Source organism: Mycobacterium syngnathidarum (genome assembly GCF_001942625.1).
Classification (GTDB): domain Bacteria; phylum Actinomycetota; class Actinomycetes; order Mycobacteriales; family Mycobacteriaceae; genus Mycobacterium; species Mycobacterium syngnathidarum.
Map to the genome: position 1 here is coordinate 170,169 of NZ_MLCL01000093.1, position 57,671 is coordinate 227,839.

The 57,671-nt window shown below is 66.1% G+C and carries 55 protein-coding genes (2 of these 55 cut by a window edge); 34 read left to right on the forward strand and 21 right to left on the reverse strand.

Annotation, left to right across the window (positions count from 1 at the left end; translation table 11 throughout):
* The 5 genes in view from BKG60_RS30530 to BKG60_RS30550 are tightly spaced (at most 42 nt apart) and all read left to right on the forward strand, a layout consistent with a single transcriptional unit that may run on beyond the window.
* Positions 1-1,570 carry the 3' portion of an ATP-binding protein gene (locus tag BKG60_RS30530; protein ID WP_242671661.1) on the forward strand. 1,070 nt of this gene lie to the left of the window's left edge, so the window shows 1,570 of its 2,640 coding nt (coding positions 1,071-2,640); its start codon lies beyond the left edge, outside the window; it ends in the stop codon at positions 1,568-1,570.
* Positions 1,567-2,022 (forward strand): roadblock/LC7 domain-containing protein, encoded by a 456-nt coding sequence (locus BKG60_RS30535; RefSeq protein ID WP_234793395.1) that lies wholly within the window; start codon positions 1,567-1,569, stop codon positions 2,020-2,022. Before BKG60_RS30530 ends, BKG60_RS30535 begins: the two co-directional genes overlap by 4 nt.
* An 8-nt stretch (positions 2,023-2,030) precedes the next feature.
* A complete protein-coding gene (locus BKG60_RS30540) occupies positions 2,031-2,396 on the forward strand; it encodes a DUF742 domain-containing protein (RefSeq protein ID WP_070945666.1) in 366 nt (121 codons plus the stop codon).
* The gene (locus BKG60_RS30545) at positions 2,377-2,961 is read left to right on the forward strand and encodes a GTP-binding protein (protein WP_075910445.1); all 585 of its coding nucleotides are present in this window, start codon (positions 2,377-2,379) and stop codon (positions 2,959-2,961) included. The genes BKG60_RS30540 and BKG60_RS30545 overlap by 20 nt, the downstream gene beginning before the upstream one ends.
* 42 nt (positions 2,962-3,003) lie before the next feature.
* A complete protein-coding gene (locus BKG60_RS30550) occupies positions 3,004-3,795 on the forward strand; it encodes an MHYT domain-containing protein (protein WP_075910446.1) in 792 nt (263 codons plus the stop codon).
* 11 nt (positions 3,796-3,806) lie between these two features.
* Here the strand turns inward: BKG60_RS30550 and BKG60_RS30555 are convergent, their stop codons facing one another.
* The 3 genes from BKG60_RS30555 to BKG60_RS30565 all read right to left on the reverse strand — a co-directional run bounded on the left by BKG60_RS30555 (position 3,807) and on the right by BKG60_RS30565 (position 5,202).
* Positions 3,807-4,289 (reverse strand): SRPBCC family protein, encoded by a 483-nt coding sequence (locus tag BKG60_RS30555; RefSeq protein WP_070186166.1) that lies wholly within the window; start codon positions 4,287-4,289, stop codon positions 3,807-3,809.
* 3 nt (positions 4,290-4,292) lie between these two features.
* Positions 4,293-4,631, reverse strand: coding sequence for an ArsR/SmtB family transcription factor (locus BKG60_RS30560; RefSeq protein ID WP_075910447.1), 339 nt, complete (start codon positions 4,629-4,631; stop codon positions 4,293-4,295).
* Between the two features lie 124 nt (positions 4,632-4,755).
* Complete coding sequence (locus tag BKG60_RS30565) at positions 4,756-5,202, reverse strand: hypothetical protein (RefSeq protein ID WP_075910448.1); 447 nt, start codon at positions 5,200-5,202, stop codon at positions 4,756-4,758.
* Positions 5,203-5,388: 186 nt separating this feature from the next.
* Here BKG60_RS30565 and BKG60_RS30570 point away from each other — a divergent pair, with 186 nt between their 5' ends.
* A complete protein-coding gene (locus tag BKG60_RS30570; protein ID WP_075910449.1) occupies positions 5,389-7,227 on the forward strand; it encodes a hypothetical protein in 1,839 nt (612 codons plus the stop codon).
* On the opposite strand, the gene BKG60_RS30575 is transcribed toward BKG60_RS30570, so the two are convergent.
* Positions 7,228-7,644, reverse strand: coding sequence for a nuclear transport factor 2 family protein (locus tag BKG60_RS30575; protein ID WP_075910450.1), 417 nt, complete (start codon positions 7,642-7,644; stop codon positions 7,228-7,230). It abuts the gene before it with no gap.
* Between the two features lie 103 nt (positions 7,645-7,747).
* On the opposite strand from BKG60_RS30575, the gene BKG60_RS30580 reads away from it, so the two are divergent.
* Both BKG60_RS30580 and BKG60_RS30585 read left to right on the forward strand, forming a co-directional pair.
* Entirely contained in the window at positions 7,748-8,320 is a 573-nt protein-coding gene (locus tag BKG60_RS30580) for a PadR family transcriptional regulator (protein WP_070186171.1), read from the forward strand.
* A gap of 224 nt (positions 8,321-8,544) precedes the next feature.
* The gene (locus BKG60_RS30585; protein WP_075910451.1) at positions 8,545-9,570 is read left to right on the forward strand and encodes a fused (3R)-hydroxyacyl-ACP dehydratase subunits HadA/HadB; all 1,026 of its coding nucleotides are present in this window, start codon (positions 8,545-8,547) and stop codon (positions 9,568-9,570) included.
* Here BKG60_RS30585 and BKG60_RS30590 read toward each other — a convergent pair.
* The 3 genes from BKG60_RS30590 to BKG60_RS30600 all read right to left on the reverse strand — a co-directional run bounded on the left by BKG60_RS30590 (position 9,563) and on the right by BKG60_RS30600 (position 11,888).
* Entirely contained in the window at positions 9,563-10,213 is a 651-nt protein-coding gene (locus BKG60_RS30590; protein WP_070945623.1) for a maleylpyruvate isomerase family mycothiol-dependent enzyme, read from the reverse strand. The two genes, BKG60_RS30585 and BKG60_RS30590, sit on opposite strands and share 8 nt — an antisense overlap.
* Positions 10,214-10,224: 11 nt before the next feature.
* Entirely contained in the window at positions 10,225-10,983 is a 759-nt protein-coding gene (locus BKG60_RS30595) for an SCO6745 family protein (RefSeq protein ID WP_120765085.1), read from the reverse strand.
* Positions 10,984-11,084: 101 nt separating this feature from the next.
* Positions 11,085-11,888 carry a DUF1906 domain-containing protein gene (locus BKG60_RS30600; RefSeq protein WP_070945621.1) on the reverse strand — a complete coding sequence of 268 codons (804 nt, stop codon included), beginning with the start codon at positions 11,886-11,888 and terminating at the stop codon, positions 11,085-11,087.
* A 98-nt stretch (positions 11,889-11,986) separates the two neighbouring features.
* On the opposite strand from BKG60_RS30600, the gene BKG60_RS30605 reads away from it, so the two are divergent.
* The gene (locus BKG60_RS30605; protein ID WP_242663598.1) at positions 11,987-12,862 is read left to right on the forward strand and encodes an SDR family NAD(P)-dependent oxidoreductase; all 876 of its coding nucleotides are present in this window, start codon (positions 11,987-11,989) and stop codon (positions 12,860-12,862) included.
* Positions 12,863-12,977: 115 nt separating this feature from the next.
* Entirely contained in the window at positions 12,978-15,059 is a 2,082-nt protein-coding gene (locus BKG60_RS30610; RefSeq protein ID WP_075910452.1) for an AMP-binding protein, read from the forward strand.
* Here BKG60_RS30610 and BKG60_RS30615 read toward each other — a convergent pair.
* Together BKG60_RS30615 and BKG60_RS30620 are read right to left on the reverse strand one after the other, a co-directional pair.
* The gene (locus tag BKG60_RS30615; RefSeq protein WP_242663597.1) at positions 15,056-16,213 is read right to left on the reverse strand and encodes a transporter substrate-binding domain-containing protein; all 1,158 of its coding nucleotides are present in this window, start codon (positions 16,211-16,213) and stop codon (positions 15,056-15,058) included. The genes BKG60_RS30610 and BKG60_RS30615 overlap by 4 nt on opposite strands.
* A gap of 77 nt (positions 16,214-16,290) precedes the next feature.
* Complete coding sequence (locus tag BKG60_RS30620) at positions 16,291-16,542, reverse strand: hypothetical protein (RefSeq protein WP_070186178.1); 252 nt, start codon at positions 16,540-16,542, stop codon at positions 16,291-16,293.
* A 157-nt stretch (positions 16,543-16,699) separates the two neighbouring features.
* Here BKG60_RS30620 and BKG60_RS30625 point away from each other — a divergent pair, with 157 nt between their 5' ends.
* From BKG60_RS30625 to BKG60_RS30635, 3 genes are all read left to right on the forward strand, one after another.
* Positions 16,700-17,062 carry a heme-binding protein gene (locus BKG60_RS30625; RefSeq protein WP_070945616.1) on the forward strand — a complete coding sequence of 121 codons (363 nt, stop codon included), beginning with the start codon at positions 16,700-16,702 and terminating at the stop codon, positions 17,060-17,062.
* Between the two features lie 221 nt (positions 17,063-17,283).
* The gene (locus BKG60_RS30630; protein WP_070945615.1) at positions 17,284-19,317 is read left to right on the forward strand and encodes a toprim domain-containing protein; all 2,034 of its coding nucleotides are present in this window, start codon (positions 17,284-17,286) and stop codon (positions 19,315-19,317) included.
* Positions 19,318-19,326: 9 nt separating this feature from the next.
* Positions 19,327-21,480 (forward strand): DNA gyrase subunit A, encoded by a 2,154-nt coding sequence (locus BKG60_RS30635; RefSeq protein WP_070945614.1) that lies wholly within the window; start codon positions 19,327-19,329, stop codon positions 21,478-21,480.
* On the opposite strand, the gene BKG60_RS30640 is transcribed toward BKG60_RS30635, so the two are convergent.
* Positions 21,434-22,093 carry a TetR-like C-terminal domain-containing protein gene (locus tag BKG60_RS30640; protein ID WP_070186182.1) on the reverse strand — a complete coding sequence of 220 codons (660 nt, stop codon included), beginning with the start codon at positions 22,091-22,093 and terminating at the stop codon, positions 21,434-21,436. The genes BKG60_RS30635 and BKG60_RS30640 overlap by 47 nt on opposite strands.
* A gap of 49 nt (positions 22,094-22,142) precedes the next feature.
* On the opposite strand from BKG60_RS30640, the gene BKG60_RS30645 reads away from it, so the two are divergent.
* The 5 genes from BKG60_RS30645 to BKG60_RS30665 all read left to right on the forward strand — a co-directional run bounded on the left by BKG60_RS30645 (position 22,143) and on the right by BKG60_RS30665 (position 28,555).
* Positions 22,143-23,258: an Rv3169 family protein gene (locus tag BKG60_RS30645; protein ID WP_075910453.1), complete on the forward strand. Its 1,116-nt coding sequence runs from the start codon at positions 22,143-22,145 to the stop codon at positions 23,256-23,258.
* A gap of 7 nt (positions 23,259-23,265) precedes the next feature.
* Complete coding sequence (locus BKG60_RS30650) at positions 23,266-24,255, forward strand: TIGR03617 family F420-dependent LLM class oxidoreductase (RefSeq protein ID WP_075910454.1); 990 nt, start codon at positions 23,266-23,268, stop codon at positions 24,253-24,255.
* 4 nt (positions 24,256-24,259) lie between these two features.
* Positions 24,260-26,638: a PEP/pyruvate-binding domain-containing protein gene (locus BKG60_RS30655; protein WP_083650387.1), complete on the forward strand. Its 2,379-nt coding sequence runs from the start codon at positions 24,260-24,262 to the stop codon at positions 26,636-26,638.
* Between the two features lie 92 nt (positions 26,639-26,730).
* Positions 26,731-27,492: a DUF1906 domain-containing protein gene (locus tag BKG60_RS30660; protein WP_075910456.1), complete on the forward strand. Its 762-nt coding sequence runs from the start codon at positions 26,731-26,733 to the stop codon at positions 27,490-27,492.
* 169 nt (positions 27,493-27,661) lie between these two features.
* Positions 27,662-28,555 (forward strand): serine hydrolase, encoded by an 894-nt coding sequence (locus BKG60_RS30665; protein ID WP_075910507.1) that lies wholly within the window; start codon positions 27,662-27,664, stop codon positions 28,553-28,555.
* Here BKG60_RS30665 and BKG60_RS30670 read toward each other — a convergent pair.
* A complete protein-coding gene (locus BKG60_RS30670) occupies positions 28,552-29,277 on the reverse strand; it encodes an SDR family oxidoreductase (protein WP_075910457.1) in 726 nt (241 codons plus the stop codon). The genes BKG60_RS30665 and BKG60_RS30670 overlap by 4 nt on opposite strands.
* 136 nt (positions 29,278-29,413) lie before the next feature.
* On the opposite strand from BKG60_RS30670, the gene BKG60_RS30675 reads away from it, so the two are divergent.
* From BKG60_RS30675 to BKG60_RS30685, 3 genes are all read left to right on the forward strand, one after another.
* The gene (locus tag BKG60_RS30675; RefSeq protein WP_075910458.1) at positions 29,414-30,796 is read left to right on the forward strand and encodes an FAD-dependent oxidoreductase; all 1,383 of its coding nucleotides are present in this window, start codon (positions 29,414-29,416) and stop codon (positions 30,794-30,796) included.
* Positions 30,797-30,938: 142 nt separating this feature from the next.
* The gene (locus BKG60_RS30680) at positions 30,939-31,349 is read left to right on the forward strand and encodes a nuclear transport factor 2 family protein (RefSeq protein ID WP_242671664.1); all 411 of its coding nucleotides are present in this window, start codon (positions 30,939-30,941) and stop codon (positions 31,347-31,349) included.
* Between the two features lie 421 nt (positions 31,350-31,770).
* Entirely contained in the window at positions 31,771-32,271 is a 501-nt protein-coding gene (locus BKG60_RS30685) for a DinB family protein (protein WP_075910460.1), read from the forward strand.
* A gap of 162 nt (positions 32,272-32,433) precedes the next feature.
* Here the strand turns inward: BKG60_RS30685 and BKG60_RS30690 are convergent, their stop codons facing one another.
* The 5 genes from BKG60_RS30690 to rpsF all read right to left on the reverse strand — a co-directional run bounded on the left by BKG60_RS30690 (position 32,434) and on the right by rpsF (position 37,608).
* A complete protein-coding gene (locus tag BKG60_RS30690) occupies positions 32,434-35,463 on the reverse strand; it encodes a replicative DNA helicase (RefSeq protein WP_165688736.1) in 3,030 nt (1,009 codons plus the stop codon).
* Between the two features lie 515 nt (positions 35,464-35,978).
* Positions 35,979-36,434: a 50S ribosomal protein L9 gene (rplI, locus tag BKG60_RS30700; RefSeq protein ID WP_070184900.1), complete on the reverse strand. Its 456-nt coding sequence runs from the start codon at positions 36,432-36,434 to the stop codon at positions 35,979-35,981.
* Positions 36,435-36,445: 11 nt separating this feature from the next.
* Positions 36,446-36,706 (reverse strand): 30S ribosomal protein S18, encoded by a 261-nt coding sequence (rpsR, locus tag BKG60_RS30705; RefSeq protein WP_003884147.1) that lies wholly within the window; start codon positions 36,704-36,706, stop codon positions 36,446-36,448.
* Positions 36,707-36,742: 36 nt separating this feature from the next.
* Positions 36,743-37,249 carry a single-stranded DNA-binding protein gene (locus BKG60_RS30710; protein WP_075910508.1) on the reverse strand — a complete coding sequence of 169 codons (507 nt, stop codon included), beginning with the start codon at positions 37,247-37,249 and terminating at the stop codon, positions 36,743-36,745.
* A gap of 68 nt (positions 37,250-37,317) precedes the next feature.
* Positions 37,318-37,608, reverse strand: a complete 291-nt coding sequence (gene rpsF, locus BKG60_RS30715) for a 30S ribosomal protein S6 (RefSeq protein ID WP_070184899.1) — start codon at positions 37,606-37,608, stop codon at positions 37,318-37,320.
* Between the two features lie 392 nt (positions 37,609-38,000).
* On the opposite strand from rpsF, the gene BKG60_RS30720 reads away from it, so the two are divergent.
* Positions 38,001-38,612, forward strand: a complete 612-nt coding sequence (locus BKG60_RS30720) for a hypothetical protein (RefSeq protein ID WP_083650388.1) — start codon at positions 38,001-38,003, stop codon at positions 38,610-38,612.
* Positions 38,609-39,208, forward strand: a complete 600-nt coding sequence (locus BKG60_RS30725; protein WP_083650389.1) for a hypothetical protein — start codon at positions 38,609-38,611, stop codon at positions 39,206-39,208. Before BKG60_RS30720 ends, BKG60_RS30725 begins: the two co-directional genes overlap by 4 nt.
* 33 nt (positions 39,209-39,241) lie before the next feature.
* Here BKG60_RS30725 and BKG60_RS30730 read toward each other — a convergent pair whose 3' ends face one another.
* The 3 genes from BKG60_RS30730 to BKG60_RS30740 all read right to left on the reverse strand — a co-directional run bounded on the left by BKG60_RS30730 (position 39,242) and on the right by BKG60_RS30740 (position 43,873).
* Positions 39,242-40,894, reverse strand: coding sequence for a glycosyltransferase family 87 protein (locus BKG60_RS30730; RefSeq protein WP_075910462.1), 1,653 nt, complete (start codon positions 40,892-40,894; stop codon positions 39,242-39,244).
* A complete protein-coding gene (locus BKG60_RS30735) occupies positions 40,891-43,275 on the reverse strand; it encodes a transglycosylase domain-containing protein (protein WP_075910463.1) in 2,385 nt (794 codons plus the stop codon). The genes BKG60_RS30730 and BKG60_RS30735 overlap by 4 nt, the downstream gene beginning before the upstream one ends.
* A gap of 175 nt (positions 43,276-43,450) precedes the next feature.
* Positions 43,451-43,873, reverse strand: coding sequence for a DUF5318 domain-containing protein (locus BKG60_RS30740; protein ID WP_070185122.1), 423 nt, complete (start codon positions 43,871-43,873; stop codon positions 43,451-43,453).
* A gap of 70 nt (positions 43,874-43,943) precedes the next feature.
* Between BKG60_RS30740 and BKG60_RS30745 the strand changes: the two genes are divergently transcribed.
* From BKG60_RS30745 to BKG60_RS30790, 10 genes are all read left to right on the forward strand, one after another.
* Entirely contained in the window at positions 43,944-44,816 is an 873-nt protein-coding gene (locus BKG60_RS30745) for a DUF1707 SHOCT-like domain-containing protein (protein ID WP_120765086.1), read from the forward strand.
* Positions 44,817-44,992: 176 nt separating this feature from the next.
* A complete protein-coding gene (locus BKG60_RS30750) occupies positions 44,993-45,538 on the forward strand; it encodes a PadR family transcriptional regulator (RefSeq protein ID WP_070945661.1) in 546 nt (181 codons plus the stop codon).
* Positions 45,539-45,595: 57 nt separating this feature from the next.
* On the forward strand, positions 45,596-46,687 hold the full coding sequence (locus tag BKG60_RS30755; RefSeq protein WP_070185120.1) for an inositol-3-phosphate synthase: 1,092 nt from the start codon (positions 45,596-45,598) through the stop codon (positions 46,685-46,687).
* Positions 46,688-46,771: 84 nt separating this feature from the next.
* Complete coding sequence (locus BKG60_RS30760; protein ID WP_075910464.1) at positions 46,772-47,662, forward strand: alpha/beta fold hydrolase; 891 nt, start codon at positions 46,772-46,774, stop codon at positions 47,660-47,662.
* A gap of 103 nt (positions 47,663-47,765) precedes the next feature.
* Entirely contained in the window at positions 47,766-49,850 is a 2,085-nt protein-coding gene (locus BKG60_RS30765) for a PhoX family protein (RefSeq protein WP_075910465.1), read from the forward strand.
* Positions 49,851-49,865: 15 nt separating this feature from the next.
* Positions 49,866-50,672: an LLM class F420-dependent oxidoreductase gene (locus BKG60_RS30770; protein WP_075910466.1), complete on the forward strand. Its 807-nt coding sequence runs from the start codon at positions 49,866-49,868 to the stop codon at positions 50,670-50,672.
* 103 nt (positions 50,673-50,775) lie between these two features.
* Positions 50,776-51,441: a GntR family transcriptional regulator gene (locus tag BKG60_RS30775; RefSeq protein WP_075910467.1), complete on the forward strand. Its 666-nt coding sequence runs from the start codon at positions 50,776-50,778 to the stop codon at positions 51,439-51,441.
* Positions 51,442-51,486: 45 nt separating this feature from the next.
* Positions 51,487-53,259, forward strand: coding sequence for an ABC transporter substrate-binding protein/permease (locus tag BKG60_RS30780; protein ID WP_075910468.1), 1,773 nt, complete (start codon positions 51,487-51,489; stop codon positions 53,257-53,259).
* Positions 53,259-53,996: an amino acid ABC transporter ATP-binding protein gene (locus tag BKG60_RS30785; RefSeq protein WP_075910469.1), complete on the forward strand. Its 738-nt coding sequence runs from the start codon at positions 53,259-53,261 to the stop codon at positions 53,994-53,996. The genes BKG60_RS30780 and BKG60_RS30785 overlap by 1 nt, the downstream gene beginning before the upstream one ends.
* Positions 53,997-54,072: 76 nt before the next feature.
* The gene (locus BKG60_RS30790; RefSeq protein ID WP_070185113.1) at positions 54,073-54,555 is read left to right on the forward strand and encodes a MarR family winged helix-turn-helix transcriptional regulator; all 483 of its coding nucleotides are present in this window, start codon (positions 54,073-54,075) and stop codon (positions 54,553-54,555) included.
* 4 nt (positions 54,556-54,559) lie between these two features.
* Here the strand turns inward: BKG60_RS30790 and ggh are convergent, their stop codons facing one another.
* A complete protein-coding gene (gene ggh / locus BKG60_RS30795) occupies positions 54,560-55,900 on the reverse strand; it encodes a glucosylglycerate hydrolase (RefSeq protein WP_075910511.1) in 1,341 nt (446 codons plus the stop codon).
* 77 nt (positions 55,901-55,977) lie between these two features.
* Here ggh and BKG60_RS30800 point away from each other — a divergent pair, with 77 nt between their 5' ends.
* Positions 55,978-56,661: an SDR family oxidoreductase gene (locus tag BKG60_RS30800; RefSeq protein ID WP_075910470.1), complete on the forward strand. Its 684-nt coding sequence runs from the start codon at positions 55,978-55,980 to the stop codon at positions 56,659-56,661.
* 49 nt (positions 56,662-56,710) lie between these two features.
* Here BKG60_RS30800 and leuS read toward each other — a convergent pair whose 3' ends face one another.
* Positions 56,711-57,671, reverse strand: the 3' portion of a protein-coding gene (gene leuS, locus BKG60_RS30805) for a leucine--tRNA ligase (protein ID WP_075910512.1). It continues 1,904 nt past the right edge of the window; the window shows 961 of its 2,865 coding nt (coding positions 1,905-2,865); the start codon falls outside the window, past its right edge — the gene reads right to left on this strand; it ends in the stop codon at positions 56,711-56,713.

The following is a 57,671-nucleotide window of genomic DNA, read 5'->3' on the forward strand; positions in this document are numbered from 1 at the left end:
CGGCGGGATGCCCGAGATCCAGGCGCTGCCGTTCCGGACCAACGAAGAGGTGGGTCAGCTCGCGCGCGCGATCGACGACATCCACTCGCAAGCGGTCCGGCTGGCCGGTGAGCACGGTGTCCGCCTGCAGATCGGCGACATGTTCGAAACCCTGTCCCGCCGAAGCCGGTCACTGGTCGAGGAGCAGCTGGCTCTGATCGAGACCCTCGAGCTAGACGAGGAAGACCCGGCCCGACTCGACCACCTCTTCCGCCTCGACCACCTTGCGACGCGCATGCGCCGCAACGGCGACAACCTGCTGGTGCTGGCCGACACGGTGGAACGCCACCGCGCATTGGCCCCCGTCGCGCTGCCCGACATGCTGCGCGCCGCGATGTCCGAGGTCGAAGAGTATCGCCGCGTGCAGGTCGGGCACATGGCCGATGTCTCGATCGCCGGCTCGGCCGCGGGCGATATCGGCCACCTGATCGCCGAGCTGCTCGACAATGCCCTGCGCTATTCGCCACCGGACTCACCGGTCATGGTGACGGTGGGGCGTGCCGTCGACGCCGGCCTGCTCGTCGAGGTGGCCGACCGTGGCCTGGGCATGTCCAAGGACGACCTGACCGCCGCGAACGAGCGCCTGGCGCTCGGTGGCGAGGTGACCTCCGAAACCGCGAAGCGAATGGGCCTATTCGTGGTCGGCCGATTGGCCCGACGTCACGAGGCCACGGTGCGGCTGCGGACCACCTCGGCGTTGACCGAGCGACCCGGCGTCACCGCCAGCGTGCACCTGCCGGGCACCCTGGTCACGCCCCTCGGTGTGGGCGAAACGCTGGACGATCTGCGCAACGGCTCGTTCACCGAATCATCGCAACGGTCCGCCTCCAACGGGCGGGCCGCGGACACCACCGCCGGAACCGCCGCACTCGCCGCGACCAACGGCTCGCACACCGCGTCGGAGCGGCCCGAACGTGGGCCGGACGCCCCGGCCCGGTCGACTGCCAGCGGACTGCCGAAACGCTCGCCCGGCGCCAGCGGTGTAACCGGCATCCCGGCACCGCCGAACGGGCTGACCGCCCCGACACCGGCCGCAGCTCCTGAAGAACCCGAGCGTCCACAGCGCGGAAATCCGCTCTCCTACTTCACCTCGGGCAATTCCCATTCTGGCAACCCCAAGCCGCCGGCATCGGAACCCGCCCGACCCACCGAATCCGAGCAATGGCCGACCGAGGCGGACAGTTTGGAGAGCGCACCGATCTTCGAGCGGATGACCTCGGAATGGCTGATGGATCCGACCACTCCGGAATACCGAAACCGCGTGTGGGCCAGCGCCGCCGACGCCGGCTGGACGGCCGCGGCGAAGGCCGTCGAGCAGGAACCCAAGCGGCACACCGCGTCTGGGCTGCCGATTCGCGAACGCGGAGCGCGCCTGGTTCCGGATGAGGCAAGATCGGGATCGCAGGCCAGGGCCGAAGGGCCCAACGACCCCGCAGCCATCCGCGACATCCTGAGCCGACAGTTGGCCGGCGTACGCAGGGGCCGAGCCGAAACCGATGCAGCACACAGCCGAATCGAAGGAGATCGATGAACACCGGCACGCAACCACATGAACGGTCCGCGGGGTCTGCTGCAACACCGTCCGGGACCTCCGGCACCCTCGACTGGTTCGTGTCCAACTTCGTCCGCGACGTACCGGGTGTATCCCACGCGATCCTGGTGTCGGCCGATGGTCTGCTGATGGCCTCGAACTCTCACCTTCCGTCCGATCGTGCCGAGCAACTGGCCGCGGTCACCTCAGGTTTGGCAAGTTTGTCGACGGGCGCCGCGCGGTTGTTCGAGGCCGGCAACGTCCGTCAGTCGATCGTCGAGATGGACGACGGGTTCCTGTTGTTGATGGGTGTCGGCAACGGCTCGTATCTGGCCACCCTGGCCTCGATCTCATGCGATATCGGGCAGGTCGGCTACGAAATGGCGTTGCTGGTCGACCGGGTGGGCAAGACCGTCGAGGCGACGCCGCGCGGCACGCATGGGGCTCGATGACCCTGAGCATGGACAGACCCGAGCAGAAGCGGGCCGCCAGTCGCGCGCGCCCGTACACCCTGACCGGCGGACGAACCCGCGCGCGGGTCGAGGTGCCGATCGAGGCTCCGGTGGAGGCCCTGCTGCCGGCCGGTGAGCTCGACTGCGCGCCCGGCGACATCCCGGCCGTCATCGTCCGGTTGTGCGACAACCGTCCGTCGATCGCTGAGATCTCGGCATATGCCGGCCTACCCATCGGCGTGACCCGGGTGCTGGTGAGCGATCTGGTGGACAGCGGTCACCTTCGTGTTCACGCCACCCTGACCGACCGCTCGACCGTTGCAGAACGGCGCCTACTGATCGAAAGGACCCTCAGTGGCTTACGCGCACTCTGACTCCGGCCCCACGGTGTCTTCGACGAAGATCGTGATTGCCGGCGGCTTCGGTGTCGGCAAGACCACGTTCGTCGGCGCCGTGTCGGAGATCGTGCCGCTGCGCACCGAGGCCCTCGTCACGAACGCCTCGCAGGGCCACGACGACCTCGAGGCGATCCCCGGCAAGGAGACCACCACGGTCGCCATGGATTTCGGCCGCATCACGATCGCCGACGACCTGGTGCTGTACCTGTTCGGGACACCCGGGCAACGGCGGTTCTGGTTCATGTGGGACGACCTGGTCCATGGCGCGATCGGCGCCGTGGTGCTCGTCGACACCCGCAGGCTCGAAGACAGCTTCGCGGCCGTCGACTTCTTCGAGGCCCGCAGCCTGCCCTTCCTGATCGCTGTCAACGAGTTCGACGACTCCCCGCGCTACAACATCGAGGAGCTGCGTGAGGCACTCTCGGTGTCCCCGAACGTGCCCATCATCACCGTCGATGCACGGCAACGCGATTCCGCCAAGAATGCCTTGATCGCCATCACGTCGTTCGCGCTGGAACGACTTCCGTCCTCCGCTTTCTAGATCCAACCGCCCGTCAGTCTCACAGTCTCGAGGAAACCTGTCATGAACCACCAAGTACATCACTTCGACATGGGCCTCTGGCTGCTGTTCCTGGCGTACGTTGTCTCGGTCACCGGCTCGGTCGTCGGCCTGGCCTGCACCCGGTGCGGTGCCAGGGCAACCAACGGACGCGATCGGCTCCGTTGGCTGGTCATGGCCTCGGTCGCCATTGGCGGGGTTGGTATCTGGCTCATGCACTTCATCGCGATGCTCGGCTTCACGATCCCGAACAGTACGGTCCGGTATCACCTCGGCTGGACGATCGCGTCGGCGGTCATCGCGATCGTCGCGGTCTTCGTCGGGCTGATCACCATCGGCCGCGAGTTCGAGCTGCGTCGGCTGCTGGCCGGCGGCGTGATCACCGGGCTGGCGGTCGCGGTCATGCACTACACCGGCATGTGGGCCGTCCAGATGCAGGGCACGATGACCTACGACACCACCCTGGTCGTCCTCTCGTTCGTGATCGCCGTGGTCGCGGCTACTGCGGCGTTGTGGTTCACCCTGGTCCTCGAATCGCGCGGCCTGCGGTTCGTGGCCGGCCTGGTGATGGGCGTGGCCGTCACCGGCATGCATTACACCGGTATGGCCGCGGTGCGGGTGAACGTCGATCACACGATGCCGGTTCCCAGTGGGCCCGAGGTGTTCTCGTTCCTGTTCCCGGTCTTCGTGATCGGCCTGCTCGCGCTCGGCGTCCCGATCACTGCCGTGATGCTGGCGCCTGATCCCGATCGCAGCTCCGAGCAGGACGAAGCCGAGTCACGCCCCGTGGCGGCGCCGGTCGGCCGGCACCGCTAGCCCTCGCACCGCTAGGCGATCAGCGCGTCGATCTGATTGATCGCCGACGAGGCGCCCTCGACCACACCCATGTCCAGCACCTGCTGAAGCGCTTCGGCGGACTCGTAGGTGCTCACGTAGACCGCGCGGGTGCCGCCGTTGTGCTCGGTGAAGGTGTAGACGTTCTTGGACACCGGCATATCCGGGTTCGGGTTGAAATCCTCGTCGGCGAAACCGTCATCGAATGCGAAGCTCGTCGGCTCGTCGACCGCCGTGACATCCCAGTACCCGGCGTACTTCTCGCCCTCCGGGCCGGTCATGAAGTACGTCATGCGTCCGCCCGGGGCCAGGCTGTGGTCGACCACCGTCGCCGGGAATGTCGGCGGGCCCCACACCTTCTCCAGCTGACGCGGGTCGGCATACACCTGCCAGATGCGCTGCACCGGCGCGGCAAAGTCAGCGGTGATGGTCAGCGTGAGGTTGTCGAGATCGTGTTGAACGTCGGTCACGGGCATGGTTCAGTCCTCCTTGGGATCTGTTGCGATCAGTTCATCGATGCGTGCGATGCGGCCACGCCAAACCTGTTCCAGCTCAGTCAACATGGACGCCACCGACCGCACCGCCTCCATGTCACCGCTGGCCAGCTGCTCACGACCATTGCGTCGCTTGGTGATTAGCCCGGCCTTCTCCAGCACGGCGACATGCTTCTGCACTGCCGCGAAGCTCATGTCGTACTTCGCCGCGAGCACTGAAACCGAGTGCTCGCCCGCCAACACCCGGCGCATGATGTCCCGCCTGGTCCGATCGGCGAGCGCGTGAAACAGGGCGTCCGCCCGGTCCTCGTCACTCTCGGTCACAGATCCAACATACAACCGATCGGTTGTATGTTGTCAAGGGGTGGTCGCGGCCTGCATGGCTGAGCCGACGCGTTGCTCGATGCGCAGCGGCATACCGACCAGATGCATCGGATCGCCAACGGCCTCAACCCCAATAGGAGAAGCTGCACACCGGCTTGACCTCGGTCTTGAACGAGACCAGTTTGTCGCCGTCCATGATGATCGAGCAGCCGAGTGGTTCACTTCCGCCGTCGGCGGCCACTTCGGACTCCAGCTTCTCGTAGACCGAGTACTGCTTCTCCCAGGGCAGCATCACACTCGACTCGGTCTGCTCCTCGCCGCCGTTGATCCGGTAGCGAATCGTCACGGGGGCGGTGCCGCCGGTAACCCTCATCACCGCCGTCCCGACCGGCGCGCCGGTCGGCTCCGCCGCCGTGGGCGACTCGGTTGTCGTGCGAGTCGGTTCGGACGCATCCCGCGAGGACGCCGCGGCGCTGGTGGTTTGCGCCACGGGCGTTCCCGTGGTCGTACTGCACCCGGCGACCAGCGCGACGCCGACAATTACCGCGGCCAGACCCTTGAGCAAACGCATACCCGACCCTACGACGGGTTGAGGTGAGTCCGGACCGGAAATTCGCAGCATTCACCGGGCTGAGCAAAACGCCTGAACGACATCAGCCGATGTCATATATTGACCCGGCATGTGTTCGCCGCGGGCGGTGTCCCCAACGCCGTCGGGTGCTCACAGCGTCGGGGAATGTCAAGGGGGACATCGGTAATGGCGCACAGTTCACGTTGCCCGGAGAACGCCAGACGTCTGCCGCTGCGGTACGCGCTGTCGGTCGTCGCCATCGGTATCGGCATCGCCGGCGCCAGTGCGCACCCGGTGGCGTGGGCGGATCCCGGCGCCACCGGTTCGTCGACGTCGTCTGGTTCATCGACGTCGTCGGCCTCATCGGGGCAGACATCGAATCGCTCGAGTGCGGGAACCAGCCGCGGACCCAAGAAGCCGGCTGACCGGCGTGGAACAGGACCGAAGCGGCCTTCACCACCGACGAAGACCAGCGCGTCCGACACCGCCGGCAAAGCCGGCAAGACAGCTCCCGACACCGCCGCGGACGACGGTGACGATTCCCCCACCACGCTGCCGAATTCGGCAGCGCCGCAGCAGGAATCAATTGCGCAGGCCGTGCGCGAAAAGCTCCGCGACACCAAGCCGGCCAAGTCCGACTTCTCGCACCGGAACACAGCGAAGAGACTGGTAGCGGTTGCCCCGTCCGCGGCGCCCGAAACCGAAACCGATGAGATCCGTTCGGCCATAGCGGCGCCGACGCGCAAGATCGAGCCACCGGCGAGCACGCCCGCGCTTCCGCAGCTCGTCGCGGTCCACCAGACCGCCCCGGAAACGGCCCCGAACACCGTCCCGGCCACCGCCAAGGTCGCGGCGGTCACCACCACCAAGACGACGCCGGAGCCCCCACAGCCGTTGTCGCCGATCGCCAAGATCGCCGAGCTGCCCGGCCGCATCGTCAACACGGTGTTGCAGGTTCTCGACATCACCGTTTCGGCCAACGGCCCGACGAGCCCGATCAACTTCGCGCCGATCAACGACGCGGTATTCGCGGCGTTCCGCGAGATCGAAGGCAAGCTGGGACTCACAAAAACGCCTGACGTGCAACCGGTTCCGCCGGCCATGACCTACAACGGCCCGACCACCGGCAAGACCCCGACGGTGTCGCAATTCCTCAACGCCGCGACCGCCGCGTACACGTGGGGCAGCACCCCTGGCGACCTGAAACCGTTCGTCGTCGACGGCAAACAGATGGAATCCACCAATGTGCTGACCGGCATGTCAGGCAAGGCCTGGGTGACGCCCGAGGGGCAGATCATCATCGCCTATCAGGGCACCACCGGGGGGACGAATCTGCTCCACAATCCACTGATCCTGGTTTCCCAGGTGGTAACCGACACCCAGGTGATCTTCACCGACACCACCCCGCAGGCATTCACCGACGCCGTGGCCTTCCAGCAGGAGGTCGAGACTGCGGCCATCGAGCAGGGCTACCGCAGGGAGGACATCTTCGTCACCGGACATTCACTCGGTGGCTGGGAAGCGTCATATGTCGCCCAACAAACGGGCGTGGGCGGCATCGGATTTGAGAGCCCCGGCCTCAACAGCACGGTGCCCGGCAACGGCGCAGACTCGGGTTTCGTCAACATCCTGACCTATGGCGACACCGCGGCCTATTTCTCCACCGACCTGCCCGGCCTCCAGCCGTTCGTGCCGGAGTACGTGCCGGGCGGAGGAACCAAGCCGCACTACGGGTCGATCGTGATGATCGGTAATCCCGAAGCCGCCTACCCGCTGATGAACTCGGCGGCACTGCTGAGCACCGGGCCGATCGGCGCCGCAATCTTCGTCGTGGACATCGCGGTCAACTTCCTGCAGTACCACCTGCCCGGCATCCAGGCCTACCACCTGGGCGTCAACCCGGATCCCGGCGTAGTGCCGTGGCTGGGAAACGCATCGGGTCCGGTCAACGCCGACTATGCCGATATGACCATTCCGGAACTGCAGAAGGCGGCGTCGGACGCGGGGACGTTGATCAGGCCATGATCAAGCAGTAGCGGCTTGCCGCTGAATCTCTTCCGCGGCTTCCTGTTTGATCTGATCGAATTGCGCGGCCATGGCCTCGGCCAGCGCGGTCGCGCCGGACAGCGGCCGGATCATCACCATGAACTCATCGATCTTGCCGTCGTCATCGTGGTGCAGGAAGTCGCACCCGGTGATCTTCTTGCCGTCTACCGTGGCCTCGAAGACCAGCGCATGGTCGCGACCCTCGGCATCGGCGATCTCGCGGATGTAGCGAAAGTCCTTGAACACCCGCATGACTCCGCGCAGGATCGCCGCGGTGATCGGCTTGCCCGGATACGGCTTGAAGGCGACCGGGCTGGTGAACACGACATTGTCGGCCAGCAGTGCTTCGATCGCGGCCTCGTCACGGGCCTCCACTGCCTCGCGGAACGGGTGCATGCGACACCTTCCTCACTCGATTCATCGGCTAGCGGCGATGCTATGCGCGACGCGATGACCTAGTCAACATTTTGATTAATCACTTCGCTGCTAGCATCGGCTCATGGCGTTACGCGACGCAGTCCTGGCCGCACTCCTGGACGGGGAAGCATCCGGCTATGACCTGGCGAAGGGATTCGACGCGTCGGTCGCCAACTTCTGGATGGCCACACCCCAGCAGCTGTACCGCGAACTCGACCGCATGGCCGCCGACGGACTGATCGAGGCTCGGCTCGTCGAACAGGACCGGCGACCGAACAAGCGCCTCTACTCACTGACCGAAGCGGGCCGGCAGGCACTGCTCGAATTCACCGCGACACCGCCAAAACCGGGGGCGATCCGAGAAGACCTGTTGGTACAGGTCCAGGCCGTGGATTCCGGCAACATCGCGGCAGTCCGCGACGCGCTGGCCGAGCGCCTGCAGTGGGCAACCGCCAAGCTCGCGCGCTATCGGCGCACGCAGGAGCACCTACTGGCCGGGCGCACCGAAGCCGCATACCTGGCCGAGGCCGAGCGCATCGGCCCGTATCTGACCTTGCTGCGCGGAATCCGGTTCGAGGAAGAGAATGCCGACTGGGCCGGCCGGGCGCTGGCGATCATCGAACAGCGACTGGCCGCGGCGGGCCGGCCTCGTTGACCACGGTGTCCTGTGGCTCGGTGACCCAGGCGCTGAACACCGGTACCCCACGCCAGCACAGCGAATGGACGGCTGAATCTGGCCGAACCCTATCGGCCTGCGTGCAGATATTCGGGCAGTGGACTCCCGTCGAACGCTGCCGGTTGCACGCGTAGCTCCGGCCAGACGTTAGTGTGCTTTGGTCGGCTTCAGCGAACAGGCCGATAGAAAAGTTGAGCAAATTCATGACCGCAGCACCAGAAGCATCGGCGCTCGAAGCCCGTGTCGGCCACTACTACGAGGCCGACAGCCTCTACCTGGTCGGCCGCGAGAAGGTGCGCGAATACGCGCGTGCCGTGCAGGACTACCACCCCGCACACTGGGACGTCGACGCCGCCGCGAAGCTGGGCTATTCGGGCCTGGTCGCGCCGCTGACCTTCACCTCGACCCCGGCCATGGCGTGCAACCGGCGCATGTTCGAATCGATCGTCGTCGGCTACGACACCTACCTGCAGACCGAAGAAGTCTTCGAGCAGCACCGCCCCATCGTGGCCGGAGACGAGCTGCACGTCGACGTCGAACTGACCTCGGTGCGCCGGATCGCCGGGCGCGACATGATCACCGTCACCAACACCTTCACCGACACCGCAGGCGAGCGGGTGCACACCCTGCACACCACCGTCGTCGGTGTGACCGCCGAGGACCTCAACCCCGAGATCAAGACCGCCGTGCAGCGCGCAATGATGCACGACGTCGACATCTTCGGAGTCGGCGACGACGAGTACCAGAAGACGGTGCGTCCCGAAGGTGAGATCCGGATCGCCGACGGCGGCACCACCCGCACGCCAGGCACGCCGTCCTTCGACGACGTGAAGGTCGGCGACGAACTCGGGGTGCACCACACCCGGCTGTCCCGCGGCGACCTGGTGAATTACGCCGGCGTGGCCGGTGACGCCAACCCGATCCACTGGGACGAGGACATTGCCAAGCTGGCCGGGCTGCCCGACGTCATCGCGCACGGCATGCTGACCATGGGTCTGGGCGCCGGATTCGTCTCGACATGGACGGGTGATCCCGGTGCGGTCACGCGCTACGCGGTGCGGCTGTCCCAGCCGGCCATCGTGTCGGCCAAGGAAGGTGCCGACATCGAGTTCAGCGGCAAGGTCAAGTCGCTGGACCCCGAGACCCGTACCGGTGTCGTCATCGTCGCCGCGAAGGCCGACGGCAAGAAGATCTTCGGGCTGGCCACCATGAACGTCCGCTTCAGCTGAGAAGCCGCGAGCGCAGCACAGGCAGCCCCGGCCCCGCCAGACCGTCCAGAGCGACGGTCCGCCCGCACACCGCCAACAGCACGGCATCGCCGGGCCCGGTGACCATCTCTCCCTGACCCCAAGTTCGCCCGGTGACCTCGTCGTGCAACTGGATGCCCCGCAGGCGCCGGTGCGGAAAGAACCCGACTTGTGTTCGGCTGGTGAGGAAATCGAGCACCCGCGCGACATACTGAGGGTCCGGATCATGCGGTAGCCCAAGGGGAATCCGAATATCGGCACCGTGCACCAGAACATCGGTGAGCCCCGACAGCGGTCCGGTGACGGGCGGGCTGAGTCGATGGTCCGCCCGCTCACGCAGAGTGCGGGCGATCTCGGACGCGGATGCTTGCGCACGGCGACGGGCCAGTGCGTCGATGCCGCGGTCGATGCCCCCGTGCCGAACACCGCTGGCCAGAAAACCCCAGAAACCGTCGACGAAATCGCTGACCAGATGTGCCGCAACGGTTTTGACGTCCCAACCGGCGCACAGGCTCGGCGTGGCCAGCTGGTCGGCATCCAGCCCGGCGATCAGATCGGCGATCGACCTCCGCTCGCCGGCCACCGCCGCGAACACCTGCTCGCGTTCCTCCGGCCTCAACCGCATGCTCGCGCCGGTCAGCTGGGGACGTTGGCCTTCAACGCGCTCAGCGCCTCCGCACCGAGTCGGGCGATTTCCTCGACCTCGGCCGGATCAAGAGCGGCCGTGAAGACTTCCGTCATCCGCCGGTTGGTCGCCTGTTCGATCTCGGCGTAGCGATCCGCCTTGTCGGCCCCGTCGGCGAACGGTTCGGGCCAGCCGAACATCGTGGTGTAGTCATGGCCCTTGTTGAGCATGTGGGCTTCGACCGGGGTGATCCCGGAGATGGTGAGCGCGTTGAAGTGCACGCCCGCGCGCAGTTCGCGCAGCACGAACATCACCTGCAGGGCCCGGGCGGCAACGTCGTCGGCCAATGGCATCTCCCGCCATCCGGCGAACAACGGCAATCCGGCGGTCGGCGTTGCGGCGATCACCTTCTCCCCCAATGCGGCAAGGCGATCCAGCCCCTGGACTCCGGCCAGGTACTTGCGTCCGAAGTCCGCAGCCTGGGTCCAATACTGTTGTGCGGCACCGGCAGCACCGCGCACCGCAATGCCCTCGTCCCACATCGCCGCGAGCCCGGTGGGCTCGAACACCGCGAATACCGAGCCGACGGTCGCGCCACTGGCCTCGCCCAGCACGCCGCCGCGGCCGGCCACATAGCCGGCCAGCGGGTTCTCATAGCCGGCAGCAATACTGGCGGCGAAGTTTTCCGGATGCAGCATGAAGATCGCAACGGCCTGCTCCATCGCCGCTCCGCCGTCCGCGACGGCGCCCAGCATGTCGGTGTTGGTCATGGTTCCTCCTCGCCGGTGCATGTCAACGCCCAGGGTATCCAGCGGGTCAGCGCGGGTTCAGGCGGTCCTGCCGGTGCGTGGCCGCCAGGGCTGTGGGTGCATCATCTCGCCAGATCCCACTGGCCGAAATCCGGTGCGAGAACATCATTCACATCGACGTGGATGCCGTCGATCACGAAACCCGGATCGGACGCGGTGACCACTTCCCGCTGAAACAGCACGGCGGCCGGCTCCCGCTCACCCTGGGACCAGGCCTTGGTCTGCCAGGCCCACCGATGGCCCCGACTCGTCGAGGCGCCGACGACGCCGTCGCCGATGGCCCAGCCACACTGGCGTCGACCGCCGTAGATTCCGGTGCGACCCACCCCCAGTACCGAGTTGATCCCCCTGAACCACTGAACAGCCTGGCTTTTCCAGGTTGACGCATCGATGTCCTCATCGACGCTGAAGAAGATCGGAGCCGATGCCGGGCCGCCGGCGGCACCATGAAGATGCAGCGCCGTCCGGGCATCGGCCACTCCGCCGTCATAGCCGCGGGTGAAATCCGACGGCGTCGGCCATCCCGGCTTGCCGAACTGGTAACAGCTGACGACCTGCAGGCCCGCTGCCCGCAGCCGGTCCGCGTAATCACGGGTGACGGGCTTGAAATCGAATGTGGCCCCGGGCCGCAGTTCGGAGACATAGACCAGTGCCCCACCGAAACCCGCGGACTTGAGCTGCTCCGGCTGGACCAGCCGGTCAGCGAAATCGACGAGTTGTAGTCCCTCGGCCGATGCCGCCTTGGTTCCGATGGTCGCGGCCAGTGCGCCCGGTGCGGCCAGCACCGGGGCGAATAGCGCCGCGTACCTGAGGACATCGCGCCGTGAAGCGGCTCCCGTCACGGACCGAAGCGTAGCCCTCGGCATGGCCGCGATTCCACCGGACCGATTCATCTACCTGATAGATGGGATCTATTGAATCTAATCGTTGGACTCGATGAGAATCGAGGACTCTGATGGATGGCATGACTCCCTCACATGTCTTCCTCGTCTCCGGCGCCTCACGCGGTCTTGGCCGGGCGATCACTGAAGCCGCCCTGGATGCCGGACACCGCGTAGTCGCCGGCGTCCGCTCGACCTCGGCACTCGACGACCTCACCGGCGCGCACCCTGATCACCTCGCCGTGGTCGAACTCGACGTCACCGACAACAACGCCGTCCGCGCCGCCGTCGATACGACCGTCGATCGGTTCGGCAGGCTCGACGTTCTGGTCAACAACGCCGGCTACGCCAACATGAGCGCCATCGAGGACGTCGACTTCGACGACTTCCTGGCCCAGGTCGACACCAACTTCCTCGGCGTGGTGCGCCTGACCCGCGCTGCGTTGCCGGTTCTGCGCGCCCAGCACAGCGGACACATCATCCAGGTCTCGTCGGTGGGCGGACGGCTGGTGCGCCCGGGCCTGTCTGCCTATCAATCCTCGAAGTGGGCTGTCACCGGCTTCTCCGGTGTCCTGGCGCAGGAGGTCGCGCCGCTGGGGATCAACGTCACCGTGCTGGAACCCGGCGGCATGCGCACCGACTGGGCCGGTTCCTCGATGCGTATCGCGCCCGTGCGCGACGAGTACGCCGCCACGGTAGGCGCGGCCGCCGCGATGAGCAGTCCGGACAACCTCGGAGCGAGCGACCCCGCCAAGGTGGCCGCGCTCGTGCTCGAAATCGTCGAGATGCCCGAGCCGCCGGCCCGCCTGCTGGTGGGACCCGATGCCTACCGCTACGCCACCGCGGCCGGGCGAGACCTGCTCGCCGCCGACCAACGGTGGGAAGCCCTCAGCTTGTCCACCGCCGCCGACGATGCCACCGCCCGCCAGCTGAACCCGCTCGGCTCTGTTCAGCGCTGAACGTTGCTCGGGGAACGGCCACATCCGCCTGCGTCGGCAAAACCGGCACGTACCGGGGACGAATGGACCACAATGGTTAGTCACAGCTAACTACCAACCCCTGGCAGAAACCACCGTGGCACGAGACGTGATCGCCGTCGACACGACGCTCGATCACCCATGCCCGGACATCTGGCCCATCCTGGAAGCACCACATCTGTACCCGCGGTTCTTCCGCGGCGTCGGTTCGTGCGAACAGGCCGCCGGCGACCCTCAGCTCTTCGAGGTACGGCTGTCGACCTCCCGCGGTGCCGTCGTCGTCCACCAGATGCGCCGGACGGTGCGCCTCACCGGCATGGAGTTGCGCCTCGACGCCACACAGACAGGCCGCTGTTTTGCCTCAATTCGTCTGACGCCCGAGGGCCGGAGCGCTCGGATCGCATTGAGGATCTTCGCGATCGGCACGCTGCACCCCGACATCGCAAAAGCCGGCGACAACGCCGTCGAGGGCTGGATCCGCGAAGGGCTGCAACGAATCTCGGACTATCTCGAAGGCAACCCCACCTCACAGCTGGTCAACATGGGCGACGGGCGATCGCTGCAACTCAACGTCCTCAAAACCATGATCACCAGCGGTGTGGTGCGCGCATCACGCCCCGATCGCGGCCTTCGCCAACTCAATTCGCTCGCCAAATGGGGGTTCACCCTGGCCGGTGGACTCGCGGCGGCCGCCGCGCGATCACCACGCACCACCGCGTCGATCGACAACTACGGGACCTCGACCTACGGAGATATGGCCGACCGCACCACCCGATTGGCAGCCGGCCTCGCGGTCATCGGTTTCACCAGCAGCAGCACGTTCGCGATCCTGGCCCGCAACCACTCCGCGATGGTCGAATGCATGGTGGCGACCAGCAAGTTGGGCGCTGACCTGGTGTTACTCAACACCGGGCTGGCCGCTCGCGCGATCGAAGAGATCGTCAACCGGCACCGCATCGACGCCATATTCGTCGACAACGGCTTCGAACCCGAGGTGCGCTACGTCGCCGCGGACATCCCGCGTATCTCGATACATCCCAATTCGTCCGCACCGCAACGGCGTTCGATGGAGGATCTGATTTCCACCGGTACCGGCGCCACACCGGTACCGCCACCGAAACAACCCGGCAAACTGGTAGCGCTCACCTCAGGTACCACCGGCACCCCCAAAGGTGCCCGACGGCCCACGCCACCCGGTTTCGGCGCCATCGCCGCGATGTTGTCGCGCATGCCGCTGCGGCACGGCGAGGTGATGCTGCTGTGCGCGCCGCTGTTCCACACCTGGGGGCTGGCTGCACTGCAGGTGAGCACGCCGCTGCTCGCGACGGTGGTGCTGATGGAGCGGTTCGATGCCGAAGAATGTCTCAAAGCCATTGAGCGCCACCGCTGCACCGTCGTGATCCTGGTTCCGGTGATGTTGCAGCGCATCCTCGAACTGCCCGCCGCGGTGGTCAGGCAATACGACACATCGTCGCTGAAGGTGGTCGCCAGCAGCGGGTCACCGATTCCGGGCGCCGCCGTCACCAAATTCATGGAAATCTTCGGCGACGTCCTCTACAACTTCTACGGATCCACCGAAGTGTCGTGGGCGACGATCGCCGACCCCGCCGACCTGTGCGTCGCCCCCACCACCGCTGGCCGGCCACCGCTGGGCACCCGCATCGCCATCCTGGACGAGGCCGGCCGCGTCGCGCCGGCCGGCGCCGTCGGTCGCATCTTCGTCGGCAACGACATGTTGTTCGAGGGCTATACGAATGCCAAATCACCTGCCGTCGAAGACAAGCTGATGAACACCGGAGATCTCGGCTACATCGACGGCAGTGGCCGCCTGTTCGTGGCAGGCCGCGACGACGACATGATCATCTCGGGCGGTGAGAACGTTTTTCCACGCCCGGTCGAAGAAGCCATCGCCGTGTTGCCCCAGGTTGCGGATGTGGCCGTGGTGGGCGTTCCCGATCCAGAGTTCGGCCAGCGGCTCGCGGCGTTCGTCGTCCGCACCGAAGGGACCTCGATAGACGAAGACACCGTCAAGAACTACGTCCGCAACCGCCTCAGCCGCTTCTCCATCCCACGCGATGTGACGTTCGTGGATCAGCTGCCCCGCACCGCCACCGGCAAGGTCTTGAAACGGCACCTGGTCGAAGGCCAGTTTCCGATGGAGATGGGTTGGCTGGACTAGCCCGCACCCGCCGCGGTCGCGACGTCGTCACCGAACCATTTCTCTTTGATCAGGTTGTAGGTGCCGTCTTCACGCATGCGAAACAGGGCTTGGTTGATCGGTTTACGTAGCGCGCTGTTGGTGCTGAGCACAAAGCCCTGGTTCTCGTCTTGGAATACCGGCCCGGCTGTGACAGCGACTCCTTCGCCACGGTGAGCGACGTAGTAACGCAGCACCGGCGCATCGAAAACGACAGCGTCGTAGCCTTCTTCGCGCAGTAGGTGGTAGGACCCTTCGATGGTGGAGGTCTCCGTGGCCTCGATACCCATGGCGCGGAGGAACTCCGCTGCCGTCGTCCCGGCCACGGTGGCCACGGACTTCTCGTAGAGATCGGCGGGGCCGTTGATCTTCGCGTCCAACTTCGCCACGGTCAACGTGGCGCTGAGGCTGGCCGAATAGAACGACACGAACACGATGGCGGCAAAGCCCCACAGAATCGCCAGCACTTTGGTGATCGTCTGAGTTGCCGTAGAGCTCTGGCGCCCCACCAGAGAACCGATGCCCCAACCGAACGCCTGAAATATGCCGGGAAAGTACGCCCGTGACACCTCTGGGCGGGCACTGCGCCGCTCCACGAGCCAGAAGATGTGGGCAGGCAGAACACTGATCACCACGGCGGCACTGAGCCAGACCAGCATGGTGCGCGAGAGCAGCAAGTCCAGGTAACCACCCAACCCGGGTACGGCGGGCCGCGTGTCCTGAACCGGAACGATGATCTGCAGACCCGCGTCCAGGGTCGGCTGGGAGAAGTCGAACACCCGCTCTCGCTCCGAGGTCAGCGAGATACCGCCGACCGCAACGTCCGCGCTTCCGTCGGCGACCGCCGCCAGCTGTCCCCGCACATCATCGGTGACCAGGTAGTCACTGGTCCATCCGGCTCGTTGGGCGATCTCATCCCACAGGTCGACACTGAACCCGGTGAATTCCCCACTGCTGGTCCGCATCACGAATGGGTCCAACGGATGAACCGCGACGCTCACCGGTTGCGCCGTGCCATCCGGCTCGGGCGGGGGCACCGGCTGGGCAGATGCGCTCGCCGCCACTACCGGCGCAACGGCCAGCCACGATAGCACCACCGCGACCGCTGCCAACCCGACGCATCGCCTGATCAGCACACCAATCATCCTTCCGCCGCACCCGACCGTTGCGCGAAATCAGTGAGTTCCAACAGGATTGGCCCGCCGGAACCAGATCAGATGAAGCCGAAACCCGGGAAGCCGTAGAACTCTTCCTCACCCGGATAGACCCCCGGAGTGGCGTCGATCTGGGTGTTTCCCTCAGACGCGCAATCCGTGGTCTGTCCGCCGGCGATCGAACTTCCCCCCGTCACCTCACAGTGGGGCAACAGCGAGGGGTCCGCCATGGCGCTCGGCGCGCCCAACAGTGCGGCTGCCGTACCGACCAACACAGCACTCCCGATCAGAATCTTACGCAGCTGTAACATTTGCGAGAGTCCTCTCCTTTTGGCCAAAGCATAGTCACGGCAACCCTTGACCCGCTGGTCTGCCATAAGTCCCGTATTTTATCGTCACCCGCGTTATGGTTGCGGGCAATCACGTACCACGCTGCTCGTAATCCGAATCCGATGATTGAGGAGTCCCGTGACGCCTATTACGCATTCGCTTTGTCGGGCCGCCGCCGTACTGGGAGCGACGGCGACAGCGCTCGGAGCAGCGGCCACCGCCTCGGCCGCACCGCCCAACTGCACCACCGCTGACGTCACAGCGGTGATGGCCGGCGTTTCGACCAACATGAGCGGGTATCTGTTCACCCACCCTGACGTCAACGAGTTCTTCACCGGGTTGCAGGGGCAGGGCAAGTCCGACGTGGCCGCGCAGACCAAGGACTACCTCAACAAGAACCCCCAGGTGCGCGCCGAGCTCGACGCGATCCGAGCGCCGGCCGTCGACCTTCGTAATCGCTGCAACATTCCGGTGGAAGCCGAGATATCCGGGGTGATCTGACCCCTTCGCACCACCGGCGGATTTCGCGACACGACGGTAGCCGACGGCACGAGTTGTGTCGGTTCCAGGCCGTGGCGGTAAGACCCCCTGTCGGCAGCGCAGGGCAGAATGCTTACGCCACCCGCGCCACAGGGTGGCCGCGCGGCGGCAGCGAGCCACGCGTGGTGACACTCCGACGGGCGCCGATTGCTGCGGCATAGGCCCTGGTGGAAAGGACAGCAGTGAGTTACAACGCCGCGGACATCACCGAGCTCGACGATGTCCAGCACACGCGCCTGCGGCCGGCGGTGAACCTGGGTCTCGACGTGCTCAACACCGCACTGCGCGAACTCGTGGACAACGCGATCGAAGAGGTCGCCGATCCCAGCCACGGCGGATCCACCGTCACCATCACCCTGCACGCCGACGGATCGGTCAGCGTTGCCGACGACGGCCGCGGCCTGCCCGTCGACTCCGACCCGGTGACCGGGAAGAACGGCATCGTCAAAACGCTGGGCACCGCACGTGCCGGCGGCAAATTCTCCGCGCACAACGACGCGACCAGTACCGGCGCCGGGCTCAACGGGATCGGGGCCGCCGCAGCGGTGTTCATCTCCGCCCGCACCGACGTGTCGGTGCGCCGGGCCGGCAAGACCTACCTGCAGAGTTTCGGCCACGGCTATCCCGGGACATTCGAGGGCAAAGAGTTCGACCCGGACGCGCCGTTCACCCGGGCCGACACACAGAAACTGCGCGGCGCAGGCAACCGCAAGCCCGACGCGCACGGCACCACGGTTCGCATCCTGTTCGACCCGGCCGTCGTCCCCGAGTCCAACCTCGACATCGGTGAGGTGCTGCTGCGCGCGCATGCCGCCGCGCGGATGTCACCGGGGGTGCACCTGACCGTCGTCGACCAAGGCTGGCCGGGCAGCGAGGTCCCGCCGGCCTTGATCGAGCCGTTCAACGGCCCGTGGGGCACCGAGACCCTGCTCGACCTCATGTGCACCGCGGCAGGCACCCCCCTACCCGGCGTGCGCGCGGTCGTGGAAGGTCGGGGTGAATACTCGACCGGCCGCGGCCCCACCCCGTTCCGCTGGTCACTGACCGCGGGTCCGGCCGAACCCACGACGGTCGCCGCATTCTGCAACACCGTCCGGACCCCCAACGGCGGGTCACACCTGACCGCTGCGATCAAGGGGCTCTCCGAAGCCCTGGCCGATCGTGCCTCCCGGATCCGCGACCTGGGTCTGGCCAAAGGCGAGGACGGCCCGGAGGCACAGGATTTCGCGGCCGTCACCGCGCTGGCCGTGGACACTCGCGCACCCGATGTGGCATGGGACTCGCAGGCCAAGACCGCCGTGTCGTCGCGATCGCTGAACGTGGCGATGGCCCCCGATGTGGCACGCAGCGTCACGATCTGGGCGGCCAACCCCGCCAACAGCGACACCGTCACACTGTGGACGAAGCTGGCGCTGGAGGCCGCCCGGGCACGCCGCAGCGCCGAGGGCGCCAAGGCCCGGTCGCGTGCGGCATCGAAAGCCAAAGGGCTGGGCACCAATCTGTCTCTGCCGCCCAAACTGCTGCCCAGCCGGGAGACCGGCCGCGGGTCCGGCGCCGAGCTGTTCCTGTGCGAGGGTGATTCGGCGCTGGGCACCATCAAGGCGGCCCGCGATGCCACCTTCCAGGCCGCCTTCCCGCTGAAAGGCAAGCCGCCCAACGTTTACGGCTTCGCCCTGAGCAAGGCCCGCGCCAAGGACGAGTTCGACGCGATCGAACGCATCCTCGGCTGCGGGATCCGAGACAGTTGCGACCCCGAACTGTGCCGGTACGACCGGATCCTGTTCGCCTCCGACGCCGACCCTGACGGCGGCAACATCAACTCCAGCCTGATCTCGATGTTCCTCGACTTCTACCGTCCGCTCGTCGAGGCGGGGATGGTGTATGTGACGCTGCCGCCGCTGTTCGTGGTCAAAGACGGCAACGAGCGCGTCTACTGCCAAGACGAGTCCGAACGCGACGCCGCCGTGACTCAGATGAAGGCCACCTCCAAACGCAAAGTGGAGGTACAGCGCAACAAGGGCCTCGGCGAGATGGACGCCGACGACTTCTGGAACACCGTGCTGGATCCACAGCGCCGCACCGTGATCCGGGTTCACTCCGATGACAGCGAGAAGAAGCTGCACCACATCTTGTTCGGCGGGCCGCCGGAGGGCCGGCGCACGTGGATGGCCGACATCGCCTCCCGTGTCGACACCTCCGCGCTGGACCTCACCTAGGAGCATGAGTTGACCGCCACCCTGGACGTTCCCGAACAGAACGAAGACCTGGTGCTCGACCAGAGCGCCGACGACTACTGGAACCACTATCAGCTGACCTTCGCGCTCTACAGCGTCAGCGATCGGGCCATCCCCTCCGCCTTCGACGGCCTCAAACCGGGCCAACGCCGCCTGCTCTATCAGATGCACGACTCGAAACTGCTGCCCGGCAACAAGCCGCAGAAGTCGTCGAAGATCTGCTCGGCAGTCACCGGCAACCTGCACCCCCACGGTGGGGCGTCGATGTACGGGGCCGCGGCACTGATGGCCGCCGAGTTCCAGCGCGTGAAAGTCATTGACGGACAAGGCGCCTTCCCGCGCATCCAAGGTGACATCCCCGCAGCCGACCGCTACACCGAGATGCGGCTGTCTGCGCCGGGCGCCGCACTGACCGCCGAACTCGACAGCCACGCCGTTCCGATGGTCCAGACGTTCGACGGTGAGTGGACCGAACCGACCTGGCTGCCGGCCCAGTGGCCGGTCCTGCTGTGCAACGGCGCCGTCGGCATCGCCGAGGGGTGGGCCACCAAGGTGCCCGCACACAACCCGCGCGAAGTGATCGCGGCGTGCCGGGCTCTGCTGAAAACCCCGAACATGACCGACGACAGGTTGGTCAAGCTCATCCCCGGTCCCGACTGGGGATGCGGGGCCACCGTGGTCGGCACGGCCGGGCTGCGGGAGTACATCACCACGGGCCGCGGCCAGTTCACGGTGCGCGGGACGGTGTCGGTCGACGGAAAGAACTGCATCATCACCGAGCTGCCGCCCGGTGTCGCGAGTAACACTGTGCAAGACCGGATCCGGGCCCTGGTCGAGTCCGGCGAGTTGTCCGGCGTGGCCGACATGTCCGATCTGACCGACCGCCGCAACGGACTGCGCATCGTCGTCACCGCCAAACGCGGCCACAGCGCCGAAACCATCCGCGAACAACTGCTGGCCCTCACGCCGCTGGAGTCGACGTTCGCCGCCAGCCTGGTGGCACTCGACGAGGACCGGGTGCCGCGCTGGTGGTCGGTGCGCGAACTGATCTCGGCCTTCCTGCACCTGCGCGATTCCGTGGTGCTGCGCCGCAGCGAGTACCGCTTGGAAAAGGTCACCGCGCGGCGGCATCTGGTCGCCGGGTTGATGAAGATCCACCTCGACATCGACGCCGCCGTCGCGGTGATCCGGGGTTCCGAAACCGTCGACGAGGCCCGCCAGGGGTTGCAGGAGCGGTTCTCGATCGATGCCGCACAAGCCGATTATGTGCTGAGCCTGCAGCTTCGGCGGCTGACCAAACTCGACGTGATCGAGTTGCAGGCCGAGGCGGAGAAGCTCGATGCCGAGTTCGCCGAACTCACCGAACTGGTGGGCAATCCCGATGCGCGTCGGGTGGTGATCGACAAAGAGTTGGTGGAGACCGCAAAGCTGTTCAAAGGCCCTGAGTTCGACCGTCGCACCGTGCTGGACTTCGATGCCACACCGACGGCATCGAACTCCGATGACGACGGCCCGCGCGAGCGGAAGGTCAATGGTTCCTGGCGCCTGGACGACCGCGGGGTGTTCTCCGACAGCCACGGTGAACTGCTCACCTCAGGCCTGGGTTGGGCGGTGTGGACCGACGGGCGGGTCAAGTTCACCGCGGGCAACGGTCTGCCGTTCAAGATTCGCGACATCCCGGTGGCGCCCGACATCACCGGGCTGCTGTGTTCCGGGGTGCTGCCCGAGGGGTATCACCTGGCGCTGGTGACGCGGCGCGGCAAGATCCTGCGCATCGATCCCGCCGCGGTGAATCCACAGGGTGTGGCGGGCAACGGCGTGGTTGGGGTGAAGCTGGCGGCCGGCGACCCGGAAGACACCGTGATCGCGGCTCTTCCGGTGTCCTGTGGCAACGGCGAGGCGATCCTGTCCATTTCTGAAAAGGGTTGGAAGGTCACCGAAGTCGCCGATATCCCGGTCAAGGGCCGCGGCGGCGCCGGTGTCGGGTTCCACCCGTTCGTCAACGGCGAGGATGCGCTGGTCTCGGTGTCGATCTCCCCGACCGGGTTCGTGCGGGGCAAGAAGGCCGTACGGGCCGAGAACCGCGCGAAGGCTTCGGTCAAGAGTGCGGGCGGCGCCGACGTGACGCCGGCTCCGACGCCGTAACCGTCGGTCCGCTGCGTTCGGGCGGCCAGCGCTCGGTGATCATCTCGGTCATCGCGTTCACCCATGAGTCGTCGAGTGCGGCGTCCTGGCGGATCAAGATCCGGAAGATGGCGCTGCCCGCAACGACTTCGGCGAGCATGGGGAGGTCCTCACCCCCGCGGCGTCCGTCTCCGAAGCGGTTTTCGAACTCGGTCAGATTGCCGGCCAGGCGGGCGATCATCAGGTTGTGCAGTTCCGGGTCCGCCACGGTGTCGGCGATCAGACCCGGCAGTGCCACCCGCACTTCGGGCCGGTCGAACATCGCCCGGATGGTCTCGACGAGCGCACGGATGTCCTGCCGGATGTCTCCGGAACCGTCCGGCGCGGCCAACACCGGGTCGGACAGCACCGCTTCCGACAGCACCGCCTCATGGACCAGATGAACTTTGCCCGACCATCTCCGGTAGATGGCGGCCGTCGTGGTGCCGGCGTGTGCAGCAATCGCGGACAGTGACAACGCGGAGTATCCGGTCTGCAGGATCAGTTCGCGGGTGGCCGCGATGATCGCGGCGTCGATCCTCGCGTCGCGAGGCCGACCCGACACCTTGCCATCGTCTCGCTGATCTGCTGTCATGGTTCCACCTACTTCCGATGCAATACGCATCGTATCTTATGGAGAGCTTGTGAATCTGAGCCCGCTCGACGAATTCCCGGTCCATCAGGTGCCGGCGCCGATCACCTCGCCCGCCACATCGGACCGCAATTTCTACGATCGGTCGTACTTCAACGTGCTCGACCGTGCCGGCAACTTCATGGCGCTCACCGGGATCGGCTACTACCCCCGCTTGGGCGTGAAAGACGCATACTTCGTCATCCGGCGCGGTGAAACGCAGACGGCCGTGCACTTCAGCGACGCGATCGACGACGACCGGCTGAACCAGAACGTCAACGGCTATCGCCTCGACGTCGTCGAGCCCCTGCAGCAGCTGCACCTCACGGTGGCCGAAACCGAGGGCATCTCCGCGGATCTGACGTGGCGCGGGCTGTTCCCCGCCGCACTGGAACGCCCCCACGAGATGCTGACCGAGCGGCGCGTGACGCTGCAGGCGTGCCGCTTTGCCCAGGTCGGCGCCTGGGACGGCTGGATCGAGGTGGACGGCGACCGGTTGACGGTCGACGCGACCACCAGCGTCGGCAGCCGTGACCGGTCCTGGGGCATCCGGCCCATCGGTGAACCGGAACCCGCGGGCCGCCCCGATGCGGCCTTCCAGGGGATGTGGTGGCTCTACCTGCCGTTCGCCTTCGACGACTACCAGCTGTTCCTGATTCTGCAGGAGGATCCGGACGGGCATCGCAGCCTCTACGACTGCACCCGGCGCTGGCGGGACGGCAGGGTGGAACAGCTCGACGGGGTGCGGGCCACGATCCACTACACGCCGGGGACCCGCATCCCCCACGGCGCTCACGTCGAATTCATGAACCGCAGCGGGGACCGGATCCAGCTCGACGTCGAGTCGAAGCTGTTCGCGCCCATCGCTTTCGGATCCGGCTATGGCGGAGATTCGTCCTGGGCGCACGGCACCTGGAAAGACGGCCCGTTCACCGAACGGGTCGACTTCGACCTGACCGACCCCGCGGTGATGGCCCGCGCGCCGTTCAGCCTGATCGACCATGTCGGCAAGGCGGTGTGCATCGAGGCCGACGGCAGCCGCAGTGAGGGGGCCGGACTGTTCGAGCACGGCATCATCGGCCCGCACCATCCGTCGGGCTTCTCCGACTGGACCGACGTGGCGGGATAGGCAGCAGATGAAGATCATGACGGCACTGTTCGGACCGACTGATGCGGTCGACCGCGCAGCCCTGCTCAAAGAAGCCGGCGCGTCGGGTGTGTTCACCTTCGAGGGGCCCTTCGACGTGTTCACACCGCTGGTGCTGGCATCCTCGATCAAAGGCCTCGACATCATGTCGAACGTAGCGATCGCGTTCCCCCGCAACCCGATTCAGCTTGCCCATCAAGCCAACGACCTCCAACTCCTCTCGGAGGGGCGCTTCATCCTGGGGCTGGGCACGCAGGTACGCGCACAGATCGAGAAGCGCTACGGCGTCGAATTCGACCGTCCGGTAGCGCGCATGACGGAGATGGTCGGGGCGCTGCGGGCGATCTTCGCCTCGTGGAACGAGGACGAGCGGCTCGACTTCCGCGGCGAGTACTACCGCCACACCCTGATGACACCGACGTTCAAACCCGGGCCCAACCCGTTCGGTCCCCCGCCGATCTATCTGGGGGCGCTCGGTCCACGCCTGACCCGGGCCACCGCCGAAGTTGCCGACGGCCTCCTGGTGATGCCGTTCGGCTCGAAACGGTTCCTGCACGAGACGACGATGCCCGCGGTGCGGGAAGGGCTGGCCGCGGCGGGTCGCAGCGAGGACGGCTTCGAGGTGGTGCCCGAGATCATCGTGTCGGTCGGCACCGGACGCGAGGACGACCACTTCTCGACCCGAATGCTGTTGGCGTTCTACGGTTCCACCCCCGCCTACCGGCCTGTACTCGAGGCGCACGGCTGGGGCGATCTGCAGCCCGAGCTCAATGTGATGTCCAAGCAGGGCCGCTGGCAGGAGATGGCCGGCCTGATCGACGACGAGATGCTGCACACGATTGCCGCCTGCGGCACGCCCGGCGAGATCGCCGCACACATCCGTGATCGTGTCGAGGGGGTGTCGGACCGGATCTGTCTGTACCAGCCGGGCCCGATCGCCGTCGAGGCGCTCGCCGAGATCGTGGATGCGCTGGGTTGACGATATGACCGCTACACCAATCGAATTCGACTCCATCACCGACGACCGCTTCGGCGGTAAGGCAGCCGGCCTTGCCGAGCTGCGTCGGCTCGGGCTGTCTGTGCCGGTGGGATTCGTGATCGCCGATGCCTCCGCACAAGGTGCCCTCGATGATGCCGTGGACCGGTTCTCCCAAATGGCTGCGGCCGGCGCCACCCCGGTGGCCGTTCGATCCTCAGCGGTGGGGGAAGACGGCGATGACCAGTCCTTCGCCGGGCAATACGACACGGTGCTCGGCGTCGACTCCGTCGACGGCTTCATGTCCGCCGTACGCCAATGCGCCAACTCCGTGGACTCCCAACGCGCCTCGTCCTACAGCGGACAATCCAGGGCCACCATGAACGTCGTCGTCCAGCAGATGGTCGACGCGCGCGCCGCCGGGGTGGTGTTCACGGCGGACCCCACGACGGGCCGGCGCGACCTGATGGTGATCGATGCCATCGCCGGTCTGGGCGAGGCACTCGTGGACGGTTCAGCCTCCCCTGACCACATCATCCTCAACTCCGACGGCTCGACCGCGGTACGCGAAGTCGGCCCGGAACCCGTCCTCACGACGGCGGATGTCAGCGAGATTCGGGCCGGCGCCCTGCTCGCCGCGCGTCATTGGGACAAGCCAATGGATCTCGAATGGGCGATCGACCGATCCGGCACACTCTGGTGGCTTCAGGCCCGGCCGATCACCACCCTGCCCGGTGATCTCAATGAAATGGACTCACCGGTGGCCGGTGAGACGCACGTCTACACCCGCTGCAACATCGGCGAGATGATGCCGGGGGCGTTCTGCCCGCTCACCGCGGCGGTGTCCGGGTACGCCATCGACTACGCGATGCAGACGACACAGGTGGTGGCGCGCGCTCAGCCACGCTACGAAAAGCCTTGGCTTCAGGTCGGTTACTTCTACGGACACATGTTCCTGAACCTCACCGAGGGAACCGCCTTGAGTTCGGGCATCCTCGGCAATTCGCGCGAACAGTTCTCGATGTCGATCTGTGGGCGAGTGGTCGACGAACTGGAGGCCAAACCGCCACAGCCGTTCGCCCGAAGGCTCGTCAACACCGTCCGGCTGACCTCTCATGCGCTGTCCGCCGGTCCGGCGATCCGACGGCTCAAGGACCAGATAGCCGGCTTCAGCATCCCGACCAGTCGCGACGCACGAACCGTCCTGCGAGAGCTGGAGGCGGGCGTGGATCTCTACTGCGACGTCACGCTGACCCACGTGCGCTCGTCGTCGCGGGCCGCGGTAGCCGCCAATATTCTCGAGAGCACGCTGGTCCGTCAGGCACTCAAGAACGGGCGCTCCGAGGAGGACGGCCAGGCCGAGGCGATGCGTCTCATGGCCGGGGCAACCGACGTCGAGAGCGCGATGATGCTCGACCAACTCCAGTCGGTGGTCCGCACCCTGGCCGCTGACCCGCTCGCCGCGGAACGGTTTCTGTCCGGCACACCGGAGGAAGCGGTCACCGAGCTGCGCGACGCCGCAAACTCCGGCGGCGAGGCGTTGCGCCAGTTCCTGATTCGGCACGGTCACCGCGGATACCGGGAACTGTGCATGCGTGATCCCTCCTGGGCCCAGGATCCGGGCGGCCTGGGAGCCATGATGCAGGTGATGCTGCAGGCGGCCCTCGACTCCGCCGACAGTGCTCCGATCCACCGCCACACCGAGAAGCCCACGTCCCGGGCCATCAGGTTGCTGGCCCGACTCGCCCAAGGGGGCGCCCGCGGACGCGAGGAGACGAAATCCAAGATGGCGCTGATGGCGCACGCACTCAAGCGGGGGTACCGCCATCTGGGCGAGGTGCTGGCCGCATCGGGCCGGCTCCCCGACGCCGACCTCGTTTTCTTCTTCGACCGCGAAGAACTGTCCCACGTCGTCAGCGATGAGGACATCACCGACCTGACAACCCGCGCACTGGCGCGCCGAGAGGCCCTGGCGTTTCAGGATTCCCTCGAATTCGACGACGTCTCGGTGGGCCGGCCCACCCCCGTCGTCGCGCCAACCCCCGCCACGCTCGCCGCCAACCAGATCGTCGGCCGGCCGGCCAGCCGTGGCTGCGTGGAAGGCACCGTGCGCGTGGCGAAGTCGGTCACGGATGCCCGTCACGTCCAACGTGGCGAGATCCTGGTCGCGCCCGTCACCGACGTGGGGTGGACACCGTACTTCACCGTGATCGCCGCGCTTGTCACCGACATCGGCAGTTCGGTGTCGCACGGCGCGGTGGTGGCGCGCGAATACGGTCTGCCCTGTGTCGTGAACACGTTGGTGGGCACCCAAGTTCTCCAGACCGGGGACCGGGTGCGGGTGGATGGTGACCGAGGGGTGGTGACCCGGATCGACCAGCCGTGAGCGCGCCGGGGACAGATAACCGATCGAAAACAACCCGGCATCCCTCAGCGCGCTCACTCTGGCAACAGTCGTCACTTTGTTAACATCGCGCCGTGCAGGTTTCCCGGCGTGACGCGCTGCGCTATGCCGCCGCGGTCTCGGCGGCGGCCGGACTGGGTGCTGCGATCGGCGCGCCTCCGGCGTCCGCCGCCGCTCCCACCCTGATCGACTTCGCCATGCGCCAGATACCGGCGCAGGACATCCGGGCCGCGGGCCACTCCGGAGTGATCAACTACGTCTCGACGTCACGTCCCGGATCATCCTTCGGCGCCAAGCCGATCACCTTGCCCTACGCCCGGCAACTCACCGCCGCCGGACTCGTGATCGTGAGCAACTTCCAATACGGCAAGCCCGGCGGGACGGCACCGTCGGACTTCACCCGCGGGTACCCCGGCGGCGTCGCCGACGCACGCACCGCCTGGAGCCTGCACACCGCAGCGGGTGGCGGACGCAGCGCACCGATCTTCTTCAGCGTCGACGACGACATCGACCGCAACACCTGGAACACCGTCGCCCTACCGTGGTTTCGCGGGATCAACTCGGTGCTCGGAGTGCAACGCACCGGCATCTACGCGGGCATCAACCCATGCCAATGGGCCATCGCCGACGGTGTGATCGGGAAGTCAGGCACACCCGGAAAAGCGTGGGCCTGGCAGACCCGGTCTTGGTCCGGCGGCAAGGTCCACCCCGCCGCAGTCCTCTACCAGCGAGTCATCGACACCGCATCAAACCCGGGCCCGGTGGTCGGCGGCCTCCGCGTCGACGTGAACGACGCCCTGGCCGGCGACGTCGGCCAATGGAACCTGCATCAGTGAACTTGCAGCCATGACCGCTGAGGACCAATGTGCTCTCGACGAGATCCAATGGGCGGCCCGTTAAGCTGGGACCACCCCGTGAGCGGCGCAAGGTCGATTTCAGCTCACCTGGCTCGGGATCTTTGGAGGACTTGTGCGGCGGCAGCGGTCGAAGTGGGCGATGACGGGCATGGCAGTGCTGGGCGTGGCAATGCTCGTCACTGGCTGCGAGGCCCAGGTCTGGGGTATGCCACCGGAAGGTGAGAACGCCCCCTTGGCAACAGCTGTCGCTCCTCAGGCTCCGGTCACCGTGCCGCCGCAGGCTCCCATCGATCAGCCCCTGGCGCCATTGGAGGGGCTCGAGGCCCGGACCCGGCAAGCCACCGCCGATGCCGCCAGCTCCGGTGCCAACATCAAGGTCGCGTTCCTTGACCGGAACACCGGCCAGGTCATTGCCAACAACGCCAACCAACCGTTCCCGATCGCCTCGGTGGTGAAGCTGTTCATCGCCGACGACCTGTTGCTGCAGGTATCGAAGGGCGAGACCAAACTGACTGACGCCGATCGCAATTCGCTCGACGTCATGCTGCGCTCCTCCGATGACGGTGCAGCCCAGACCTTCTGGGACCGCAGCGGCGGAAACGCCATCATCTCGCGCGTCGTGGCGCGCTACGGGTTGTCGGGTACCACCGCGCCCTACAACGGACACTGGGACGTCACACAGAGCACCGCAAGCGATCTCGTCCGTTACTACAACATGCTGTTGGACGGTAGTGGCGGGCTGCCCGCCGAACAGGCCAACGTGATCATGAGCAACCTTGCGCAATCCACACCGACCGGGACCGATGGCTACCCGCAACGCTTCGGCATCCCAGAAGGGCTCTACGCCGAGCCTGTTGCGGTCAAACAAGGCTGGTTCTGCTGTTGGAACGGCCCCAACCAGCTACACGTGTCCACCGGCGCGATCGGTGCCGACCGCCGGTACGTCATGGCGATGAGCTCACTGGAACCCGGCGATGCCGCCTCCGCCCGCAACACCATGACTCAGGTGGTCAAGACGATGTTCCCCGGCGGGCACGTCTAGCCCAGGTAATCCGCGCCGCCGACATAGGTGATGTCGCGATGGTCGGAATCCAATGCCGCTCGGGTGATTTCGGCCGCAAACTCCTCGACGGTCGGAAGTACCGCCTGACTGCGGCGGGCCTCGACCGCATCGGGGTCGCGCCGCTGCAGCAACCGCACGATGATGGTCCCGTCGATCATGTCGCCGGAAACCACCTTGAGCGCGATTCCATGCTCGGCAAGAGCCGGTTTCGTGGCGAGCAACGCGTCCTCGCCGGCACGTTTGCTTTGAGCGATGGGTTCGTATCCCTCAGGCACCGGCCTTGCCGGATAGAAGTGCGCTTGATGGCTGGTGACAAACACAATTCGCGCACCTGGCGGCATGAGTGGGAGTGCCAGCTCGGCGAGCTGCCGTTGCGCGTCCCGGTTGAGACGCATGGCATAGCCTGGATCGGCTCCGCGCTCTAGACCGCCGGAGGCGTTGAGTACCAACACATCGAGCGCGCCGAATCGCTCACCTATGTCGGCCATCAGCGCCCTGACCGCCACAGCGTCACAGACGTCAGCGCCGGCGGCCGACGCCTGTCCGCCCGCCGCGCGAATCTCGTCAACCACACCGTTCGCCCGAGCGGCTTTCTCACGGTAGTTCACCAGGACGTGGAGTCCGGCCGCACCGAGCATCCGAGCCACCTCAGCCCCGATACCGCGGGACGACCCGGTGACGAGCGCGACGCCGCCGTCCATTCCTGCACCTCGTCCGATCACCCGGTACCCTCCTCACAATCGAAGCCTTAGACTTTACTTAGTTTGATCTTATTTTTCTTAATCTAGTGCTAGCGTCGGCGGCATCGCTCAGTTCGACACGCAGGGAGGCGTGCCCATGGCTGACCACTCCGTTGTCCTCGGCGCAGGCATCGCCGGGCTACTTGCCGCGGCTGCGCTCGCCGAGGCCGGCCACAACGTCACGGTTGTCGAACGCGATCGGTTGCCGGACAAGCCATCCCAGCGCCGCGGAGTCCCACAGGGGCCGCACCTGCACAGCCTGCTGTCCCGGGGTTGGCAGACCATGGAGCAACTGGTCCCAGGCCTGATCGACGACGTGATCGCTGCGGGCGGCCACGCCCTCGACGGCCCCCGCCTCGGCGAGCGCATGCACATCCGGAACGGCCCATACGCCTTCAATCGCACCGACCCGGTCGCAGATCCTGCCGCATTGGCGAGCTACCTGGTGACGCGACCGCTACTGGAATTCGCGCTGCGTGCCGAGGTGGCGGCCCGGCCGAACGTCACGATCAAAGACGGTCACGACACCGGCGAACTTGTTGCCGGCCAGCCTGATCGGATCACCGGTGTCACCATCCACGACCGGCGGACCGGGGCAGTCGAGGCGCTGGACGCCGATCTCATCGTCGACTCCACCGGGCGCGCGACACGCACTCCGGTGCTCTTGGAAAAGCTCGGCTACGAGCGGCCACCGAAGCGAACGTTCACCGTGCACGGCATGTATTACAGCCAGCTGATCGCCATCCCCGACCAGGACGCTTTTCCTGAACGCCTGGTCCTGGTTGTCCCGGCAGGCGGGGGCGGGCGCGGTGGGCTGGCCGCCGGCGAACACGGCACCTGGACGTTGACCATCGCAACACACACCGGCGCGCACCCGACACCGCCGACAACGCTGGACGAAATGATCGCCCTGGCCGAGGAATTCGCGCCTCCGCACATCCAACCGGCACTTCGCAAGGCCATGCCGCTCTCAGATGTCGCGGTCTACCGCTACCCCGGCGGCACCTGGCATCGCTACGACCACTGCGCCCGGCACCCTGACGGACTGCTCGTGATCGGTGACGCGCTGTGCTGCCTCGACCCTCTCCAGGGGCAAGGGGTCACCATGGCCGCGCGACACGCGCACGCGCTACGCACCCACCTCCGCGACCACGGAGCCATTGACCCGCAAAAGTTTTACCAGTCGCTGGCGCACATGATCGCTCCGGTGTGGGCGGCCAACCAGCCCGCCGAGAGCACAACCCGGCGAGGGGTGACGGAGAAGGTCCGCCACCGGGTTCTGCAGTGGGGACGCCACATGATTCTCGAAGCCGCCGACGACATCGTCGTCACCGAGCGCCTCGTCCGCGTCGTGAACATGGTCGACCCACCGCAGCGCCTCCTGGAACCCCGCCTCCTTGCCCGGGTCACCGTCCACCATCTCCGCAGAACTTTGCGCTTCCCAGTATCCGGACCGTGCTTGAAGACAAACGAGGCTTGACGATTCACCGCGCGGCGAGGTCGTTCGTCGACTCGAAGCACTGATCGACGTCCCGGAGTTGGGCGGTGGCGCCAAAGTAGCTCATTGACCTCAAGTGTGCTTACGGTTATACGTTGCAACGATGACGACTCAACGTCCGCACGTGGATAGGCCAACCGCCGACGGCGCACGAGCGGTGCGAGATCTGATCGAAGTTCTTCAACGTGGCGGCGATACCGGAGACGCCGACGTGTATGACAGCATGTTCGCCGCGGACATCTTATGGGGCACCCCGAAAGGCATGGTGCTCAAGGGCTATTCGAATCTCAACCCGATCCATCATCGGATGATGAGCGGACCCCCGGTGGTGCCGGCTTCACGCTTTGAACTCGCGCAGGCGATCTGCCCGGCACCGGGAGTGGTGGTGGCGCAGATTCGCCGCAGTGCGCTGCAGGGTGGATTCAGTGAAATGGCGATGTATGTCTTGGTCCAGCGGGGCGAGACGTGGTGGGTGGCGGCGGCGCAGAACACGCCCGTGGTGGATGCCCTGCCGGCAGTGTCGCCACCGAACTGATCGCCGGCGGCCGTGTTTCAGTGTTGATGCAGTCAGTCTCGCGTAGGTTCTCAAGTTCTAGCGCATCGCCAGAGACCTCCGAACTGCACCTTTGGCGTTGTCTCACTGTTGCTGCCTAGCGGTTTGTCTCACGAACGGCCTCCTTTCCTACTGATGTGAAGCCGCATCGGCCTTGCGGTATGGTGACGGGAGGGTGGCTTCAACGCCTCCTGAAGGCCACGCGGCAGTCTTGCCACCGTCCCCACCTTGCCCCTTGCGCCATACGCGGCGATTCCCGCGGCAAGCGGATCGAAAGCCCTCTTCCAACCCGTTCATCATCCAGCGCGTCAAACGCGTCGGGTTCCTCTTGCGCTTCCGCGATGCGCCGCTGCCTGAGTCAAATGGCGGCCATATTCACACAAACAGAAAGGCTCCAAAGACCATGACCCTCAACGGAATAACCAATGGAACCGAGCGAGCGCTCATCGAGGACATGCTCGACCGCAACCGCGCAGCGCTCATCGCGACTGCCCGCGGCCTATCTGATGCCGACGCCCGCCGGCAACTCGTTGCATCGCTGACAACACCGATCTCACTACTCAAACACGCCGCTGGAGCAGAACGAATCTGGTTCCAACGGTTCTGGGCAGGACTCGACGAATCCGAATGCGATGGGTACTCACGTCGCGACGAGGGTACCTTCGCCGTCGCCGACGACGAGTCGTTGGCAGACGTCATCGCTGAGTTCGAGCGCGCAAGCCAACGATCGCGCGAGATCGCCTCGCGCTTCGACCTCGACGACACGAAAGACAGCCCCCGCGAAGGAACCGTCAGCATGCGGTGGACGCTGCTGATGTTCATCCAAGAGTTCGCCAGACATGCCGGCCACGGCGACATTCTGCGCGAACAGATCGACAGTTTGGACGCAGCCAGTCGGTCGTGACTGGCCAACGCGAGCGGTGTCTGGCGGGTAGAACAAATATCCACGTCGGCCCACAGTCCGAGCACGGTGTGTCTCTCTCAAATTCGCTGCCCAAGTGCAACACTGGTGCAGTCGACCTTGAGAGTGTGCAGTCAAACTTGAGAACCCACATGTCTCGTGGCTTCAGCGCGCCATATTCGTGAACCGCGAGAAGTGAAGCTGGTGCGCCACAGTGATGTTCGCGGTCGGGCCGTTACGGTGCTTGCCGAGGATAATGTCGGCTTCGCCGCCGCGCGGGTCTTCCCGGTCAATCGCGTCGGGGCGGTGCAGCAGCAGGACCATATCCGCATCCTGCTCGAGTGAGTTGTGCGCTGTAATACCTTGCGCCACAAAGTTACTCGTACCTGGCACGGTTCCGTCATACACGTCGTGCTCACCAATGCTGGTGATCTCCACGATCTCATCCCAGAACACATCGTTGCGCGCCAGGTCGTGCAACTCGGGGTCGTCGAGTATGGCAGCCGCCTGGTGTAAGCGTGACCTGCTCGGTGCGTGCTTCCACATGGCGGAGCTGCCCTTGCGCACCAACGCTGACCTCACCTGCTGCCAAACTTCTTTCGGCACGGTGTCGAGATTCGGGTTGCGCTCGGCAGCTTCCAGCTGCCGCAACACCTCGCGCGCCTTGATGCCGCGCTCTCCGTTCACACCGACGTGCGCCAGGAATCGGTGCTGGTTGTCCCCGCCGTAGATCAGCACATGCCAGCAATCGCGGTAGCCGACTTTCTTGGCGCACTTGATACGCGAGTACACGCCGACCCGCAACAACAGCTGGGCCAGGTCGTCGGCGAGCTGCCGGCTCGTCGTGGCGTAGTAGATGCGCGCCTGCCGTGCCGTCGCATCCCAGCGCACGGACCCATCGGTGGCCCAGAGATGCCGCAAGAACAACGGCACCTGGTCATCGGGCAGCGCGAACACCTCTTTGGGAACGAACTTCTCGTAGCTGCGCTTACCGAACAATCCGAGCTTGTCCAGCCACGCAGCGATCGGATTGCGCTTGCCGTGCGTCAAGCGGTACGGCGCCGGGAGCCGCATCGTCGTCACGCCGGCCGCCGGGTACTCGTCGCGCACCGCGGTCACTCCGAAGTGCCGGGCCGATATCTCCACCTCAAGCAGATTCACCTTGTCGACACTGGCGTAGCGGATCGGCTGGCGCTTGACGCACGACCCGTCACCGATCATGTGCGCCAACATAATCACCTCGGAGTCACGCAACCGCTCGGTCTGCACCGGCTCGGGAACCCGCCGCGGCGTCGCCAATCGGTCTCCAACTGCCAACTCACCCAACGGAACCCAGCCGTCCAACGTCATGAACGGATGATTGGCGGTGGCTTCCACCTCACGCCCCGAAGCCAGTCGGAGCTTGAACACCTCTTTGTGGCCGCTGTAGAACACGTTGGTCATGGGGCGCGCCACCATGCGCTTGCGTTCGTCGAGCGACCACACCAGTGGACGCTCCCCCGTCTCCATCAGCTCACCGAACGTCACCTCGGCACCGTTGTCGGCACGCAAGATTCGGGTGTTGGCCGTCATACAGCCGGACTCACGCAGGTCCGAGACCTGCGGACGCTTGTCGGTGCGCTGCTCGGGACCACGGTTGAGCTGGCTGATCGCGATCACCGGCACTTCGAGTTCTTTGGCCATCAGCTTGAGGCTGCGGGAGAAGTCCGAAACTTCCTGCTGGCGTGACTCGTACTTCTTGCCCGAACTCATCAGCTGCATGTAGTCGACGACCACAAGCTTGAGATCCGCCTTCTGGGCCAGCCGTCGGCCTTTGGCCCGGATCTCCATCATGGTGAGGTTCGGCGAGTCGTCGATGTACAGGGGCGCCTCACTGATCTCGCTCATGCGGCGAGCCAGCTTGGTCCAGTCGTCATCGCTCATCCGGCCCGAACGCATATCGGCCAGTTTGATTTTCGCCTCGGCCGACAACAGCCGCATGACGATCTCGGACTTGCTCATTTCCAGCGAGAAGATGACGCTGGCCATCTGGTGCTTGATCGAGCAGGACCGCATGAAATCCAGGCCGAGGGTGGAGTTGTGTGTCGGCACCATGGCAGGACCCGCCAGGTACAGATGCGCGGCGTTGTCGACCTCCACGCACCGCACCGGCACGCTGGGCAGGCGTCGCACCGTCGTCACCTGGCATACCGGCGCCAGCACCGCAGCTCCCCCACCAGAGGTCGGTGCGGTAATCGTGTGCAGACCTGGGCGCAACTGAGCCGTGGTGCGGATGCCGTCACCTGTCGGCCATTGATGCTGGGCATCGGCCACAATCACTGTGCCGTCCGAGAATTCGACCTCGAAACACGGACGGCCGAGCATGACCTCGGTGGCCGCCACAACACGCGTGGGCTCACCGTCAGCGCCGATGAGATGGTCACCCACGGCGACGTCACCCATCGTGGTCCAACCGTTGGGTGTCGGGAGCGGGGTATCGAGCGCGAGTGCCTTCCCGACGCCGGGTCGCGCCGCGATGATGATCATCTGCCCGGGGTGCAGGCCGTTGGTGACCTCGTCGAATTCGGTGAACCCGGTCGGTACACCGCGCGAGAGACCGCCCTGCGACGCGATCGCATCGATCTCGTCCATCGTGGGCTGCAACAGATCTTCGAGGGCCACAAAGTCTTCTGAGGCGCGCCGTTCGGTGACGTCGTAGATCTCGGCCTGCGCCCGGTCGACCACATCGGTGACATCGGCACCGTCGGCCCCGGCGTAGCCGTATTGCACCACCCGGGTGCCGGCCTCCACCAACCGGCGCAACAGCGCCTTCTCGGCCACGATGCCGGCATAGAACCCGGCGTTGGCCGCCGTGGGCACGGTGGAGATCAGGGTGTGCAGATAGGGGGCTCCGCCGATGCGGCGCAGCAGCCCCCGGCGATCGAGCTCGGCGGCGACGGTGACGGCGTCGGCCGGTTCACCCCGGCCGTAGAGATCGAGGATCGCGTCATAGACGTTCTGGTGGGCCGGGCGGTAAAAGTCGCCGGGACGCAAGCGCTCGAGGACATCGGCGATCGCGTCCTTGCTCAGCAGCATGCCGCCGAGGACGGCCTGCTCGGCCGCCATGTCCTGCGGCGGCTGCCGGCCGAAGTCCTCCCCAGGCGGAGGACCATCCATCTCCGAATCTGGATGCCCCAGGTCGTCCACCACCGCCACGGACTCCCCACCCCCTTCCGAGACCCGCCTGACGACAGGCTCGAACGTTTATTCGAATCGGTACTGCAACTGTAAAACAGGGCTCCGACAAAGCTTCGTGACGGCGCTGCGACGCATCACGGTAGACGTTGCTGGCGCCGCCCGAAACCACCCCTGTTGATCAACCTGTGGATGGTATGGGGATAGGTCTCGGTCGCGGTGTTGAGGCTCTGGGGAGAACCTGTGGATCAATCCCTGGCGATCTGTTGTTTTCCCAGTTCAGGGTGCCATGGGGGCTGTCAGTCATTGTGTATGGGAAGTTCTTCGGCGTGTCGTGCCGGGTTGCCGTCCCGGGCGTGTTGTGTTGCGCCCAGGAACCGCCCCGGTTAACACCGAGTGTGCTTCGCTGTCCAGAGTTGCCCGCAACGGGTTCGCCAGAGATACAGCAAACGCCCGGGCGGAAACCTCTGCAGGCTCCCACCCGGGCGATCGAGTGCTGGCGGATCTACTCCGCTACGGACTCCTCCGCGCGGTGCTTATTCCGCGACGACGGACAGCGTCACCTTGGCTTCCACCCCGGTGTGCAGCCGGACGACAACCGGATGCGTGCCCACGGACTTGATGTGGGCCTTGGGCAGCTGCACGGTGCGCTTGTCCAAGTTCGGGCCGCCGGCCTTCTTGATCACAGCCACGACATCCGCCGCGGTGACCGAGCCGAACAGCTTGCCGGTGTCGGCGGCGGCGTGAACCGGCAGCGACACCTCGCCCAGGTTCTCCAGAGCGGTCTTGAGCTCGTTGGCGTGCTCGACACCCCGGATGGACTTGGCGTCGCGTGCCCGGCGGATCTCCTCGGCCTGGCGCTCGGCACCACGGGAAGCCACGATGGCCAGCCCACGGGGCAGCAGGTAGTTGCGGCCGTAGCCGTCCTTGACCTCGACGGTGTCGCCCGCGACACCCAGGTGCTCCACCTCAGCGGTGAGAATCAGCTTCATTGGTCTATCCCCTACCGCGTCGACGAGCCGAACGGCAGCAGAGCCACCTCGCGGGCATTCTTCACCGCGATGGCGACATCGCGCTGGTGCTGGACGCAGTTGCCGGTCACCCGGCGGGCGCGGATCTTGCCGCGCTCGCTGATGTAGGTGCGCAGCAGCGCGGTGTCCTTGTAGTCGATGACCTGCCCCTTACCCTTCTTGGAGCAGAACACGCACTTACGAGTCTTGACCGGCTTTTCCGGTGCCGGCCGTCGCTTTGTGGACTTGGCCATTGGTTATCTCTTCCTTGCAAAAATTTTCGTTGTTGATCAGAACGGCGGCTCGTCGTCGGCCCCGCTGAAGGAACCGGACGCCGGTGCACTGCCCCACGGATCGTCTTTGGGCTCGGCCTGGCGCGAACCACCGCCGCCACCACCACCACCACCGAAGCCGCCGCCTCCGCCGCCACTACGGCTGGCCTTGTTGACCTTGGCCGTGGCGTAGCGCAGGGACGGACCGATCTCGTCGACCTCGACCTCGACAACGGTGCGCTTCTCACCCTCGCGGGTTTCGAACGAACGCTGCTTGAGCCGACCGGTGACGATCACCCGCGAACCCCGGGTGAGGCTCTCGGCCACGTTCTCGGCCGCCTCACGCCAGATGTTGCACCGCAGGAACAGCGCCTCGCCGTCCTTCCACTCATTGGTCTGCCGGTCAAACATGCGCGGCGTGGAAGCAACGGTGAAATTGGCGACGGCTGCGCCGGACGGGGTGAAACGCAGTTCCGGGTCAGCGGTCAGGTTTCCGACAACTGTGATGGTGGTGTCACCAGCCACGAGATCCTCCTGGGTAGGCATGTCCGTTTGCGCGAAGCCTACGTAGCCCCGCCGACGACTGAGCGCCTTTAGTGCTTGTCGGTCCGCATCACCTTGGTCCGCAGCACGGACTCGTTCAGGTTGAGCTGACGGTCGAGCTCCGACACGGTGGCCGGTTCAGCCTTGACGTCGACGATGGCGTAGATGCCCTCGGCGTGCTTGGCGATCTCGTAGGCCAGCCGGCGGCGGCCCCAGATGTCAACCTTTTCGACGGTCCCGCCATCCTTGCGGATGACGTTCAGGAACGTCTCCAGCGACGGAGCTACGGTGCGCTCGTCAAGTGTGGGGTCGAGAATGACCATGATTTCGTATGGACGCATTAGAACCTCATCACCTCCTCTGGTCGTGTACGGCCACGGTGGATTCCGTGGCAGGAGGGTCGCCTGCGTCGGCAACCGGCCCAGGCTACCCGAAATCGCCCTGATCTGCGAAATCCGGATAAGGTGAGTCCTTGGTTCTGGAGTCTAGGGGGATTGCGTGAACTATCCGTTCGGGCCTTACGGGCAGGGCCCCGCTCTCCGGCGGGCGATACGCCGCGCTGATTGCCTTGATCGTGTTCGACTTCGTCTTCGGTCTCATGTTCCCCAGCGCAACGCTGGTGCCGGCCATGGTGCCCTCGGCGACCGAATGGATCCGGGCGAGACCCGATCCCGTTGCACCCCAGTTTCATCCGCCCTATCCGAGTTGAATTGACATCAGGATCGGAGCAGTAGTGACCACTCCGCGCGGAACCCAGGACCAGGAGTTTCCCGGCGAACCCAGCTATCCAGAACAACTCGGCCATCAACAGCCCGGATACCCACTGGGCGAAACCCTGCCTGCAGCACTGCCCCCCGAGGCTGCCGCGGCATCGCCGAACCGGGTGACCGCGATCATCACGGTCGTCCTGGCCGGGATCGGCTCCCTGTTGACCCTCGGCAACGGCGTAGTCGGTCTGACCGGACTGGCCGCGCTGGCCGGTGACGCGGGCATGCGAACCCTGGCCCTCAGATCCCCAGGGGCGCTGGCGTTGACCGTCCTCGCGACCCTGTTGAGTGTCGCCTGCGGACTCTTGCTCCTCGCCGGTACGGTGGCGCTGTTGCGGCACAAGATGATCGGCCGCCGCTTCATCGTCAGCGGCTGCGTGTTGATCATCCTGGGCAGCTTGATCAGCCTCGGACTGAGTCTCGCCGCGACAGCCCGCTATGGCGTCTACCAGATCAGCGCCGTGGCAATCTTGAGCCTTGTGCTGCCCCTCGCCACGATCGTGGTCACCGTGCTGCCGTCGACCACGGCATGGATCCAGGCGAAACGGGATCGGAAGGATCTCGAGAGGGACGTATGAACCATCCGTACGGGCCTCATGGGCAAGGGATTCCGCAGCAGGCCGGCTATGCGCAACCTGCGGGTTGGTCCCAACAACCGGGGTGGCCGCAGCAATCCGGTTATCCGCCGTCCGGCTACCCGGGCCATCCACAGCCGAAGCTGCCCGGCGGGCCGAGCGGTGCCACGGGGATCCTCGCAGGCATCCTGGCACTACTGGGCGGGCTGGCCGGCCTCTGCTTCAGCCCGCTGTCTGTGGTGACCATGGTCAGTGACCACGCATTCGACATCGTGGGCGCTGTCGTGGTCCTGTTCGGCGCCGGCTTCGGACTGGCGCTGTTCATCGGGGCGATACTGCTGTTCCGGCGCAACATGAACGGGCGGCGGCTCGTCATCGGCGGCTGCGGCCTGGCCATCCTGACCGGCCTGGCGGTTCTGGCTGAGCAGCTCACGAAGTATGACTTCGACGGGGGCGCCGTCCTCACAATCGCAGTGCCGCTCTTCGTCTTTCCGATTCTGACGCTCGTCCTGACGATGCTGCCGCCGACCGCAAGATGGATCCGCGCGAAGCCGAGTCCCGTGGCAGTCCAGTACCAACCGCCCTATCCGGCGTACTGACCTGCGCGTGACACCGCGCCTCATACGTCGCGTCTATCTGGCGTCCGCCAACTCCGGTTCTGGATCCGGCTTGGGCTCGATGCGGACGCGGTCAGCCGAGGGCCGCAGCCAATCCGGTAGCCAACGCGGCGGCTGGTCAGGTGCCCGGTCGAACACCCCGCCGGTGGGATCATCAACGCGTCCGCCGTGGCGCACCAGGTCGAGCTCAGGACGGTAGATCTGGCGAATGACCAACGCGCACAACCCGATCACTGCCAGATCGCGTAGCAGCACCGTAGTGGTGAACCACTGCTCGGGCAGACCCTTGTTCTGCTCGCCGTACAGGTAGAGCATGCGCGGTATCCACACCAGCGCGTCAATCGTCATCCATGCCAGCAGGACGCGACGATGCGGCAGCGCCAGGACGGCCAGCGGCACCAGCCACAGCGAGAACTGCGGGCTCCACACCTTGTTGGTCAGCAAGAATGCGGCAACCACGAGGAATGCCAACTGCGCCAATCGCGGCCGCTGCGGCGCGGTCAACGCGATGTAGCCGATCGCGATACAGCAGGCGGCGAACAACACCGCGGTGACCGTGTTCAGCACCGCCGGCGGCTGCCAGAAGCCCAGGTCCGGATCGAAGCCGCGCCAATCGCTGAACGACTTGACCACGTTGTAGAGCGAGTCCATGTCGTCACCGCGACGAGTGTTGAGCCGGAAGAACTCTGACCATCCCCGCGGGAAGAGCACCATGATCGGCAAATTGATCAGCAGCCACGTGGCGACCGCGGTCAATGCCGCCTTGCCGACCGCCCGCAGCCGCCCGGTGCGCAGCCCGAGCAGTACCAGCGGGACGAACAGCAGCAGCGGATACAGCTTGGCCGCCACGCCGATTCCGATCAGCGCCCCGGCCCACACCGGTTTTCGCCGAGACCACGCCAGCATCGCGCCCGCCGCGGAAGCTGTGGCCAATGCGTCAAAGTTGGTGAACACCTGGAAGATCACGATCGGCGAACCCGCCACCAGCGCGGCATCCCACACCCGCCGGCCGGCCATTCGCGACGTAGCCCAGATTGTGGCCAGCCAGGCCAGCGCCAAGCCGAACGCCGAGATGTTGAAGAACATCACCACTTCGGCCACCAGCGGGACCGATACGAGCTTGGTCAAGGCGGTGTAGGTCTTGGCCAACGACATCGACACGTACTGGTACAGCCCGGTGAGCACCGGGTACTCCATGTAGCGGATCGCCGGACTGCCGTCGTACTGGATGCGCGGGTTGCCGGTCGCGTCGTTCTCGACCCAACTGGATTTGTAGGGAAACTTCCCGAGGTTCAACAACTCTGCGGTGTAGAGCGGAACCGTGTCGGAATAGCACAGCTCGTAGTACGCCCGGTTGTTCTCCCAGTTGGCCACCCGCTCGCCCGCGGTCCCCTTGCCGGTGGTCTGCAGGCAGGCAGCCTTTGTGGTGTAGCCCAACGCCAGGAACACCACAGCGATCACAAACATCACCCGCAGCGGGGTCATGAACCGTGACCGGCCGATCAGAGCATGACGGCCGACCGGTCCACCGACGGTCTGCGACAACGCCTCGGCCAGCCGGTCGTTGCGGCTGGGGAGGTCGCGGTCGTCGGCGCTCCGCCGGTCTTCTGCCGGCGGAGCCGGTGAATCCAGCCCTGCCGGCGGAGCCGGCGATACCCGGTCCGTCACGGGGGTGGCGGCGGTACCGGAACGCCCGGTTCGCCGGGCACAACGGGAGCTCCCGGCGGCGGTCCGATCGGCACGGTCGTCGGAGGGCCGATCGGGATCGTGATGCCCGGGGCCACTTCGATGGTCGGTTGAATCACGGTCTCCGAAGGCATCACCGAGACCTGCGGGCCCGGCGGGAGGGTGCCGGGCGGCGGGGCAGGCGGGGCCTGTGGCACACCCGCATAACCGCCGATCTCGGTCGGCTTCGGGAACTTCTCGTTGTCAGTCCCCTTCAAGGCACCGTCCATGGTGGATTTCCAGATGTCCGACGGCAGACCGGATCCGTACACCGGGCCGCCGGACGCCGTCTTCAACGGTTCCACACCCTCGGAGGTACCCACCCAGACCGCAGTCGAAAGCGACGGCGTGTAGCCGACCATCCAGGCGTCGCGGTTGTCACCGGTGTCGCCGAGCTGGTTGGTACCGGTCTTGGCGGCCGAGGCGCGGCCGCCGGCCAGGTTGTGGCCGCGGGACCAGCCGGCGATCGGCTGCATGGCCGAGGTCACGTTGTCGGCCACTGCCTTGTCGATGCGCTGTTCACCCTCGTCCTGGCTGGAGGCATCGAACAGCACCTGGCCAGACGAGTTCACGACTTTCTGGACGAAGTGCGGCTTGTGGTAGACGCCCGAGGCGGCCAACGTGGCGTACGCCGAGGCCATGTCGATCACCCGGGACTGGTACTGACCCAGCACCACGCCGTTGTTCGGCGGACCGCCCTTGCCGTCCTCGGACAGCGTGTGCTCGACACCGGGGAAACTCTCGGCGACGCCCGCGTCGTGCGCGGCCTTGGCCACGTCCTCGGGGCCGTTCTCGAGCTTGAGCATCAGCCGGTAGTAGCTGGTGTTCAGCGAGCGTTTGAGCGCCTCGGCGATCGAGCAGGTTCCGCACCCCTCGCCTTCGACGTTGGTGATCTCGATGCCGTTGACCGTGATCGGCCCGCTGTCCACCTGGTAGCCCAGACCGATGCCCTGCTGCAGGGCCGCGACCAGCGCGAACACCTTGAACGACGAACCCGTCGGCAGACCGGCCTGGGCGAAGTCGAAGCCATTGGCGTCCGAGCCACCGTAGTAAGCCTTGACCGCCCCGTCACGCGGATCGACGGAGACCACCGCGGTCCGCATGTCGGGATCCTGCCCGTCCATGTACTTGGACACCGCGTTTTCCGCGGCCTGCTGGGCCTGCGGATCGATCGTGGTGGTGATCTGCAGACCTTCGGTGTTCAGCGCCTGCTCGCTGATGTTGAACAGATCCAGCAGTTCCTTGGTGACCTGGCGCTCGATCAGTCCGTTCGGGCCGGTGGTCTGGTTCTCCTGGCGGGCCTGGTCCGGTGGCACCGTCGGCGGGAACACCTGCTCGGCACGGTCCTGAGCCGACAGCGCGCCGATGTCCACCATGCCGTCGAGTACCCAGTTCCACCGTTCGGCCGCGCCCTCCGGATCCACGGCCGGGTCCAGCGTCGACGGCCTCTGGATCAATGCGGCCATCAATGCGCCCTCGGCGACGGTGAGCTGTTCGACAGGCTTGTCGAAGTACGCCTTGGCGGCCGCGGCGATGCCGTATGAACCGCGGCCGAAGTAGATCATGTTCAGATACGCCTGCATCACAGCGTCTTTGGACCATTCGCTGGCCATTTTGGTCGAGATGACCAGCTCCTTGGCCTTGCGGATCAAACCGCCGATGCCGGAGCGCTCGTCGCCGACCAATGCGTTCTTGACGTACTGCTGGGTGATGGTCGAACCGCCCTGCAGGTCACCGCCCACCAAGTTGTTCTTGATCGCGCGCAACAGGGCGGTGAAGGAAAAGCCGGGGTTGGAGTAGAAGTCACGGTCCTCGGCGGCCATCACCGCGTTGCGGACATGCTCGGGGATCTTGTCGATCCCGACATCGACCCGGTTGCCTTCGGGGGGAACGATCCGGGCGATCTCGCTGCCGTCGCTGGCCAAGATCGTCGACACCTGATTGGTGCGGATGTCACCGGGCTGCGGGACGTCGACGATCAGGTACGCCATACCGAACGTCACCAGAGGAAGCAGGATCATCGCCACCACGGCGGCGATCGACAGACGTCGGATCAGCTTCCAGTTGATGTGGAACTGCCCCGGCGGCTTGGGCCCCTGACCCGACGGACCCGAGGGGCCCGAGCCACGGCCGCCTCCCGGCGGCGGAGGTGGCGATTTGGGTGGCTGCGGTTTCGGCGCCGGGGTGCCGTCCATCGCAGCTCTGATGACATCGAGTGGAGCCGGCTTACCGTCGCGAACCGGAGGCAGCACCGTGGTGAGCCGATCGTCGGGCGGTGACGCCGGACGGCCGGGACGGCCCGCCTGCCCTTTTTCCCGTCCCACGGGACCGTTCTCGCGTCGCGGAGGTCCTGCCTCGCGCGCCGGGGGCCGGGGCTCCCGGACCGGGGGCGTGTCCCGGGCAGGCGGTTTCTCCCGAGCGGGCGGCCGGTTTTCGCGCGCGCCGAGACGGTCAGCCGCATTACGGATGTCGTTGGCTGACCGGCTATGGCGCCCTTCGTTATTCACTGGCCGTACGCGCCGACTTGCGCGCGCCTCGAGTGCCACGTGCCTTCGGCGGCTTCGGCGCGCCCAGGACATATGACTTGACCAGATGATTCCAACTGCAGGTGCGGCATACCTCCACCACATGGACTGCGAACTCGTCGTAACGAGTTGCCAACATCACCAGCTCCTCCGCGGTGCGGGCCGAGCCCGACACCGGGCCCAGATGATCACCGAAAACCCACGACACCAGCGTGAGCTGCTCCTTACGGCAGATCGGACACATCACCGAACTCTGCTTGCCGTGAAACTTTGCCGCGCGAAGCAAGTAGGGATTGGCATCACAGACCTCCGAGACGCCGGTGCGCCCCGAATAGACCTCAGCCAGCAGGGACCGACGCCGAAGCGCGTAATCCACCACCTGTCTCTGCAATCGCACGATGACCAGAGTACGTCGGCCCCCTGCACACCGAGGCGCGACCGCGTCACACCTCCTACGATCATCTTCCGTGGCAACCCGGCAACCCTCGAACACGCGGGCCAAAGACAGCGACCGCAACGACACCTGCAAGGTGCTCGACAACGCGCTGGGCGAAGGCCAGCTGTCCATGGAAGAACACCGCCAACGGGTGTCGGCGGCCACCAATGCCACGACGCTGGGCGATCTGGCCCGGCTGGTCGCCGATCTGCAGACCTCGAGCGCACCGGTGCAGCTGCCGACGCTGACCAAGCCCCGGCTGCCGCGCATCCGCAAGCCCGCCGGCTCCGGGTGGGGACTGCGGCTGGCTTCGGCCGCGGTGCTCGTCGTGCTCGGCATCGGCATCGGCTGGGGCCTGTACGGAAACACCCCCTCACCGTTGAGTTTCAACCCCGACCCGGGCGCCGTGCCCGACGGGATCGACCCGGTCGTGCTGACCCCGCCGACACAGCTGCAATCGCTCAACGGGGTCAAAGGACTGTTCGAGCAGATGCGCCAAAAGTTCGGCGCCACCATCGGTTTCGAGCTGCACATCGATCCCGATTCGGCCTTGCTGTACCGACCGGACCCGCAGGACAGCCGCAAGAAGGTCTACTACCGCTACACCGGCGGCTGGGGTGACCCGAGCACCGATCCGCGCACCGTCGACAAGAACGACCGTCTCGTCGACCTCGCCGCTTTCGACTACGAGAAGGTCCTCGGCATCATGCGGGGCGCACCCGACACCCTGAACACCAAACGTGCCGACGTGAAGAGCACGTGGCTGCGCATCACGCCGTCCGAAGACCCTTCGACACCCGAGGCGATCAACATCGCCGTCATCGTCAGCAGCGATTTCGGGGGCGGCCGCATCGACCTCTACCCCGACGGCGCCGTCAAGAGCATGTACCGCAACAACGGCTGAGCGAGCTCGAGCGTCACGCTGGCGTGGCGCTCGGGACCGGGAGCCACGCCAGCGTGACAATCGACTGCCGATCGGCATTCACTTGGCGCCAAATATATCGGCGCGATACAGTTGGCCGAGGTGTTGGTCCGTCGTAGCGATCAATTCCATCTGATCTGTCGAAAGGGGTGATCTCGATGCTGGAGCTTGCAATTCTCGGCCTCTTGCTCGAGGCACCGATGCACGGCTACGAGCTACGCAAGCGATTGACGGGTCTGTTGGGGGCGTTCAGGGCGTTCTCGTATGGATCGCTCTACCCGGCATTACGACGCATGCAGGCCGACGGCCTGATCGTCGAGGACGCCGCACCCTTGGGACCGACCAAGGTGCGCCGGGCTCGGCGGGTTTACCAGCTGACCGATGCCGGCAAGCAGCGGTTCAGCGAGTTGGTCGCCGACACGGGGCCACAGAATTTCTCCGACGACGGGTTCGGTGTCCACCTGGCCTTCTTCAATCGCACTCCGGCAGAGGCCAGGATGCGAATCCTGGAGGGGCGCCGCCGTCAGGTAGAGGAACGCCGGGAAGGCCTGCGTGAAGCCGTGGCGCGGGCCAGTAGTTCTTTCGACCGCTACACCCGTCAGCTGCACCAGCTGGGCCTGGAGTCCAGCGAACGAGAAGTCAAGTGGCTCAACGAGTTGATCGCGGCCGAACGTACCGCGCAGGGACGCTCGGAGAACGCATGAGCACAGCCCCGCACAAGGCCCCAGGCCGAGCACACAGAACGAGTAAGGAGATCGTCCATGTCTGAGCACGCAGGAGAAATCCGGGTCGCCATCGTCGGCGTCGGTAACTGCGCGTCATCCCTGGTCCAGGGCGTGCAGTACTACCACAACGCCGACGAGAACGCGTCCGTGCCGGGCCTGATGCACGTGAAGTTCGGCCCGTACCACGTGCGTGACGTGAAGTTCGTCGCCGCGTTCGACGTGGACGCCAAGAAGGTCGGATTCGACCTGTCCGAGGCGATCTTCGCCTCCGAGAACAACACCATCAAGATCGCCGACGTGCCGCCCACCAACGTGACGGTGCAGCGCGGCCCGACTCTCGACGGCATCGGCAAGTACTACGCCGACACCATCGAGGTCTCCGACTTCGAGCCCGTCGACGTGGTGCAGGCCCTCAAGGACGCCAAGGTCGACGTGCTGGTCTCCTACCTTCCCGTGGGCTCCGAAGAGGCCGACAAGTTCTACGCCCAGTGCGCCATCGACGCCGGCGTGGCCTTCGTCAACGCGCTTCCGGTGTTCATCGCCTCCGACCCGGTGTGGGCCAAGAAGTTCGCCGACGCCGGTGTCCCGATCGTCGGTGACGACATCAAGAGCCAGGTCGGCGCGACCATCACCCACCGCGTGATGGCCAAGCTGTTCGAAGACCGCGGTGTCACGCTGGACCGCACCTACCAGCTCAACGTCGGCGGCAACATGGACTTCCTGAACATGCTGGAGCGCTCGCGTCTGGAGTCCAAGAAGGTCTCCAAGACCCAGGCCGTCACCTCCAACCTGACCGGTTCGCTGGCCGGCAAGGTCGAGGACAAGAACGTCCACATCGGCCCGTCGGACCACGTCGCGTGGCTCGACGACCGCAAGTGGGCCTACGTCCGCCTGGAAGGCCGCGCCTTCGGTGACGTGCCGCTGAACCTGGAGTACAAGCTCGAGGTCTGGGACTCGCCGAACTCGGCCGGCGTCATCATCGACGCGGTGCGCGCCGCCAAGATCGCCAAGGACCGTGGCATCGGTGGTCCCATCGAGGCAGCATCGGCCTACCTGATGAAGAGCCCGCCCAAGCAGATCGCCGACGATGTCGCGCGCATCGAGCTGGAAAGCTTCATCGCGGACTAGTCGTTTTCACTCTGCGCCCAGGGCACGTGCTTCTCGCACGACTCCGCCCTGGGCGCAGAGTCGTTTCCGGGTTAGGGTCGGGGCGTGGTGAGCGACGACGCATTGATCGGTCTTGACGAGTTCGGGCTTCTCCACGAGAACGCCGAACAGGTTGGCGCAACCGCGATACCACCCGTGGAACGCATCGAGCAGGGGCCGGTCAGTGCCCTGAAGTTCGGCACCGCGGCACCCCGGGTGGTGTTCCTGCACGGCGGCGGTCAGAACGCACACACCTGGGACACCGTGATCCTCGGCCTCGGTGAGCCCGCACTGGCCGTCGACCTGCCCGGCCACGGCCGCTCGGCCTGGCGCGAAGACGGTGACTACGGCCCGAAACTCAATGCCGCCACCCTGATTCCGGTGCTCGAGGCCCACGCTCCCAGCCCACGGCTGGTGGTGGGCATGTCGCTGGGGGGCCTGACGGCGCTGCGGATCGCGGCAACCGAGCCACGGCTGGTCCCCGAGCTCGCGCTCGTCGACGTCACGCCGTCTGCACCCGAACGGCACAACGAGATGACCAAAGCCCAGATGGGCACCGTCGCCCTGGTGCAGGAGAACCGCACGTTCCCCAGCTTCCAGGCCATGCTCGACGTCACTGTCGCCGCCGCCCCACACCGGGACCGGAATTCTTTGCGGCGCGGCGTGTTCCACAACTCCAAACAGCTCGAGGACGGCAGCTGGACGTGGCGCTACGACACGTTCCGCACCGGCGACGGGTTTGACGGGCTCTGGGACGACGTCCCGGCGATCACCATGCCCACCACGCTGATCCGCGGCGCCAACTCGTTCTTCGTCAACGACGACGACGCCGCGACATTCGCCGGCTCCGCGCCTGGGTTCCAGCGCACGCACGTCGTCGCCGACTCCGGCCACTCCGTGCAGGGCGATCAGCCGGCCAAGCTCGTCGAGATCCTGCGCGGCCTCCTCGATAGCTAGCAGGTTGCCTGCTGTTAACCCGCTGCTAGTTCAGCTCCCGTAGGTTTCCGCCAGTCCGGCCGCTCAGCCCGCGGCCGATGTCTGGCGGAAGGATCTGCGCGGAATGCCGCTCGTACCGTTGAATCTGTTTGTCACCCACCGTGGAACGTCGTCGCGTCAGCACGTGACCTGCCGCTACCGATGTGGCGACGCGTGTTCGAAGCCGGCGCCCAACACCACCGACAACGAGTATTTCGGCGACATCGTCAAACAGATGTCACGCCGGTCGATGCTGCAGACCGCCGGTGTCACCGTGCTGGCCGTCGGGGCCGGAACCGCCCTGGCTGCCTGCGGTACCGACGCAAAGCCCGGACCGACACCCGCACCGGCCGCGCTACCCGTCGAAACGCCGCCCGGAATGAAGTTCGCCGCCGTCGCACCGAACACCGAAGACGCCGTGGTGATCCCGGACGGCTACCAGCAACGGGTCGTGATCGCGTGGGGCGACCCGGTACTGGCCGACGCCCCGATGTTCGACATCAACCGGCAGAGCGCCGACTCGCAGCGCAAGCAGTTCGGGTTCAACAACGACTTCGCCGCACTCCTGCCGATCGAAGGACAAGCCAACCGGTATCTGTTGGTGACCAACTTCGAGTACGTCACGCCGGAATTCATGTTCCCCGGCTACGACGCAGCAGCGCCCACCCGCGAGCAGTTCGACATCGAGATCGCCGCGGTCGGGATGGGTGTGGTCGAGGTGGAGCGCGGCACCGACGGCGCGCTGAAACCCGTGATGGGCCGTTACAACCGCCGGATCACCGCTGACACTCCGTTCGCGCTGACCGGGCCTGCCGCAGGCACCGACTTCGTCAAGACCGCCGCCGACTCCACGGGGCGGGCCGTCGCCGGCACCTTCGCCAACTGCGCCGGCGGCGTAACGCCCTGGGGCACAGTGCTTTCCGGCGAAGAGAATTTCCACGGGTACTTCGGCGCCGCCGAAGGGGCCCCAGCGCCTGAGCCGGCCGACACCGAGCGTTTCGACCGCTACGGCATCGAGCACGAACGCTCCGAGCTCAAGTGGGAAGACTTCGACCCGCGCTTCGACCTCACCAAGACCCCCAACGAGGTCAATCGCTTCGGCTACGTCGTCGAGCTCAACCCGTGGGACCCGGCGTCGACGCCCGTCAAGCACTCGGCGCTGGGCCGGCTCAAACACGAGGGCGCGAACGTGTACGTGACCGGCGACGGCAGCGTGGTGGTCTACACCGGAGACGACGAACGCTTCGACTACATGTACAAGTTCGTCTCCGCCAAGAAGATCGCCCCCGGCTGGAAGACCGGGGATCCCGCCGCGATGGCCCACAACCTGACCCTCCTCGACGAGGGCACGCTGTACGTGGCCAAACTGAGCAGCGACATCCCCGCCGCGCAGATCGACGGCACCGGCAAGCTCCCCGCCAAAGGCTCCTTCTCCGGAACCGGAACCTGGATCCCGCTGCTGAAATCCGGGCCTGACGGACAGGCCGAGTCGCTCGTCGAGGGCGTCACCGCTGCCGAGGCTGCGGTGTTCACCCGTATCGCCGCCGACAAGGCCGGCGCCACCAAGATGGACCGGCCCGAGGACTTCGAGGCCAACCCGCACACCGGCAAGGTCTACGTGGCACTGACCAACAACGACAAACGCGGCACCGAGGGCAAGGCCGGCGTCGACGCGGCCAACCCGCGCAACGAGAACAAGAGCGGCCAGGTCCTGGAGATCACCGACAATCACATCGGCACCGACTTCACCTGGGATCTGCTGTTGGTGTGCGGTGACCCCAAGGCGGCCGACACCTACTACGCCGGATTCGACAAAGAACAGGTCAGCCCGATCTCCTGCCCCGACAACCTTGCCTTCGACAGCCACGGCAACCTCTGGATCTCGACCGACGGCAACGCACTCGACTCCAACGACGGACTGTTCGCGGTGGCGCTCGACGGCCCGAACCGCGGTGAGACCAAGCAGTTCCTCACCGTGCCGGTCGGCGCCGAGACGTGCGGTCCGGTGGTGACCGACGATCTCGTCACGGTGTGTGTGCAGCACCCGGGCGAGGGCGACGACCACTCCCTCGACAAGCCCCTGTCGCACTGGCCCGGCGGTGCCGACACTCCCGCCCGGCCCGCCGTGGTCGCGGTGTGGAAGCCGGGCGGCCAGATCGGCACCGTCTGAGTACGCTCGGGAATTGTGAGCCATCCCATTCGCATTGGTGTGCAACTACAGCCGCAGCACTCCCCCAAGTACAGCCACATCCGCGACGCGGTGCGCCGCTGCGAGGACATCGGCGTCGACATCGCCTTCAACTGGGACCATTTCTTCCCGCTCTACGGCGACCCCGACGGCGCACACTACGAATGCTGGACGATGCTGGGCGCCTGGGCCGAGCAGACCTCGCGCATCGAGATCGGTGCACTGGTCAGCTGCAACTCCTACCGCAACCCCGAACTGCTGGCCGACATGGCCCGCACCGTTGACCACATCTCTGACGGTCGCCTCATCCTCGGCATCGGAAGCGGTTGGAAACACAAGGATTACCGCGAGTACGGGTATGAGTTCGGCACCGCGGGCAGCCGCCTGGACGATCTGGCCGAAGCACTGCCGCGCATCGAGGCCCGGCTGGCCAAGCTCAACCCGGAACCCATGCGCGAGATCCCGATCCTGATCGGCGGTCAGGGCGAGCGCAAGACGCTGCGCCTGGTGGCCGAGCACGCCCACATCTGGCATGCCTTCGTCGACCGCGACACCTACCCGGGCAAGGCAGCGGTCCTCGCCGAGCACTGCGCCACCACCGGCCGGGACCCGTCCACCGTGCAGCACTCGGCCGGGGTGCAGGAGACCGGCGGCATCGACGCAATGCTGGCCGACGCCGACGCGCTGGCCGACCTCGGCGTCAGCATCCTCACCGTCGGGGTCAACGGACCCGACTACGACCTGACCGCCGCCGAGGCCCTCTGCCGCTGGCGCGACGGACGCGACGCAAAGATCAGCGGATGAGCTGAGGGGACTCGTACCCCCTCTTGGTTCCGCCCGTGAGAAACTTGCGCATCGCCAACGCACGGGGGGTGTGCGTCCCAACTCAATGGGGGAGTAATCAAGGGTGCCGAAAAACTATGGGATCAAGGAGAAGGATCAGGTTGTCACCCACATCATCAATCTGGTGATGACGGGCAAGCTGCGATCCGGTGACCGTATCGACCGCAACGAGATCGTCCGTGACCTCGGGCTGAGCCGCGTCCCGATCCAGGAGGCCGTGGTCCAGCTCGAGCACGACGGAATCCTCTCGACGCGGTACCACCGCGGCGCATTCGTATCCCGGTTCGACGAGGCCACCGTGGCCGAACATCATGAGCTCTACGGCATCCTCAACGGGATCGCCTCGGCCCGCTGCGCCACCAGCCCCACCCCGCGTATCCTCGCCCACCTCGACGACACGTTGCGGCTGATGCGTTCAGCAAAGGACACCAAGTCCTTCCAAGAGGCCTGCTGGGTGTACCGCGACGCGATCAACGACGAGTACGCGGGGCCACGCCTGCACGCCACCATCCGCGCCGGAAAGAGTTTCGCCCCCGCCGAGTTCTGGATCAGCTATCCCAAGGCAAAGGCCGATTTTCTCGCCAGCTACGAGGCCGAGACCGCCGCGATCCACGCCCGCGATCCTGAGGGAGCCCGCAAGGCCTGCACCGACCGCGCCGAGAAAATGGCTCAGATCATGATCGGCGAGCTCACCCGGCGCGGAGTATTCGGCGACTTGCGGTCCCCTTGAGTGGAATCGCTCATCACCGGGCCTCCGCCAACTAGGTTGCATCAAATGGACGCCAGACGCTCGGCCGCGCTGCTGACCACGGTCCTGATCCTGCTCGGACTGCTGTGTGCGGCACCGGCAACCGCAGACGTCGATCAATGCGCACCCCCCGGGGTGGACAGCGCCAGCGCTCTGCCCACCAATCTGGCCGCCGCGGCCACCGGGCCCGGCGCCGACAAATACACCACCGCCACCACCGCCCCGGTGGACATGGTGCGCGCCGAAAACCTCGGTCTGGGCACCCCCGGCGTCCTGACCGTCGGCACGCTGTCGGACGCACCGCCCAGCATCTGCATCAATTCGGCCGGGCAGTTCACCGGCTTCGACAACGAGCTGCTGCGCGCCGTCGCCGACAAGCTCGGCCTGCGGGTCAACTTCGTCGGCACCGACTTCTCGGGCCTGCTGGCCCAGACCGCATCCCGGCGCTTCGACGTGGCCTCCTCGTCGATCACCACCACCGACGCCCGGCGTCGCACCGTCGGCTTCACCAACGGCTACGACTTCGGGTACTTCTCGCTCGTCGTGCCCACCGGTTCGCCCATCACCGGTTTCAGCCAGCTCGCACCCGGCCAGCGCATCGGGGTGGTGCAGGGCACCGTGCAAGAGGCATACGTCATCGACACACTGCACCTGCAGCCGGTGAAGTTCCCCGACTACAACACCGTCTACGCCAGCCTCAAGACCCGCCAGATCGACGCCTGGGTGGCGCCGTCGCAACAGGCCTCCGGCACGGTGCAGCCCGGCGACCCGGCCCAGATCATCGAAAACACCTTCAGCCTGGACAATTTCGTGGCGTGGGCGGTGGCCAAGGAGAACCGGCCGCTGATCGATGCGCTCAACTCCGGGCTGGACGCCGTCATCGCCGACGGCACCTGGGCCAAGCTGTATTCCGACTGGGTGCCGCGGGCCCTGCCGCCCGGCTGGAAGCCCGGCTCCAAGTCCGCCCCCGCACCCCAGCTGCCCGATTTCGCCGCGATCGCCGCGGCCAAGGAGAAACCGGCCGCCGGTGCCCCGGCCGCGCCCAAATCGACACTCGCGCAACTGAGGGACTCGTTCCTGGACTGGGATCTCTACCAGCAGGCGATCCCCGACCTGCTGCGCACCGGCCTGCCCAACACACTGATCCTGACCGTGTGCGCCAGTGTCATCGGGTTGGTACTCGGCATGGTCCTGGCGGTGGCCGGCATCTCGCGGTCACGGTGGCTGCGCTGGCCCGCCCGGGTCTACACCGACATCTTCCGGGGCCTGCCCGAAGTGGTGATCATCCTGTTGATCGGACTCGGCATCGGCCCGGTGGTCGGATCGCTCACCGGCAACAGCCCCTACCCGCTGGGCATCGCGGCGCTCGGGCTGATGGCGGCGGCCTACGTCGGGGAGATCTTCCGATCCGGCATCCAGAGCGTCGAGGCCGGGCAGCTGGAAGCCTCACGCGCCCTGGGCTTCAGCTATGCCTCCTCGATGCGCCTGGTCGTCGTACCGCAGGGCATACGACGCGTGCTGCCCGCGCTGATGAACCAGTTCATCTCACTGCTCAAGGCCTCATCGCTGGTGTACTTCCTGGGCCTGGTCGCCAGCCAGCGCGAGTTGTTCCAGGTGGGCCGAGACCTCAACGCGCAGACCGGAAATCTGTCACCACTGGTGGCGGCCGGCGTGTTCTACCTGTTGCTGACCATTCCGTTGACCCACCTGGTGAACTTCGTCGACAACCGGCTGCGGCGCGGCCGAGCACCCGTCGAAGAGGAACTTCCGCCGGCCGCCACCGCGCAGGAGATGATCTGATGTCGGCACCACAGCCAGTTGCGCTGGCCGCCAAGGACATCCACCTGTCGTTCGGGCCGAACGCGGTACTGCGCGGGGTGGACCTGGACGTGCCCGCCGGCACCACGACGGCCGTCATCGGGCCGTCCGGATCCGGAAAATCGACGCTGCTGCGCACCCTGAACCGCCTCTACGAACCCGACCGCGGCGACATCCTGCTCGACGGCCGCTCGGTGCTCACCGACAATCCGGACCAGCTGCGCCAACGCATCGGCATGGTGTTCCAGCAGTTCAACCTGTTCCCGCACAAGACCGTTCTCGACAACGTCACCCTCGGCCCGCGCAAGCTCAAGCGGCTCAGCGCCGAACACGCCCGTACCGTAGGTCTCGAACAGCTGGACCGGGTTGGCCTGCGGCACAAGGCCGATGCACGTCCGAGCACCCTGTCGGGCGGCCAGCAGCAGCGCGTCGCGATCGCTCGGGCGCTCGCCATGGGTCCACAGGTGATGTTCTTCGACGAGGCCACCTCGGCGCTGGACCCCGAGCTGGTCAAGGGCATCCTGGAGTTGATGGCCGAGCTGGGGGCCGAGGGCATGACGATCCTGGCGGTCACCCACGAGATGGGTTTCGCCCGCTCCACGGCCGACGCGGTGGTGTTCATGGACCATGGCAAGGTGGTCGAGTCGGGAACCCCCGACCAGATCTTCGACTCCGCCGAGACAGACCGGCTGCGTCGCTTCCTGTCGCAGGTCCTGTGAGCCCAACGGGAGGCCCCTGCGCCAAACCCAACAAGCTGCCGACCTGGCAGCTTCAGACAGGTTAGACTAGCGAATTATGGTGGAGTCCGATTCACAGGTCACTGAGCTGGCCGGAGAGCTGCAACGCGTTCTCTCCAAGGTGTTCTCGGTGCTGCGCCGCGGAGACACCAACAAGGGCACAGCCGGCGAGCTCACCCTGGCCCAGCTCTCGATCCTGCTCACCCTGCTCGACCAGGGCCCGATCCGGATGACCGAGCTGGCCGCCCGCGAGCGGGTGCGCACCCCCACCACCACCGTGGCAATCCGCAGGCTGGAGAAGCTGGGCCTGGTCAAGCGCTCCCGTGACCCTTCCGACCTGCGTGCCGTACTCGTGGAGGTCACCCCGCGCGGGCTGGTGCAGCACCGTGAATCGCTGGCGGCTCGCCGAGCGGATCTGGCGGCACGCCTGGCCAATCTCAGCCAGGAGGACCTCGACACGCTCGCGACCGCGCTGGCTCCCCTGGAACGCCTGGCCGTCCAGAACGAGCAGACCCCGGCCGCTCACGCCAAATCCGAGTAGCGGGCTATCCCAACCAGTCCAACACCGCCGCGGCGGTCCACGACTGCTGCATGCTGCCCAACGGCTCCCCGGTGAACGGCTCGTAGTACTCGGCGAAAGTCCCGTCGCTGGCCTGGCGCAACCCTTCCCGGCGCAGGGTCGAGGCTCGCTCGGCCCAACCGCGACGGGCAAAGCACCACGAGAACAGCCAGGTCATCACCGGCCATACCGGGCCGCGCCAGTACTCCCGCGACCGGAAGTCCCGCGACACCGGAGAGGTCGACGGGATGAGTGCGTACCGCAGGTCAGGGTGCCCGCAGAACCGCGGCCCTTCCAGCAGCCGAAGAAGTGCCCGTTCACGATCGTGTGGCAACCCGCCGCACAGCAGTGGCGAGAACTGTGCGACCGTCTCGGTGGCCACCCACTTGTTCGCGCGGACGTCGTAATCCTTTGCCGCACCGCTACGCTCGTCGGTGGTCTCGACGACACCCAACCGGAACCGCTCGGCCCACGAATACAGGTCGCGGACATCGGCGTGCGGACGCTTGTAGTCCTCCCCGATCTCGGCGAGCACCTGGCACGCCACCGAAAAGATCGCCGAGACGAACACGTCCTCGACCGCGAAGCTCATCACCTTCGGCAGCAGATCATCGTCGTAGCGAACGGATTTCATCTCTTCGAGGAGCCACAGATACCGGTCGTACTCGAGATCGCTGGGCCGCTGCGTGGCATCGGTGATGATCGCGTTGTCCTCGCGCTCATACTCGGGCACGTTGCCGGGAATCACGTTGGCGTAGGCGCTGTCCCAGCGTGGCGAATTGTCCATGCCGGACTCCCACCCGTGATACAGCGTGATGCGGCCGCGACCGTCCTGATCCCGGGTCTCGGCCAGCCAGCGATGCCAGCGCACCAGATCCGCCCACCGCCGATCCAGGAAGCTGGCTGCCACTGCCCGTGTCGACCGGCCCCGCGTCCGGGCGTGGTCGAGGATGCGCTGCACCGCGATCGCGTGCACGGGTGGCTGCGTGATACCGGAGGTGTGCCGGATCCGTGGCGCGTTGGCCGCCAGCGCCGACGTGGCCCACCGGGCGGGACCCGGAAAGTAGCCGTCAACACCGTTGGCGAACACGATGTGCGGGATCATGCCGTTGCGCCACTGCGCCGAGAGCAGGGTGTCGAGCTCCACCACGGCGCGCTCGACACTCAGCGGCGCCAGACCGATCGAGACGAATGCGGCGTCCCAGCTCCACATGTGCGGGTACAGCAACGGCGCGGCCGTGGTCATCACACCCAGGTCGTTGCCGCGCAGCAGGTAGGCGGCCCGTGCGGCGAGCTGGGTGGGAGCGAAGCTGGGATCCGGTGGCATCCCTACCATGATGCGACCTCGGGCTCCGGCCCGCAGGTCGGCCACAGGCCGTCGGGCATCACAGTAACGTTGCAATCGTGCCGTCTGCATTGATCACCGGAGCCGCTGGCGGCATCGGTTCGGCCATCGCCGCCGCCCTTGCTCCCACCCACACCGTGTTTCTGGCCGGGCGCCCGTCGGACCGCCTCGATGCGCTCGCCGACCGGCTCGGCGCACCGACCTGGCCGCTGGACCTCACCGACCCCGATTCGATCGAATCCGCCACCGAGGTGCTCAGCGAGCTCGACGTGCTGGTGCACAACGCCGGCGTGCTCTATCCCGGCCGGGTCTCGGAGTCCATCGCAGAGCAGTGGCGGGCATCCTTCGAGGTGAACGTAACCGGCGCGGTGGCGCTCACGCTGGCGCTGCTACCGGCGCTGCGGGCCGCTCGCGGGCATGTGGTGTTCATCAATTCCGGTGCCGGCCAAAAGGTTTCGCCTGGAATGGCGTCCTACTCGGCGAGCAAGTTCGCCCTACGGGCGTTCGCTGACTCGCTGCGCGCCGATGAACCGTCACTGCGGGTCACCTCGATCTTCCCCGGCCGCACCGACACCGAGATGCAGCGCGACCTGGTGGCCTACGAAAACGCGGTTACCGACGGCACCGGTGAGTACGACCCGGACAAGTTCCTCAAGCCCGAGACGGTCGCCGGGCTGGTGGCCACGGCCGTCACCACCCCGCCCGACGGGCATGTCCACGAAATCGTGGTCCGCCCCGGGTGATTTGTGCACCGCCCGTAACGGTGGGCGTTACCGGAAGTGCACAAATCGCTCAGACAACGAGGTTGACCAGCCGGCCGGGCACCACGATGACCTTCTTGGGCGTGGCGCCGTCGAGGAAGGCCTGCACCTTCTCGTCGGCCAGGGCCGCGGCCTCGAGCCCGGCCTTGTCCAGATCGGCGGCGACGGTGATCTTGCCGCGCACCTTGCCGTTGACCTGAACGGGGAACTCGATGGTGTCGTCCACCAGATACTGCTGATCGGCCACCGGGAACGGCCCGTGCGCCAGCGAGGTGCCGTGGCCCAAGCGCTTCCACAGCTCCTCGGCCAAGTGCGGCGCCAGCGGCGCGACCATGAGGACCAGCGGCTCGATCGCGGCGCGGGCCGACACCCCCTCCTTGGTCAGGTGGTTGGTGTACTCGATCAGCTTGGCTGCCGCGGTGTTGTTGCGAAGCGCCGCATAGTCTTCGGTGACCCCGGCGATCGTGCGGTGCAGGATCTTGAGCGTGTCGGTGTCGAGCGCCTCATGCTCGTTCACACTGGTGGCGCCGGTCGATTCATCGACCACCACACGCCACACCCGCTGCAGGAACCGGTGTGCACCGACGACATCTTTGGTGGCCCACGGGCGTGACGCCTCCAACGGACCCATCGACATCTCGTACACCCGCAGGGTGTCCGCACCGTACTCGTCGCAGATCTCGTCGGGCGAGACCGAGTTCTTCAGGCTCTTGCCGATCTTGCCGAACTCCTGGTTGACCTCGACCTCACCGTCCGGGCCCGGCCAGAAGAACTTCCCGTCGCGCTCGATCACTTCCGCTGCGGGCACGTAGCTGCCACGGGAATCGGTGTAGGCGAAGGCCTGGATATAGCCCTGGTTGACCAGGCGGCGGTACGGCTCACTCGAGCTGACATGGCCGAGGTCGAAGAGCACCTTGTGCCAGAAGCGTGAGTACAGCAGGTGCAGCACCGCGTGCTCGACGCCACCGACGTACAAGTCGACACCGCCCGGA

What these genes read in the sequence shown, in the direction of transcription:
- BKG60_RS30535 (WP_234793395.1), top strand. Translation starts at nt 1,567, where the DNA reads ATGAACACCGGCACGCAACCACATGAACGGTCCGCGGGGTCTGCTGCA.
- BKG60_RS30540 (WP_070945666.1), top strand. Translation starts at nt 2,031, where the DNA reads ATGGACAGACCCGAGCAGAAGCGGGCCGCCAGTCGCGCGCGCCCGTAC.
- BKG60_RS30550 (WP_075910446.1), top strand. Translation starts at nt 3,004, where the DNA reads ATGAACCACCAAGTACATCACTTCGACATGGGCCTCTGGCTGCTGTTC.
- BKG60_RS30555 (WP_070186166.1), bottom strand. Translation starts at nt 4,289, where the DNA reads ATGCCCGTGACCGACGTTCAACACGATCTCGACAACCTCACGCTGACC.
- BKG60_RS30565 (WP_075910448.1), bottom strand. Translation starts at nt 5,202, where the DNA reads ATGCGTTTGCTCAAGGGTCTGGCCGCGGTAATTGTCGGCGTCGCGCTG.
- BKG60_RS30570 (WP_075910449.1), top strand. Translation starts at nt 5,389, where the DNA reads ATGGCGCACAGTTCACGTTGCCCGGAGAACGCCAGACGTCTGCCGCTG.
- BKG60_RS30575 (WP_075910450.1), bottom strand. Translation starts at nt 7,644, where the DNA reads ATGCACCCGTTCCGCGAGGCAGTGGAGGCCCGTGACGAGGCCGCGATC.
- BKG60_RS30580 (WP_070186171.1), top strand. Translation starts at nt 7,748, where the DNA reads ATGGCGTTACGCGACGCAGTCCTGGCCGCACTCCTGGACGGGGAAGCA.
- BKG60_RS30585 (WP_075910451.1), top strand. Translation starts at nt 8,545, where the DNA reads ATGACCGCAGCACCAGAAGCATCGGCGCTCGAAGCCCGTGTCGGCCAC.
- BKG60_RS30590 (WP_070945623.1), bottom strand. Translation starts at nt 10,213, where the DNA reads ATGCGGTTGAGGCCGGAGGAACGCGAGCAGGTGTTCGCGGCGGTGGCC.
- BKG60_RS30595 (WP_120765085.1), bottom strand. Translation starts at nt 10,983, where the DNA reads ATGACCAACACCGACATGCTGGGCGCCGTCGCGGACGGCGGAGCGGCG.
- BKG60_RS30600 (WP_070945621.1), bottom strand. Translation starts at nt 11,888, where the DNA reads ATGCCGAGGGCTACGCTTCGGTCCGTGACGGGAGCCGCTTCACGGCGC.
- BKG60_RS30605 (WP_242663598.1), top strand. Translation starts at nt 11,987, where the DNA reads ATGACTCCCTCACATGTCTTCCTCGTCTCCGGCGCCTCACGCGGTCTT.
- BKG60_RS30620 (WP_070186178.1), bottom strand. Translation starts at nt 16,542, where the DNA reads ATGTTACAGCTGCGTAAGATTCTGATCGGGAGTGCTGTGTTGGTCGGT.
- BKG60_RS30640 (WP_070186182.1), bottom strand. Translation starts at nt 22,093, where the DNA reads ATGACAGCAGATCAGCGAGACGATGGCAAGGTGTCGGGTCGGCCTCGC.
- BKG60_RS30650 (WP_075910454.1), top strand. Translation starts at nt 23,266, where the DNA reads ATGAAGATCATGACGGCACTGTTCGGACCGACTGATGCGGTCGACCGC.
- BKG60_RS30655 (WP_083650387.1), top strand. Translation starts at nt 24,260, where the DNA reads ATGACCGCTACACCAATCGAATTCGACTCCATCACCGACGACCGCTTC.
- BKG60_RS30665 (WP_075910507.1), top strand. Translation starts at nt 27,662, where the DNA reads ATGGCAGTGCTGGGCGTGGCAATGCTCGTCACTGGCTGCGAGGCCCAG.
- BKG60_RS30670 (WP_075910457.1), bottom strand. Translation starts at nt 29,277, where the DNA reads ATGGACGGCGGCGTCGCGCTCGTCACCGGGTCGTCCCGCGGTATCGGG.
- BKG60_RS30675 (WP_075910458.1), top strand. Translation starts at nt 29,414, where the DNA reads ATGGCTGACCACTCCGTTGTCCTCGGCGCAGGCATCGCCGGGCTACTT.
- BKG60_RS30685 (WP_075910460.1), top strand. Translation starts at nt 31,771, where the DNA reads ATGACCCTCAACGGAATAACCAATGGAACCGAGCGAGCGCTCATCGAG.
- rplI (WP_070184900.1), bottom strand. Translation starts at nt 36,434, where the DNA reads ATGAAGCTGATTCTCACCGCTGAGGTGGAGCACCTGGGTGTCGCGGGC.
- rpsR (WP_003884147.1), bottom strand. Translation starts at nt 36,706, where the DNA reads ATGGCCAAGTCCACAAAGCGACGGCCGGCACCGGAAAAGCCGGTCAAG.
- rpsF (WP_070184899.1), bottom strand. Translation starts at nt 37,608, where the DNA reads ATGCGTCCATACGAAATCATGGTCATTCTCGACCCCACACTTGACGAG.
- BKG60_RS30725 (WP_083650389.1), top strand. Translation starts at nt 38,609, where the DNA reads ATGAACCATCCGTACGGGCCTCATGGGCAAGGGATTCCGCAGCAGGCC.
- BKG60_RS30750 (WP_070945661.1), top strand. Translation starts at nt 44,993, where the DNA reads ATGCTGGAGCTTGCAATTCTCGGCCTCTTGCTCGAGGCACCGATGCAC.
- BKG60_RS30755 (WP_070185120.1), top strand. Translation starts at nt 45,596, where the DNA reads ATGTCTGAGCACGCAGGAGAAATCCGGGTCGCCATCGTCGGCGTCGGT.
- BKG60_RS30765 (WP_075910465.1), top strand. Translation starts at nt 47,766, where the DNA reads ATGCCGCTCGTACCGTTGAATCTGTTTGTCACCCACCGTGGAACGTCG.
- BKG60_RS30780 (WP_075910468.1), top strand. Translation starts at nt 51,487, where the DNA reads ATGGACGCCAGACGCTCGGCCGCGCTGCTGACCACGGTCCTGATCCTG.
- BKG60_RS30785 (WP_075910469.1), top strand. Translation starts at nt 53,259, where the DNA reads ATGTCGGCACCACAGCCAGTTGCGCTGGCCGCCAAGGACATCCACCTG.
- BKG60_RS30790 (WP_070185113.1), top strand. Translation starts at nt 54,073, where the DNA reads ATGGTGGAGTCCGATTCACAGGTCACTGAGCTGGCCGGAGAGCTGCAA.
- ggh (WP_075910511.1), bottom strand. Translation starts at nt 55,900, where the DNA reads ATGCCACCGGATCCCAGCTTCGCTCCCACCCAGCTCGCCGCACGGGCC.